This is a genomic window from Streptomyces sp. NPDC055815 (assembly GCF_053616475.1).
The window spans coordinates 1-57,671 of record NZ_JBSHDU010000018.1; the positions used below are offsets into that span (position 1 = coordinate 1).

A 57,671-nucleotide genomic window follows, 5' to 3' on the forward strand; every position below is an offset into this window, starting at 1 on the left:
CCGTCCCCAGTACACCCCCGGGCGGGGGGGCCGGGCCGCCAACGGGGGGGGCGTGGGGTACCCCCGGGGGGGGGGGGCCCGGGCCCGGGGTTCACCGCGGGGCGGCCCCACACCGGGCCCCCCCCGGCGTTCGCGCGCCCGGGGGAACCCGGTCGCCGGTCGGGCTCGGGGCCCGACAGCCTGTCGTCCCCGACCGGGCTGCTGGCAGACTGGCGGGCGATCTGCCGAAGGAGCTTCTCGTGTCGATGATCCACCGCCTCCGCAGCGCCGTCCGCCGGACGTACCGGCGTGCCGTGGACCTCAGTCACCCGGCGCGTTCGCCACTCGGCAGCGCGGTGGTCAACTGTGTGGTCTACCGGGACGGGGTGCGGCAGGACGGGGTCCGGTCCGTCGAGGAGGCCGTGCGGCGCGTACGGAAGTCCGGCGACGGGTTCGTGTGGATCGGTCTCCACGAACCGGAGGAGAAGGAGTTCGCGGGTCTTGCCGAGCTGTTCGAGCTGCACCCGCTCGCGGTGGAGGACGCCGTCCACGCCCACCAGCGCCCGAAACTGGAGCAGTACGACGACGTGCTGTTCGCCGTCTTCAAGACGGTGCGTTACGTGGAGCACGACGAGCTCACCGCCACCAGCGAGGTGGTGGACACCGGCGAGCTGATGGCCTTCACCGGTCCCGACTTCGTCATCACCATCCGTCACGGGGGACACGGTTCGCTCGGTCCGCTCCGCGAGGCCCTGGAGTCGGAGCCCGAGCAGCTCGCGAAGGGGCCCTCCGCCGTCCTGCACGCGATCGCGGACCACGTCGTCGACGACTACCTCGGCGTCACGGAGGCCGTACAGGACGACCTGGAGGCGATCGAGACGGCGGTCTTCTCCGAGCAGGGGCACCGGGGCGACGTCGGCCGGATCTACCAGCTGAAGCGCGAGCTCCTCGAACTCAAGCGGGCCGTGACACCGCTGGGCCGTCCGCTCCAGCGCCTGGCGGCCGAACCGATGCCGATGGTCGCGGCCGAGATACGGGCGTACTTCCGTGACGTCGCCGACCACCTGGCGCGGGTCACGGAACTGGTCGCCTCGTACGACACGCTCCTGGACTCGATCCTCCAGGCCCACCTCGCGCAGGTGACCGTCGCGCAGAACGAGGACATGCGCAAGATCACCGCCTGGGCCGCGATCATCGCGGTCCCGACGATGGTGTGCGGGGTCTACGGCATGAACTTCGACAACATGCCCGAGCTGCGCTGGACCTACGGCTATCCGCTGGTCCTCGGCGTCATGGTCGTCGCCTGCTTCGTCATCCACCGCGGCTTCCGCCGCAACGGCTGGCTCTGACCCGCCGACGCGAGGCACGTCCGCCTCGCCCCGTCACGCGACAGCTCGTGGACCTCCCCGGCCGGCCCGCCGTTCAGGCGGTCGGGCCGCGCCTGCGGAGCCCGTGCGGGCCGAGTTCCTCGATGGCAGCGGCTTCGAGGGCACAGGACAGGAGGGGTTCGGCGGCGAGAGCGGTTGCCCCATGCGCAGGGCGGCCACTGAATCGTGGTCGGCCCGGATCTCGACGTCCCCGCCGACCGCGATTCCGCCACCGGTCGCCGACACCGCGGCGGCAGGGGAGGGCACATGCGCGTCGAGCAGGGCGCGCAGGGCCTCGGCGGCCGGTCTCCGCTCGTGTTCGGGGAGCCCGGCGAGGGCCGCCTGGAACCGCGCCTGCCACGCGGCCCGTACGGCACGCCGCACGGCCTCCGCCTCGGCGTCGTCGGCGCTGGTCAACGCATGGGCGCTCCGGTCCAGCTCGGTGCCCGCGCTCTCCTCGTCCTCGCGACCGAACCACCCGACCTCCGCCTGGCGCAGCCCCGGCCAGGCACGGGTTCCCGCAGCCCGCACCACCGCCGTACCGCCGGCCGCGTCCCGTGCGGTCGCCCCCTCCGCCACCATCTGCCGTCCCCTCGCTCGTCCTTCGTCGGACGCCTGACGACCGTAGCGCCCGGTCGGCCCCGCGCAGGCCCTTCCTCGATCAGGCGATCGTTCGCCCGCCGAGCGGCTTGCGGTAACGGACGTACTCGTTCTGCCGCCGGAACCCCACGCTCTCGTACAGGCCGTAGGACCGGTACGGATTCGCCGTGCCCGTGAACAGCCGGGCGGTCGTCGCACCCTGCGCGCGAAGGCTCCGCAGCCCCTCGAGCAGCAGGACCCGGCCGATGCCGAGGCGTCGGTGGTCCGTCCGGACACTCAGCTCCTCCACCTCGCCCACGGTGTGGTCGTGACGGCGGAGGGAGCAGAGGGCGACGCCGACCATGTCCCGCCCGTTCCAGGCAGCCCTCCAGCAAGCCGGGTCTGCGCTGTCGACGAAGTCCGGGAAGGGCCACCGCTGAGTGAAACCGGTGTCCGCGTACGAGTCGACGACCGTCCTCCAAGCTGCACGGTAATCGCCGGCCCGGATCGGCCCTGTCCGTATCCCGGCAGGCAGCTCACGGCCCGGTTCGGGCAACTGCCGCAGATCGCCCAGCTCCAGCTCGACCAGGGTGAAGACACGCCGGTAGCCGGCTGCGAGCAGCAGCGCGGTGGCGTCCTGCTCGCAGGCCCCGGCGTTCGCCCCGATGACCGCTGTCCGCGCCGTTCCATGCTGTTCGACGAGCTCGCGGATCCGCTCCTCGGCCCAGCTCAGCATGGCTGAGCCGATGCCCTGACCGCGATGCTCGGGCAGGAGGTGGCCGCGGTGCAGGTACAGCCACGTGCCGTCCCGCTCCTGCCACCACCGGATCGTCGAGTAGCCGGCGACTCTCCCGTCGAGCACCACCAGGATCTGGTTCTCGGACGGCTCCTCCACCTCGGCGGAGGCTTCGGCGATCTCGGCCGCTGTCGGGAGCCCTTGCACGACGGAGTGGACATCGACCTGGTCCCGTTCGACGCACCCCTGCCGCACCGCGGCCATGGCGTCGTGGTCTTCGTCTCCGCGATACGGCCGGAACCCTAAGCCGAGCGGAAGTTCCCGTCCTGCCGTGCCATTCGACATGACCGGATGATCTCGAACTGCGAGGCAGGCACGCCACCCCCCATGTCCTCTTGCGATCCTAGGGTGCCTAGGTTAAAACTAGGACCCCTAGGAACGAGGAGAGTGCATGGCGCGCGCAGGGCTGACGGCGGAGCGGGTGACGATCGCGGGTGCCGAGCTGGCCGACGAGGTCGGGCTCGACCAGGTGACCATGTCGCAGCTGGCGCGGCGACTCGGCGTGAAGGACGCGAGCCTCTACACGCACGTCCGCGGCCTGGAGGACCTGCGCGGACGGATCGCGCTGCTGGCGGCGGACGAGAAGACGATGCGGATCGCGGAGGCGACCTCCGGGCGGGCGGGCAAGGACGCGCTGGTCGCGTTCGCCGACGCCTGGCGGGAGTACGCCCACGAGCATCCCGGTCGCTACGCGGCGACGCAGGCCCCGATCCGGATCGACCCCGATCTGGCGGCGAAGGCGGCCGGCCCGCGGCGCGCGGTCGAGCTGACCTACGGCATGCTGCGCGGCTACGGACTGGCGGAGCCCGATCTGACCGACGCGGTCCGCCTGCTGCGCAGCACGTTCCACGGGTTCGTCGCCCTGGAGGCCGCGGGCGGGTTCGCGCACGAGCGTACGCCGCAGCAGTCCTGGGTCCGCGCTCTCGACGCACTCCACACGCTCCTGGAGCACTGGCCCCCCTCCCGAGAAGGAGATTCCGCATGACCGACCCGACCATCGGCACCCTGCGCGTGGACGGCGCGAACCTGCACTACGAAGTACGCGGCCAGGGCCCGCTCCTGCTGCTGATCCCCGGAGGGACCGGCGGCGCGGCCTCCTTCGACGGCATCGCCGACGATCTGGCCGCCGAGTACACCGTCGCGACCTACGACCCGCGCGGCCTGTCGGGAAGCACGCTGGACGACCCCGAAGCCGAGCAGCGCGTGGCCGAACACGCCGACGACGCCTTGCGGATACTGGACCTGCTGTCGCCCGATGCGCCCGCCCGGGTGTTCGGATCCAGCTCGGGCGCGATCGCCGCCCTGCACCTGCTCACCGCGCATCCCCGACGCGTCGAACGCCTCGTGGCGCACGAGCCCCCGGTCGTGGAGGTCCTGCCGGACGCCGCTGACCACCGGGTGCTCATCGCACGCGTACAGGCGACGTTCCGCGAGGAGGGGCTCATGCCGGCGATGGCCGTGTTCGCCGCCGGTCTCAAGGGGGACGGCGACACCTCCGAGCCGAAGGCCGAGGCCGAGCTGCCGCCGGAGGCGGCGGCCCGGGTCGAGCGGATGATGGCCGGCCTGCCCTACTTCCTCGGGCGCATCGTGCCGGCCTTCATGTCCTACGCCCCGGACGTCCACCGGCTGGAGGCCCAGTCGGACCGGCTCGTGCTCGCCTGCGGCCAGGACTCTCGCGGCGAGCTGCCCTACCGGCCGGCCGCCTTCCTGGCCGAGCGTCTCGGAACGGAACTCCGGCACTTCCCCGGCGGGCACATCGGCCTGACCACGCACCCCGCCGAGTTCGGCGAACACCTCCGGAAGGCATTGCGAGCCTGACCCCACATGTGACCCGTGATGTGACGCGGGTCACATGCGCATGCTGTCACGTTCCGCCGCGGTCAGCTGTCCCATGGGCGTCACCGGTACCGAATCCGGTGCCTGACCTGGGAGTTCGCTATGACCAACGGCCACCACGTCGTCGTTCTCGGTGCCGGTTACACGGGCATGTTCACCGCGATCCGGCTGGCCCACCGCACCCGCCGCACCGGTGTGAGGATCACCCTCGTCAACCCCTCGGGTCGGTTCGTCGAGCGGCTGCGAATGCACCAGATCGCCGCCGGCCAGGAGCTGGCCGTCCGCCGGATCCCCGAGCTGCTCGCCGGCACCGGCGTCACGTTCCTCCAGGGCGCCGCCACCGCCATCGACCCCGGGGCGCGTCGCGTCACCGTCGACGACTCGACGCACCTCGGGTACGACACGCTCGTCTACGCGCTGGGCAGCTCGACCGGCACCGGTGACGTCCCCGGGGTCGCGGCCCACGCGTTCACCCTCAACAGCCCGGAGGCCGCGGGCCGGTTCGCCGCACGGATCGCCGAGGTCGCCGCGGCCGGCGGCACGGTCACCGTCTGCGGCGGCGGCCTGACCGGAATCGAGGCGGCGACGGAGCTCGCGGAGGCCCATCCGGGGCTGAACGTCACCCTGATCAGCACGGAGGAGCCCGGTTCCATGATGGGCGGCAAGGCCCGCGCGTACCTCCACCGGGCGCTGGGCCGCCTCGGCGTCGCCCTGGAGACCGGCGTACGGGTCGCGAAGGTGCTGCCCGATGCCGTCGAACTCGCCGACGGGCGGACCCTCCGCTCCGACGCCTGCCTGTGGACCGCCGGCGTCAGGGTGTCGCCGCTCGCCACCGACTCCGGGATCGCCACCGACGACCGCGGACTGATCCTGACCGACGCCACCCTGCGGTCCGTGTCCCACCCGCAGATCCACGCCGTCGGCGACGCCGCCGCCGTCCGCATGGACTTCGGACAGCTCCACGGCTCCTGCCAGAGCGGGCTGCCCACCGCCCAGTACACCGCCGACGCCATCGCGCGGCTCGTCCGCGGCAAGACCGTGAAGCCGTTCCGCTTCGGCTACTTCCACCAGCCGGTGAGCCTCGGCCGCAAGGACGCCGTCATCCAGTTCACCAGGGCCGACTTCACCCCGACCGGCCTGCGCCTCACCGGTCGCGCCGCGGTCCGGTACAAGGAGCTGGTCAGCGGCAGCCCGCTGATGACGTACCGCTACAGCAAGCGCATGAACGTCACCACCCTCGTCTCCAAGGGCGGCCGCGCCACCCCGAAGCCCGCGGCATGACCGGCACGCCCGCGCCCGGCGCCGTGATCCCTTCCTTGCCGTCCGCCGCGCGGCGCTGCCAGCATGAGCCGGTGATCGACACCGGCGCCGGGCAGGACCCCTACCTCGAACACCGCAGACTGCTGTTCGCCACCGCCTACCGCATGCTGGGCAGCGTCACCGACGCGGAGGACGTCCTGCAGGACGCCTGGCTGAAGTGGAGCACCGCGGACCGTGACGCGATCAGCCACCCCAAGGCCTATCTGGTGCGCACCGTCACCAACCTCTCCCTGAACCGCCTCACCTCCGCGCGCGCCACCCGCGAGAGCTACGTCGGCCCGTGGCTCCCCGAACCCCTGCTCACCTCGCCGGACATCGCCTCGGAGGCCGAAGTGGCCGACTCCGTCTCCACCGCCATGCTGGTCGTCCTGGAAACGCTCAGCCCCGTCGAGCGCGCCGTCTTCCTGCTCCGCGAGGTCTTCGGCTACTCCCACGGCGAGATCGCCGAGGCCCTCGACCGTCCCGAGGCGACGATCCGCCAGATCGCCCACCGCGCCCGCACACACGTCCAGGCGCGCCGCCCCCGCTTCGATACCGACCCCGACCGGCGCCGGCGGATCACCGCCCAGTTCCTCGACGCCTGCGCGGGCGGCGACCTGAACGCCGTGATGGAACTGCTCGCCCCCGACGTGACCGCGTGGTCCGACGGCGGCGGCAAGGTCACCGCCGCCCGCCGCCCGCTCCACGGCATCGACCACGTCGCCCGCTGGCTCCTGGGCTTCCTGGCCAAACCCGAACTGGCCGCCCTGACCATGGAACCGGCCGTCATCAACGGCGAACTCGGCATCCTCGCCACGCTCGACGGCCACACCGTCGGCGCCCTCTCCTTCGACATCGGTGACGGGCGCATCCACCACCTGCGCTTCCAGGTCAACCCCGACAAGCTCGGCGGCCTGACCCCCGACAACAGCCTGGCGCCCTGACCCGCGCCCCAGCCCTGCGAGGTCCTTGGGTGCCCGCGCCGGCCGTGACGCGCGAGTTCTTGTGAGGAGTCTTGACAGCCCCGTGCGGTGCTCCGAGACTCTCTCCGACCCACTCGTGTTTACGTGAACATGAGGGTGGCGTTCGCGATGAAGCGCCCCGCCCTCTCATCGGCACCCCCGTCAACGGCCCGGGTGGGCCCACGACAGGCCCCCCTCCTCCCGCCGAAAGAGCCCCCCATGCCTCCTCATGACTCCTTCAACCGCCGAGGCTTCCTCACGGCAGCCGCTCTGACCGCGGGCGCCGTCGTCCTCCCCGGTGGTGTCCTGTCCACGCGAGCCTCGGCAGCCGTCCCGCCCCAGGTCACCCTCCCGGAGCGGGGCATCTACGACACCGCGCCCGCGGCGGCGTGGACCGACGGATTCGTGACCGGGAACGGCGAGTACGGGGCGGTGCTGCACGGCACGCCGAAGCTGGAGAAGATCGTCCTCAACCACCACCGCTTCGTCCTCCCGAACGGCACACGTGACGTGGCGCCGCCCGCGCTCGCCGGCCGCCTGGACGCGGTACGGGACCAGGCCCTGGCCGGCGACTACTGGGGTGCCGCGGCCACCTTCTCCTCCGGGTGGTCCCTGCGCTGGACACAGTCCTTCCACCCCGGGTACGAGCTGCACCTGAGCACCCCGGGCATGACCACGTCCGACAACTACGCCCGGATCACGGACTTCCGCACCGGCGAGGTCACGCACACCTGGACCGACAGTGCCGGTACCTGGAAGCGCCGCGCGTTCGTGTCGCGCGCCGACAAGGTCGTCGTCCACGAGCTGCTCCCCGCCGGCGGCCGTACGGTCGACACCACGATCAAGGTGAACACCGCGCTCGAAGGGGCCCCGGCGAACGTCGCCTTCACCACGATCGCCACGGCCGTCGGCCAGAACGGGTACCTCAACCTGCGCGGCACGTATCCGGCGGGAGAAGGCGCGTACGGCTACGAGGGCGTCACCCGGGTCATCGTCAGCGGCAGCAGGGCATCGGTGTCGGTCAGCGGTGACACGCTCGTCGTCGCCCGGGCGGCCAAGGTGGTGCTCCTCACCCGTCTTGCCCGGTACGAGAACGCCGGCGAGTGGGACGCCAAGCCGCTGCACGCCGCCCTGGCCACGCTGTCCGCCGACTACGCGACCCTGCTCGGCCGGCACGCCCCCGTGCACCAGGCCATGTTCGACGGATCCAGCCTGGACCTCGGTGTCTCCTCCGCCGACCGACGCCTGTCCACGACAGAACTGACCTCGCGGCAGAACGCCGACCGGTCCACCGTCGACCTGGCGCTGCTGGAGCGGATGTACGACTCCGGAAGGTACCTGTTCGTCAGCTCCAGCGGGGTGTTGCCCCCGCGGCTGACCGGCATCTGGTCCGGCAGCTGGAACGGCGCCTGGGCGGACGACTTCACCACCGACGCCAACGTCAACCTGCAGGTCGCCGGCGGCAACATCCTGAGCCACGGCGACGCCATGCGGGGGTACTTCGACCTGGTCCTGGGGCAGCTCGACGACTGGCGCAGGAACGCCGCCCGGCTCTACGGCACACGGGGGTTCCTCGCGCCGTCCCGCACCGACGGCGAACACGGCCACATGCTCCACTTCAACGACACCGACTTCCCCGGCCAGTGCTGGACCGGCGGCGCCGACTGGCTGCTGTACCCGCTCCTGGAGTACTACCAGGTGACCGGCGACACCGCGTTCCTGCGGGACAGGCTGGGTCCGGCCCTGATGGAACTCGCCCTGTTCTACGAGGACTTCCTCGCCAGGACCGACGCGCACGGCAAGGCGGTCTTCGTCCCGTCCCTCTCGATGGAGAACTCCCCGTCCAACACGGGCCAGATGCTCTCCGTCAACGCCACCGGCGACATCATGGCCGGCCGCCACGCGCTCCAGGCCGCCATCGACGCGGCCGACGCACTCGGTGTGGAGCAGGGCGCCGGGCAGGGTGTCGCGCGCTGGACCGCTCTCCTCGACAAGCTGCCCGCGTACACGGTCAACGGCGACGGCGCCCTGGCCGAGTGGTCCTGGCCCGGACTGAACGACCGCTACAACCACCGGCACACCCAGCACCTGTACGGCGCCTGGCCCCTGCACGAGATCAACCCCGAGGAGACTCCCGACCTGGTGAGCTCGGCGCGCAAGGCGCTCCGAGTGCGCGGCGACGAGAACTACTCGGCCCACGGCAGCCTCCATCGCGCCCTCGCCTGGAGCCGGTTGAAGGACGGGGCGGGCGTCTACGACAACATCAGGAAGATCCTCGGCAGCAACATGGTCTGGCGCTCCCTGGCGACCTCGCACAATCCCGACCTGCACATCTACAACACCGACGCGGCCAACGCGCTGCCGGCGGTCATCGCCGAGTCCCTGGTCCACACCCGGCCGGGCTTCCTGGAGGTCCTGCCGGCGCTGCCCGAAGAGTTCGCCCGGGGCACGATCCGCGGCGTACGGGGCCGCAACCGCGTCCTCGTCGAGAGCCTCACCTGGGACACCGCGGTCCGCAGCGCCACCGTCACCCTCGTGTCGGACGTCACCCAGCAGATCACCTTCGTCTGCCGCCGCGGCATCACCTCGCTGTCCACGACCGCGCCCGTGGCCCCCTCCCCGCTCGGCGACCACGCCAGAAAGCTGTCCCTGACCGCGGGCACCCGCACCGTGGTCACCCTCGGCCTGCTCACCGGGACCTTCCGTGTCGTGAACCGGGCCAGCGGCAAGGTGCTCGACGTGTCCGGCCAGTCGACCGCCGACGGCGCCGCGGTCATCCAGTGGCCCTGGTCGGGCGGCACCAACCAGCAGTGGCGGCTGCTGCCGGACCCCGACGGTTCCTTCCGCCTGTCCAACGTCAACAGCGGCAAGGTCCTCGACAACCCCGGTGCGTCCACGACCCACGGCCAGGCCCTGGACCAGTGGACCGACACCGACAGCCCCAACCAGTGGTGGAAGCTCACGCCCACCGGGACCAGCGGCATCTACCACCTGGTCAACGGTTCCAGCGGACTGCGCGCGGACGTGGAGAACGCCTCCACCGCCGACGGCGCCAGGATCGTCCAGATGCCTTCCGACGGCTCGGTCCACCAGGAGTGGGCGATCGTCGGCATCTGACCGCCCGCGCCCCACCCCACACTTCGCCCAGTCCTTCGAGGAGAACCATGCAACGCCGGTACAGGACGCCGATCGCGAGGGCGGTCATCGGTGTCGTCGCACTCGCCACCGCCGCGGTCGGCCTGGCCGCGGCGCCCGTCGCGGCCGCCGCGTCGACGTACTACGTCTCGCCGACCGGCCGCGACTCCAACCCGGGGTCGTCGTCGAGCCCGTTCAAGACCATCCAGAGGTGCGCCGACGTCGCCGTCGGCGGTGACACCTGCCTGATCCGCGGCGGCACCTACCGGGAGACGGTCACCCCGCCGAGGTCGGGTACGTCCACGGCGCCCATCACCTTCGCGTCGGCGCCGGGAGCGACGGTCACCGTCGACGGCACCGACACCGTGACCGGGTGGACCCTCGCGAGCGGCAAGATCTACAAGGCGCGGGTGACCCTGGCGGGCACCGCCACGGCCCCCTACAGCTCCACGCAGTACCCCGCCAACAGCGACCTGTGGGCCAACCAGGTGTTCACCTCCGGCACCCTCGTGCCGGAGGCCGCCTATCCGCCGGCCTCCAGCGACCCGTGGAACCAGTCCTTCATCACCGGCGGCTGGTCCTCCACCCGCTCGGGTTCGGACGCCACCTGCGCCACCCCACCGTGCACCTCGGTCCTCACCGGCACCCTGACCTACGACGGCTTCCCCGCACTCGGCGACATGACCGGTGCCACCGTCTACATGGCGGGCTCCTGGGTCGCCAACTCCGCCACCGTCACGAGCGGCAACCTCAACGGCACCACCAAGGTCCTCGACCTCGGCTTCCCGGGCAGCGACGGCCACGTCACCCCGGGCGGACACTCCACGAAGTTCCGCCTGGTCGGCAAGAAGTCCCTGCTGACCGGCCCGAACGCCTGGTACTACGACGCCGGCGCCCGCGAGTTGTACCTGTGGGCACCCGACGGGGGAGTGCCCACCGGAATCACCGCCAAGAAGCGGAACTACGGCTTCAACCTCAACGGCCGCAGCTACGTCACCGTGCGCGGGATCGGCCTGTTCGCGACCTCGCTCACCACCGACGACAACAGTACCCACAACGTCCTGGACGGCATCAGGGCCCAGCACCTGTCGACCTGGCAGACCTCGCAGTACGACACGAACCTGCCGTACGCCGGGGTCTACGACGCCAACCACCACTTCGACAGCGGAATCCTGCTCCACGGGGCCGACAACACCCTGCGCCACAGCACCGTGCGCCACTCGATGGGCAACGGCGTCTCCGTCAAGGGAACCGGCCACGTCATCGACGACAACCTCATCGCCGACGTGGCCTACGGCGGCACCTACACCGCGGCGGTGGCACTGGAGGTGGGAGCGAAGGACGTGCAGATCATCCACAACACCATGCGCTCCACCGGCCGGGACGTCGTCAACATGAACACCAACGCGTACCCCAACGCCGGATACAAGAACCTGCGCATCGCCTACAACGACATGTACGACTACGCCAAGATCAACTTCGACCTGGGTGCCGTCTACACCTGCTGCAACACCGCCTACACAGGCACGCGCATGGACCACAACTGGATCCACGACGCGGCCCAGATCGCCAACGGCTTCCACTTCGACAACGGCAGCTACGACGTGAACGTCGACCACAACGTCATCTGGAACATGCTGGGCGGCACCGGCATCTCCCACGGCGGATTCACCCAGTCCGGCGAGCAACTGCCCTACCTGGCCGGGAGCATCGTCAACAACACCATCGTGACCGGCTCCGGCTCCACCATCTTCACCTACTACGCCGACCCGCAGCACGTGTCCAACACCGTCGTGCGCAACAACATCCTCGACGGCGCCCACCCGGACGGGCAGACGTACGACCACACCCCGGGCGGCACCCCCGACGAGAGCAACAACCTCGTCACCACCCGCAGCCTCAACGACGCCGCGCCCGACCCGCGGTACACCGCCGCCGGCAGCGGCGACTACGGCATCGAACCGGCATCGCCGGCCGTCGACGCCGGCACCCCCGTCCCGGGTCTGACGGACGGATACTCCGGCACCGCCCCCGACCTCGGCGCGTACGAGACCGGCCAGACGCGCTGGGTCGCCGGCTGCTCCTTCAGCGGCTGCGCGGACACCACCCCCCGCTCCTTCGTCACGCTGAGCTCCCGGAGCAGCGGCACGTGCCTCGACGTCCCGGGCGGCTCGATCACCGACGGAGCCGCGGTCGTCCAGTGGACCTGCGGCAGCCAGCTCAACCAGCAGTTCACCGCGTCCGACCAGGGCAACGGCTACGTCCGACTGGTCAACCGCAACAGCGGCAAATGCCTGGACGTCGCCAACGGCTCGACCGCCGACGGAGCCGCCGTCGTCCAGTGGACCTGCGGCAGCCAGCCCAACCAGCAGTGGACCCTGACCGACACCGGGGACGGCTACCTGCGGGTGGTCTCGCGCAGCAGCGGCAAGTGCCTGGACGTCGCGGACGGCTCGACCGCCGACGGAGCCGCGATCATCCAGTGGACCTGCGGCAGCCAGCCCAACCAGCAGTGGAGCCGGCGCACCGCGGTCTGACCCCACCGGCCCCGGGCCATCGGACACCGGGCCGCGACGACACGGTGTGACCTCATTGCCCTGCTCAACGAGCCCTGAGCAGGGCAACGGTCTCCCTGAGCCGCTCGCACACCCAGTCGTACTGCTCGGTGCCGGTGTGCGCCCGGTAGGTCGTCTCGATGACCTGGACCAGGGCGAGGTGAAGGTAATACAGCCGCCGGCGGGTCCGCTCGTCGGCGGTGAACGGCCGGTGGCCGTAGCCGCGGACGAAAGCCGTGGAGTCCCCGTAGGCGCTCGACTCGCTCCCGGCGAAGCCGAACTCCATCAGCGGATCGCCGTAGAACGCCCGCTCTTGGTCGATGATCGCCACGATCCGGCCGTCGCGCACCATGCAGTTGCCGGGCCACAGGTCCCACTCGACGAAGCGGGGCTCGGTCACCTCGTCCAGCACATCCGCGTGGGCGGCCACGAGCTCGCGGATCACGCCGTACCCGACGCGCAGGTCGACGCCGCGCCGCTCGCCGTCACCCAGGAGCTCCTCGACCATCCGGAAGTAGTCGACGTCACACACCTCATGGCTGCGGTCGGCGAAGTCGACCGCCGGCACGGGCACCTGAACCAGCCCTCGCCCAGTTCCCCGGCCCAGCCCTCGCCCGCCTCGCACACCTCCTCCGGGCCGTACGCGCGCGCGACCATCAGGCGAAGCGCCTCCAGCGACTTCCGGTTCTTGGTGATGCCCTCCATCGACCCTCCACCCGAAGCACGACCGAACGACTACCGCCGCACCACGCGGGGCCGGAGGGCAGGCGCCCGCCTCAGTGGTGAGGCCACCTTGCCCCCGGCCTCGTCGTGGTCTCTAGCCGATCACCGGCCGACCCAGGAACTTGACCGGAGCCAGCTCAAGGAATCTCGACATGGTGGCGTCCAGCTGGCTCGCCTCAGGGCTGCCGGGCTCGGCCGCCAGGCTACGGAACGTCAGTTCCAGCACCCGGTTGCCGTCGCGAATCAGGAGAGTGGTGATCTGGGCCTGCTGCCCGGCCGGACCGGCGAGCATCGTGCGCATCAATGCCTCGTCGCCGAACCTCTGCTCCACCTGGAGCGGCTTGCTCGGATCATCGGCCGGTTCCACCACCTGAACAGGAATCTCCTGATCGCCGATGCTGATCGTCCAGGCGGCGCACTGGGCGTACACCTGTCGCATGTCGGCCATCCAGGTGGCGGCGGCTCCCGCTGCCCGCTCCGAGACCCCCTCGTCGACGACGATCGAGGAGTCCGTGTTCGCGAACGAGGTCCTGACCTCTCTTGCGGGCTTGTCGTTGAACGCCCGGTTCAGCAGAGCCGTGCCTTCCGGGGTCGGGCCGGTCATGGGCGGCGGGTCTTCGTCGGACGAAGGCGAGGCCAACTCGCTGAAGTCGTCCAGGCCCGCCCTGGACAGATCTGCGGCCCCGACCAGCCGCTGCTCAAGGTCCCCGGACCCGATGGTCGAGGACGACAGCGAATCCTCAGCTGCGCTCACAACTCTCCCCCTTGCTCTTCAAGCTATGGATACTTCAACCCGCGATAATAGGCGGCGGGTTCCTCGCTGCGGCGTACACCCGACACATGGCGGTCGAGCCGCAGCTCGGTCCCGGACCAACAGCGCCTCCAGGGCAACAGCGTCGTGGGACGCGGCCCTGTTGGCGGAGAAGAGCAGCGCCACCCGGTGGGTGGCCATCGGCCACCCACCCGCCTCATGACCCAACGGCTGTACGGCTGTACGGCTGGCCGATAGGCTGACCCGCCTCGCGTCAGGAAGTGGCGGGAGAGTCGACGGATCCTTGGTCCTTGGGGACGGAGAGGGTCCCTGGACATGCAGGGTCGATGACCACGACTTCGAAGGGTCCGTTGCGGGGTGGGACTTTCAGGTCGAGCCGCAGGGCTTTGAGCGGACGGCCGACACAGGTCCCGGGAAGCTGCGCGGCAATGTCCGTCCCCCGGTTGACGGTTACCTCTGCCGCGGTGGCCGGTTGACGTTCGGTGCCCTGGGTGGAGCTCTCTTCGGATGCGTCGGCGGGCAGGACGTAGGCGTACAGGGTGCCGCCGGCGAGGGTCAGGAGGGCGCCGATGACCATCAGGAGGCGTGCGAGGCGGAAGGTTCCGCGCATCTGCATCATCGCCGACTGGACGAGGACCATCGCCCTGTGCGCGAGGTAGGTGTCGAGTCGCGTCTGCGTGGAGGCCAGGTTGTTGTTCTCAGGCGCGGAGTCCGTGTCGCCGACTCCGGCATGCGGAGCGCTGCTCGCGGTGGCGGGGACCTCAGCCGACGGCGCAAGCTGGACGGCCTGCCGAGCACGCTTGTCCGCCGCGGCGGCGTACGCGGCTGATTCCCGCTGGATCCGCTGGGCGAGCTCGTCGACCAGCCGCTGTTTGTTGGGGTTGGCGTCGTCGAGTTCACCGACGTCGGCGGCCTGCTGACGGAGTTCGGCCAAGGTGGCCAGATGCGCAGACACCGCACCGTCCAGTGTCGTGAGTACCTCGTCCCGTCGAGCCGCCGCCGTTGCCTGGCTCAGCCGGGCTTTCTCCCGGTCCCCCAGCTCTGTGACGAGGTCGGAGATGCTGTGCAGGCCGGGGCCGAGATGGGCTTCGTGTTCCCCACCGCTGAGCATGGTGGCCAGCTGGATCTCGGCGCGACGGCGCGGGCCGGTGTACCAGTGAACGGTCCGGTCCTTCATGGCCGGTTCCAGCCGCTGCTCCAATGCACCGAGACTCGCGTCCAGCGGCTCGGCAACGAGCGAAGCCGCCCAGATCGCCAGGGCGATCCCTGCTGCTGCGCAGCCGAGCCCGATACCCATGAGCCAGACGTCGAACCCGCTGATCCTGCCGAAGGTCGAGAAGGGCAGCGAGCCGAAGAGAACGAGGCCGACGATCGCGAAGGCCGCGAGAATCCAACGGCTTGTGGCCTGGTAGCTGCGCTTGGCCTGACGTGCCTGGCTCAGCAGCCCGCCAGGGTCGAGCACGTGGTCCGCGGAAGCGGCAGGCTGCTCGCCGGCGTCGGCCGCCGGCGGCTGCCCGAGCAGGGCGCGCGCTGCCGTGAGCAGCTCCGAGGTGGTCTTCAGAGCGGCTGCGCCGCCCGCAGGTGTGGTCATCAGGTTTCATCCGTCCAGCGAGATTCGGAGCCATGCCAAACAGGGATGCCGGCCCATCGCGCCGCACGCACATCGTGGACGGTCCCGTCGTCGGGTCTGCCGTCGTGGCCACGGCGGTGGGCGCCTGCCCGGTGAGCCAGGCGCCCTTGCCGGACAGGTCCGACGTGGCGAACCCGTCGATGTGGTCCTGCGATCCGGCGGCGGTGTAGAGCGTCAGCCCGTCCGTGCTCACGGCGAGGTCGGTGAGGTTGCTGCCGCCGCGGTCGTCCCGTACGCCCGCGACGAGCGCCCCCTCCTTCACCGTGTACACACGGACGTTCACGGGGCTGATGTGAGGCTGGCTCGCGACAAGCGTCGCAGTCGCCGTGCCGCCGATCTCGAGGAGCGGTGGCCGTTCGAATCGCTGGGGGTCCTTTGTGATCTCGTCGGGCGGCACCTGCTGGTCGAGCGACACCTTCGCGGGTTCTTGGGAGGTGTCGAGCCGTCCGATGGCTCCGGTCCAGGCGTCACATCCGTAGCCGAACCAGATGTCTGTTCCCCTGCGGGTGAGGTGGGTGGGGCAGGTGTGGGCGCCGGTGGCGTAGCGCGTCCGCTCGGTGAAGCTCGCGGTGTCGATGGCGGAGATGGCGTCGCCGGCGGCGAGGGCTGCGTAGAGGGTCTTGCCGTCCTCGCTCAGGACGAGGCCGGAAGCGCCTTGCTGCTGGTCGAGGGTCCACCAGGTCCCGGTGTCGAGGTCGTATGCGGCGAGTGTGTCGACGGAGGGGCCCGAGGAGACGAAGACGCGCCGGGACGTCGTGTCGAGCGTCGCCTCGGAGAAAGGCCTTGTGGTCGTCGGTCCGCGTCCCCTTGCCGCGGTCGCGTGGCGGTCGGCGGCGTCGGCGCCCGCCGCACCCAGCGACGAGGCCAGAAGCCAGGCGACCACGCCGGTGGTCACCGCTCGTCTCGTACACGTGCGTCTCGTGGACATCATTCCTCCTTGTTCCGGCTGTTGCTGATCCATGGCGTAAGGAGTCGGTCGAATTCCGCGTCGGAGTACCGTCCGGGGCTGGAGAAGCCTGTCCATGCCTCGGCGTCTCGCAGCACTCCGACGGGAATGCCGAACGCGTCCTTGAAGTAGCGCGTCAAATCGAAGAGGGATAGACCCGGGCTTCGGTCGCCCCCGCCGCGTCCGTGACGGCGATCACACGGTGGCCGAGGTCGTACACCGTGCGCGAGGTCGGCCCGCGCGGACGATGTCCGGCGTTGGTGCGGGGGTCGGACACCTCGATCACGTTGCCGACCACGTCGTACCGGAGGGTGGTGCGGCCGCCCCGCGCGTCGCGCTGCTCGACCAGCTGGTTCACGGCGTCGTAGAGGCGAAACGTGGTGAAGTCATCCGGGTCGGCCGTCAGCGTGCCCCTCGGCGAGGTGCTCCGCACCAGGCCTCGATCATCAGCGCGGCACCCGCCCCCACCGGCACTTGCGCGTACTGACGGAACTTCTCCAGACCGAGACGGTCCGAGGCGGAACTTGATTCCCTCGACGGCTCCCCACGCGCCGCGGAGGCCCCCACGGGAGGGCGGTACGCCGGCTCCCTGTGCGGCACCAGGACATCGGAGAGCGTGGTCCGGCCTCGATGCCGCCCCGGCTCAGGCACCCATGGCGCGGACCACGACGCGGGCCGCCGCTCCTCGACCGGCGAAGTGCTCAGCGCTTGCGCCGCATCCGCTGTGGGCGCGAGCAGGCTGAGAACGATCGTGATGGTGACGACGAATCGAAGCCGGTGCATGGCCGCTCCCTCGACGACGGGCGCGCTCCCTGAGTAAAACGAGACCGATCATCACGCTATGTGATGATCTCCAGGCTTTCCGTAATCGGACGCGATAAGGGACCCCAATGCACACCAACAGCCGCAACTCGGGCCTTCCGTGTCGGCACGGGCCAGACCGTCCGCCCGAGGCGCAGGCTTTGGCCGTATGCCTTCGTCGAGGCTAGGGTGTGCCGCCGTACTCGGCGGATCGCTCCCCTCGGAGAAGGTGGGAATGGGGCTCATAGATGCAGACCACGCGGGGCTGGTCGTCGCGGCGCAGGCCGGTGACGATCGGGCGCGCGAGGAGCTGATCGCCGCATACCTGCCGTTGGTCTACAACATCGTCGGGCGAGCGCTGAGCGGACATGCCGACGTCGACGACGTCGTCCAGGAGACCCTGCTGCGTGTGGTGCGCGACCTGCCCGCCCTGCGTGCCCCGGAGAGCTTCCGGTCCTGGCTGGTGTCGATCACGCTCCGCCAGATCAACACTCACTGGCACCGGCAACACGCCCTCGCCGACCGGACCACGGTCATCGACGAGGCGCGCCAGATACCGGACGCGGGCGCCGAGCCCGTGGACGTGACGATCCTTCGGCTGCACGTGTCGGACGAGCGGCGCCGGGTCGTCGAAGCCGGCCGGTGGCTCGACCCGGACCACCGGGTGCTGCTGTCGCTGTGGTGGCAGGAGTGCGCCGGTCTGCTCAGCCGGGAGGACATGGCCGCCGCTACGGGGCTCACGGTCGCTCACGTCGGAGTGCGCCTGCAACGCATGCGCGAGCAGCTGGAACTGTGCCGGACGATCGTCGCCGCCCTTGAGGCCGATCCGCGCTGTCCGCAGCTGGACGGGACAGTCATCGGCTGGGACGGTCACCATGCGTCGGTGTGGCGCAAGCGGATCGCGCGGCACACACGTGACTGCACCGTCTGCGGGGCGACGTCGGCAGAACGGGTTCCGGCCGACCTGCTGCCCCTCAGCCTCACGACGCTGGCCGTCCCGGCCGCACTGATCGCCGCGCTGGCCGCCAAGGGCTTGCTGTCGGGTACGGCAGCCAGCGCCGCCGGGCTGGCCGCGGCCCCCGTCGCCGTCGGCACGGCGACGGGGGGAGGCGGTCTGCACGGCGCTCTCATCGGCAAACTCCAGACGGTGACCGCTCATCCGCTGGTGAGCCTCGCGACCGGCGCGGTGCTCATCGCCGGGACCGCCACCTACGCGACCTGGCCCGAACCGGCGCCTCGAGTGCCCGGCGCCACCGCCGCTCCCACGGTCGGCACTCCCACACCCCTTCCCTCGCGCACCACCACCTCGGCCGGACCGTCGCCGGCGAGTCCGTCCCCGGCGGGCCCGGCCTCGGTCAGCCCGTCCGCCGTCGCAGGCACCGTTCCGCTGGGCGCACAGTCGCTGGAGTCCGCGGACAGTCCCGGCCTGTTCGTCACGTACACGGGCGACTTCGCGGCGCTCGGCAGTGTCACCGCGTCCAGCGGCGCGCAGGCACGTCAGCGGGTCACCTTCACGGTCGTCGGGGGACTGGCCGACACGCGGTGCGTCACCTTCCGCGCCGCGGACGGCCGGTATCTTCGCCACTCCTACCTGCGGCTGCGGCTGAGCACCGACGACGGCAGCGCACTGTTCCGTGAAGACGCCACCTTCTGTCCCCGTCCCGGGGCGGTCGCCGGGTCCGTGACCCTGCACGCGCACAACTATCCGGGAACGGTCCTCCGTCACCGCGACGGCGGCATCTGGCTCGACGGCTCCGACGGCACGCGGGCCTTCGCCGGCCAGGCTTCCTTCCTCGTGCGCAGCCCCGGGGCCTGAGCACCGCTCCTCGGGCGGTCCCGACCGAGTCGCACGGTCGCAGCTGGTGCTCCTCCAGTCTGATCTCCCTCGGTTCCTGCGCGACGCCGTGACCTGCGTTCACCGCGGATCAGTGCGGCGCCCCTCTTCCCCGGACGCGACCAGGCCACGGCGTCCGGCATAACGCTTTCTGCCTGAGAGATGCCTCACGGGGCGATCCCGCGGGCGGCGCGACTTTTCTGTTACGAGCCTGCGCGCTCGGAAGCCTCCACTTCAGGGGTGTCCTCCTGCCGCCCGCCATGACGTACCGGCGCGGCAGGGTCCCGACTTCCCCCACTGACGCATCCCCTGAAGAGAGCCCCTCACATGACGCACCACACCCACGAACCCAGGACGACCGGTACGCGGAGCCCCCGAGGAGAATCATGAAGGGCCTGCACCGGCTCCGCCGGCGACGCCGGACATGGGCGATAGGACTGTCGGCCACGGCGCTGGTGGCCGGCGTCGTGACGCTCCTCCCCAGCTCCGCCGGAGCCGCGGGCCTGGGCACCCAGGCGGCCCCCTCGGGCAGGTACTTCGGCACGGCCGTGGCCGCCGGCAGGCTCGGCGACTCCGCGTACACCGCGATCGCCGACCGGGAGTTCAACATGATCACCCCGGAGAACGAGATGAAGTGGGACGCCATCGAACCGTCCCGCGGCAATTTCAACTTCGGCCCCGCCGACCGGATCGTCGACCATGCCCTGGCACGCGGCCAGCGCCTGCGCGGCCACACCACGGTCTGGCACTCGCAGCTCCCCTCCTGGGTCGGCTCCATCCGCGACGCCAGCACACTGCGCGGCGTGATGAACCACCACATCACCACCGAGATGACCCACTACAAGGGCAAGATCTACGCCTGGGACGTGGTCAACGAGGCGTTCGCCGACGGCGGCAGCGGCCGGCTCCGTGACTCGGTCTTCCAGCAGGTGCTGGGCGACGGCTTCATCGAGGAAGCGTTCCGCACCGCCCGCGCGGCCGACTCCTCGGCCAAGCTCTGCTACAACGACTACAACATCGAGAACTGGTCGGACGCCAAGACCCAGGGCGTCTACCGCATGGTCAAGGACTTCAAGTCCCGCGGCGTGCCCATCGACTGCGTCGGGTTCCAGAGCCACTTCGGGACGAGCGGCCCGCCGGCGAGCTTCAAGACCACCCTGGCCGGCTTCGCCGCCCTGGGCGTCGACGTCCAGATCACCGAGCTGGACATCGCCCAGGCATCACCCACCCACTATGCGAACGCGGTCAGCACCTGCCTGTCCGTGGCCCGGTGCACCGGCATCACGGTGTGGGGCGTCCGCGACAGCGACTCCTGGCGCAGCGGCGAGAGCCCGCTGCTGTTCGACAGCGGCGGCAAGCCCAAGCCCGCGTACACCGCCGTCATGAACGCTCTCCACTCCGGCTCCGGCACCACTCCGGGCCAGCCGACCGACGGTACCGGGGAGATCAAGGGCGTGGCCTCCGGCCGCTGTGTCGACATCCCCGGCTCCACCACCGCCAACGGCACCCGCGCGCAACTGTGGGACTGCAATGGACAGGCCAACCAGCGCTGGACCTACACAACCGCCAAGCAGCTGAAGGTGCACGGCGACAAGTGCCTGGACGCCCAGGGCAAGGGCACCACCAACGGCACCCCGGTGATCGTCTGGGACTGCAACGGCGGCGCCAACCAGCAGTGGAACGTCAACACCGACGGCTCGATCACCGGCGTCCAGTCCGGGCTGTGCCTCGACGCCGTCGGCGCCGCCACCGCGAACGGCACCACGATCCAGCTGTACACCTGCGCGTCCGTCAACAACCAGAAGTGGACCTGGACCGCCCCGTCCGGGACGGGCAGCGGCACGTGTGATCTCCCGACGACGTACAAGTGGCGTTCGACGGGTGCCCTCGCCCAGCCGTCGAACGGGTGGGCCGCGGTGAAGGACTTCACCCACGTGGTGCTGGGCGGCAAGCACCTCGTGTACGCGTCGAGCGCGTCGGGAACCTCGTACGGCTCGATGGCGTTCCGCCCGTTCACGAACTGGTCCGACATGGCGTCGGCCGGCCAGACGAAGATGAGCCAGAACGCGGTGGCGCCGACCCTGTTCTACTTCGCGCCCAAGAAGATCTGGGTGCTGGCGTACCAGTGGGGTGCCTCGCCCTTCAGCTACCGCACGTCGAGCGACCCCACCGACCCCAACGGCTGGTCCGCGCCGCAGCCGCTGTTCACCGGCAGCATCCCCCGCACCGAATCCGGCACCGGACCGATCGACCAGACCCTGATCGCCGACGAGAAGAACATGTACCTGTTCTTCGCCGGTGACAACGGCAAGATCTACCGGGCGAGCATGCCGATCGGGAACTTCCCGGGCAACTTCGGCTCGTCGTACACGACGGTCATGAGCGACACGGCGAAGAACCTCTTCGAGGCGCCGCAGGTCTACAAGGTCCAGGGCCAGAACCGGTACCTCATGATCGTCGAGGCTCGGGGGGCGAACGAGCGGCGCTACTTCCGCTCGTTCACGGCCAACAGCCTGAGCGGTGCGTGGACCCCGCAGGCCGGCAGCGAGAGCAACCCCTTCGCGGGCAAGGCCAACAGCGGCGCCACCTGGACCGACGACATCAGCCACGGTGACCTGATCCGCACCAACCCCGACCAGACCATGACCATCGACCCCTGCAACCTGCAGTTCCTGTACCAGGGCAAGTCCCCCACCGCGGGCGGACCCTACGACCAACTGCCCTACCGGCCGGGCGTCCTCACCCTGCAGCGCTGACCTGCCCGATCCACGGTTCCACAAGGAGAAACACCCCCCATGAACAACCCCACCAACGCCGGGCGCCGCGGACGTCACCGCCGCCGCAGGACCGCCACCGTTCTGCTGCTCGGTGTGCCCGCCACCGTCGTGCCGTACCTCCTGTTCGTGCAGGACGACTCGCAGGCCGCGACGGTCGACGACAGTGCCTACTACAAACTGGTCTCCGTGCGCAGCGGCAAGGTGCTGGACGTCAACGCCTTCTCCACCGCCGACGGCACCCGCATCCAGCAGTGGACCGACCAGAACACGGCCAACCAGCAGTGGAGGCTGCGGTCCACCGGCGACGGCTACTACGAGCTGGTGAACCGCAACAGCGGCAAAGTGCTCGGCATAGCCGGCGATTCGACCGCGCAGGCGGCTGCCGCCGAGCAGCAGACCGACAGCTCCTCCGCCTCCCAGGAGTGGCGGATCGACGAGGTGGGCGGTACCGACGCCGTCACCTTCACCTCCCGCAGGAGCGGCCAGGTCCTGGACGTCTCCGGAGGCTCCACGGCCGACGGCGCGGCGGTCATCCAGTACGGCGGCCATGGCAGCACCAACCAGCAGTGGAAGCTGGTGAAGACGGCCGAGGCCCCGGCCACCGGAACCGGACCGTACGCGTGGAAGAACGCCCAGGTGGTGGGCGGCGGTTACGTCACCGGGCTGGTGTTCAACCCCCGGGAGAGGGGGCTGCTGTACGCGCGTACCGACATGGGCGGCGCCTACCGCTGGGACGCCGCGGCCGAGCAGTGGATCCCGCTGACCGACTCGCTCGGCGAGAAGGACTGGAACCTGCTGGGCATCGACGCGGTGGCCACCGACCCCGTGGACCCGAACCGCCTCTACCTCGCGACCGGCACCTACACCAACGACTGGGCCGGCAACGGCGCGATCCTGCGCTCCACCGACCGTGGCCGCACCTTCCAGCGCACCGACCTGCCGTTCAAGCTGGGCGGCAACGAGGACGGTCGCGGGGCCGGTGAGCGGCTGGTGATCGACCCCTCGGACAACCGCACCCTGCTGCTCGGCACCCGCAAGAACGGCCTGTGGCGCAGCACGGACAGCGGTGTGACATGGCGGCAGGTCTCCTCGTTCCCCGTCAAGGACGGGGCGAGCAGCGGTGGCGGCATCTCCTTCGTGACGTACGGCCCGGCCGGCAGCAACACGGTCTACGTCGGCGTCGCCGACAAATCCACCTCCCTGTACCGCTCCACCGACGGCGGCGGCACCTGGCAGGCCGTCCCCGGCCAGCCCACGGGCCAGCTGCCGCAGCACGGCGTGCTCTCCGGAGACGGCTCGCTGTACCTGACGTACACCAACGCCCTCGGACCCAACGGCGTGACGGCGGGCTCGGTCTGGAAGTACGCACCGGCCGGCGGAACGTGGAAGAACGTCTCCCCGTCCCAGGGCGGCTACGGGTTCTCCGGCCTGGCCGTCGACCCGCTCCGGCCGTCCACGGTGATGGTCACCACCCTCGACCGCTGGTGGCCCGAGGACGAGATCTGCCGCACCACCGACGGCGGCACGACCTGGAAGGCACTGGCGGACAAGTCGGTACGGAACGCCTCCGCCGCTCCCTACGTCGGCACCCACACCGGGCACTGGATGACCGCCCTGGCCATCGACCCCTTCGACTCCGGGCACGTGCTGTACGGCACCGGCAACGGCATCTGGCGCAGCAAGGACGCCAACGCCACCGACAGCGGCGGCACCAGCCACTGGACCGCGGGCGCGCGCGGCCTCGAGGAGACCGCGCTGATGGACGCGATCGCCCCGCCCGGCGGTGCCGCTGTCGTCACCGCCATGGGCGACCAGGGCGGCTTCCGCCACGACGACCTGACCAAGGTGCCCGCCGGGCGGCTGGACAACCCGATGATGACCAACAGCACCGACATCGACTTCGCCCAGTCGGCGCCCTCGATGATGGTCCGCGTCGGCCGGGGCGGCGCGCAGGACGGCGCCTACTCCACCGACGGCGGCACCAGCTGGAGCGGCTTCAGGGCCGAGCCCGTGGCCGGCGCCCAGGACGGCCATGTCGCGCTCGCGGCGGACGGCTCCACGATCCTGTGGACCCAGGCCGGTCAGGCCCCGTACCGCTCGACCGACAAGGGGGCGAGCTGGTCGAAGGTCGGCGGACTGGGCACCGACGCCGTCGTCGTCGCCGACCGCTCCTCGGCCAGGACGTTCTACTCGCTGGCCGGTGGCACGCTCCACGCCAGCACCGACGGCGGAGCGACCTTCAGCCCGCGCGCCGGCAACCTGCCCTCCGGCCGTCTTACCGCCGTCCCCGGCGTCGCGGGGGACCTGTGGATCGCCGGCGGCGGCCAGGGGCTGCTGCACTCCACCGACGGCGGCCGCAGCTTCACCGCGCTCACCACGGTGAAGTCCGCCTCCGCCCTCGGCTTCGGCAAGGCCGCACCCGGCGCCTCCTACCAGGCCCTGTACCTGATCGGCACGGTGAAGGACGTCACCGGTGTCTTCCGGTCCACCGACAAGGGCGCCACCTGGCTCCGCGTCAACGACGACGCCCACCAGTGGGGCAGCATCGGTGGCGTCGGCGTCATCACCGGCGACCCGGACACCTATGGCCGCGTCTACATCGGCACCAACGGCCGCGGCCTCCAGTACGGCGACCCCTCCTGACCCCGATACTGGATGCACTCGCGTTCGACGTGAGCTGACGCGCGATCGCCAACAGACTGCCGCAACACGGCCCCGCACGACGGCCTCGGACTGTCCGAGCGGCGTCTGGGCGACGCCCTGCGCGGCCTACCCGCGACGAGTGCGTCATCTCCACCAAGGTCGGCCGGCTGCTGGAGCCGGCCGACCTCGGCGGCGACGACCTCGCCAACCGGACGAACCGATCAGTGCTGGGCCGCGTACTCGCCGCCACTCTCACCCTGGGGTCGGCGCGTGAGATGACGGGGTGTCCGGTTCCGCGGGCGCGCGGGTGGCCTGCTGCCGGCGGCGGTGGACCGCCGTGAGGTCGGCCAGGGCTCTGCGTCCGCCCGTGATCAGCTGGTGGACGGTGTTCGCCGGGTCCTCGGTGTACGCGGTGATCCGGTCGGCTGCGTGCCGTGCGCGGGTGAGCAGGGCACGCTCGACGAACTGGGTGCCCCCATGCTGGGTCATACTTCCGGCGTTTTCGGGACGATGATGCGCCGGGCATACCTGGTGGCGGAGGTGAACGCGATGGAAGCGCGGGTCGGCCGGGTCACCAAGGCACTGGTCATGTTCGGACTGTTGTTCGCGGCCGCAGCGGCCGTGGGCTGCGGACCGGGGTCGGAGCCGGCGACGGGGACCGTACGCGGCACGGTTGTGCGGCCGCCGGGGCGGGACCCGCGGTCCGGCGGAGGCGGTTCGGACGGAGCGGACCCGGCCTGGGTGCCGGTGAACGGCGATCCGGTCCGGGCGCGGGACGGGCGCGGCCGGGTGGTGGCGAGCACGGTCAGCGCGCCGCCCGACGGCGGCTTCCGGTTCGATCTGCCGCCCGGTGTGTACCGGATCGCCGAGGACATCTTCGGCGTGGGTGCGCAGGTACGCGTCCGGGCGGGCGAGACCGTCTCGGTGACGCTGACCATCCCGTCCGTCTGAGTGACGGCTGCCCGCTCAGGCTCGGCTGATGGGGTGCAGTTCATCGGCGAAGGGGTGTCCGCGACAGGCTGCCACTGGCGCTCCTCACGCACGGTGATCACGCTGCTGATCGTCTCGTAACCTCCCGATGAGGAGATCCGCGCGTGAAAGCTGTTCCGGCTCGCCCCGGCATCAGACAGTCACGATCAGTGCTGGGCCGCGTACTCGCCGCCACTCTCACCCTGGGGCTGACGGCCCCCCTGCAGGCGTGGGCCAACACGCCGCCTCCGGCGCCCGCGCCGATCGACCGGGAACTGCTCAGCAGCCCGACGGACCTCACCGAACTGCCCCGTTCGAAGAGTGCCGGCCCGCTCAAGAAGGTCGTGCAGGCCACGCCCGGAGTGGCCATCATCGACGCGTCGGCGTCGGCCTCCAGCGGCGGCGGCAACGAAACGTCCATCGCCGTCAACCCGGCCAACACCAACGAGATCGTGATCACGCGGTTCAACGGGTCCTGGTCGGGAGTCGGTGGCGGCAACGCGGATCTGCTCCACTCCGACGACGGCGGCATCACCTGGACGAACCGGGCCACCATCCCCTTCCACGGCCTGACCGACACGACGAACGGTCCGAACGACCAGACGGTCGACTTCGACCGCAACGGCAACCTCCACGGCGCGTTCCTCACCTGCAGCTCCGCCACCGCTACAGCCGCGTTCTGCGCCACGTCCCACGTGGTGACGGGCTCGACGGACGACCCGACCGACGCGACGCACTGGAGGTGGTTCGGCAACCCGCCCACCCAGGCCACGAGCGGGACGCGCACGGGGACCGACCAGCCGTGGTTGCTGGTCAACCGCGACACCGCGAACGCCAACCAGGACAACGCCTACATCGGCATGCAGGACTTCGGCGGCGCCCCGGACGCGCGGGTGGCCGTCTACGACGGCGCGGCGGCGTCCCAGCCCGCCGGCGTCAGCCGGGACAACATCGCGGGCGCCATGACCCCCCTGGTCACCAACGGCGCTTTGCGTCTGGCCAAGGACCAGCGCAACGGCACGATGTACGCGCTGTACCAGACCTCGACCGGCACCAACCAGACCAACAGCGTGCTCCGCAACCAGCCCGTCAGCGTCACCTGGCGGCTCAACCGGTCGACGAACAACGGGCAGAACTGGAACCTCAACGGCGACAACAACGGCATCGTCGTCGCCACCGAGAACAGCAACCAGGGCCTGGGCTACAAGTTCGGCGGCGTCAACGCACTGCTCGGCGGCAACAACCACGCGGCCGTCGACCCCAGGAACGGCGACGTGTACGTCGCGTACGGCGCCGACACCGCCACCGGCAACAACCAGCTGCGGATGCGCCGGCTCACCGACAACGGCTCGGGCGGACTGAACGTCGGCGCGGCCGTGAACATCTCGGCGTCGACCGACGCGGCGCTGCCGTCCGTCGCGGTCCTCGACAACGGCACCATCGGCGTGCTGTACGACACCTTCGACGGCACCAACACCGCCGGATTCCCGGTCTTCTCCGCGCACCTGGCCCGCAGCACCGACCAGGGAGCCACCTTCACCGACACCCTGCTGCAGACCTTCTCGTCCCCGCAGACGGACCAGACCGGCTGTGACACCCGCCCGCAGCCGCCGAACCCGAACCCGCCGAACCTGAACTGCGCCCGGCAGCGTGTCCTCGGCGACTACCAGCAGCTGAAGGCCGTCGGGAACACCTTCTACGGCGCCTTCCCCGGCCACACCGGCGGCCGCGACCCCGTCGGATCGCCGCCGATCCACGCCCTGTTCTTCAGCATCCCGCAGCGCACCGAGACCTCCCTGTCGTCCTCGGCCAACCCCTCGGTGTACGGCCAGCCCGTGACGTTCACCGCAGCCGTGCGGCCCGTACCGGACGGCGGCACCGCGAGCTTCACCGTCGACGGCAACGCCCTCGGCGGAGCGGTCCCGGTCGACACGACGACCGGCCGGGCCACCTCGGACTCGATCTCCACGCTGAGCGTGGGCGACCACACCGTGAACGCCACCTACAGCGGCACCACGGACTTCCGGGGCAGCACAGCCGACGCCCTCACCCAGACGGTGAGCAAGGCACCGACCGTCACCACGCTCACCTCCAGCTCCAACCCGTCCTCGTACGGCCGACCGGTGACCTTCACGGCCGTCGTCTGCCCGAGCGGTGCCAGCACCATCCCCACGTCGGCACCGACGGGCACGGTCACCTTCCGCGACGGCACCACCGTGCTGGGCACTGCAACACTGACCCCTGGCGGCGGTACCAACTGCGCACGGGCGACGCTCACCCACGCGAACCTCCTGCCCGGCAGCCACACCATCACGGCCCAGTACAGCGGGGACGGGAACTACCTGGCCGGTGACGCCGCGAGCCTGACCCAGACGGTGGCCTGCACCCGGACCATCACCGGCGACTACCCCCGTGACGTGTTCGCCAGCCGCGAGAGCACCTGCATCATCGACGCGAACGTGGGCGGCACGGTCCACGGCATCTCGCAGGGTGCACTGTTCATCGGCAACTCCACCATCGACGGCAGCGTCCTGTCGTCGCGCGGCACCCTGTTCGCCATCTGCGACAGCCTGATCGACGGAACCGTCGCCGTCGACCGCGCCACCGGCTTCGTCCTCCTGGGCGACCCCGGCGACGACGGCTGCGCGCCCAACCTGATCACCGGAGGTGTGCAACTGTCCGACAACAGAGCCGGTGCCGAACTCGTCTCCAACGACATCCGGGGCTCCGTCCAGGTGAACGGCACCACAGGCAGCGGACCGTTCCCGATCGACAACCGGGCCGCGATCGTGGGCAACACGATCGGCGGATCGCTCAGCTGCGCCCGCAACGTGCCCCCGCCCACCAACCGCGGTGTCCCGAACACCGTGACCGGTAGCCGCCGCGGGCAGTGCGCAGCCCTTTAGGCGTACGGCGACAGCCATGGTGAAGGCCGCCACCCATGCTGGGGGGCGGCCTTCATCGCGTTTCGCGGCTCCTGCAGTCCCCGGATCAATGCATACGCGGAAACTCTAGTTTACGCGGGGCTTTTCGTGAACTATGGTTGTCGCATGACGGCCTCTGAGATCACCCCAGAAGAGCAGGCAGAGCTGGACAGGGCCCTGTACGACGCCTTGAACCCCCTGGCCTCGGCCATCCGCGCCCGGGAGACCGGGTTGTCCGCCGACCGTATGTGGGACGCGAGTCCGGTCGAAGTGGCGCTGTCCGTCCTGGCCGCGTGGAAGGTGCTGGATGGCCAGGTCAAGCGGCTCACGGAGCGGGCGGCGGTGACCGCCGGCTCCTACGGCGCGAGCTATGAGCAGTTGGGTGCTGTCTGGGGCATCACCCGGCAGGGCGCCCGTAAGAAATGGCCCGATGCCGTCAGCCGCCCAGCACCCGCGACAGCGGGCAAAAGCACGCTTGCGCTGTTCGGAGGGACTGCTGAGCTGGTGCAGTCGCCTTCCGGCGGTTGGGGCTGGACCGGCCGAGGCGCTGATGGAGCATCCGGCGCGGCTGCCGATGGGGCGCCGTACGCGAGCGCAGAGGAAGCGGCGGCCCACGCGGGCGCGTTCCTCAAAGAACACGCCCTCGGCATCGGCGATCAGTCCTAGAGTTTCTCGCGTCGGTCTCGCGTCGGTCACCCTGCGGGCGGCAGCCATGGCTGTGCCTGCGCACCCTGTGCCCGGCGCGGCGGCGGCCGGGCGCGGCAGAACCGTCGGCGCGCAGGCTCGCTGCTCCGGCCCTCGCGATCGGGGTGGTCGGCGGGGTCTACGGGATCGGCGGCGGTTCCCTGCTCGGGCCCCTCCTCGCCGCGCGCGGCCTGCCCATGGCACGCATCGCACCGGCCACCCTCGCAGCCACCTTCACCACCTCGATCGCCGGGGCCGCCGCCTACGCCGTGCCGGCCCTGGCGAGCCCCGGGCCCGTTGCGCCCGACTGGTGGTTGGGCCTGGCCTGACCCCCGGGCGACCGACTCGGTGGCCGCGCGGAGCGTACATGATCACCGTCATCCCGGCGAGGCATACCGGCGCGCCGAAGACATCGAAGCGGCGCCCCGCCCCCTTCAAGGGGAGCCGTCATGCCGGACCCTGCTGCTGACCCCCATCCTCGGCGTGCTCGAGAGGCGTGGATCAGCTGGCGGCCGGTCTGGGTGACGGTGATCACGGATGCCCGCGGGGGAGTCCTGCGTACCCTTGGGGGGTCGTCGCGGTGAGATCTGGTGGGGCGAGCGACGTCCTGCCGTCGATGCCTGATGATGCGTCAGGAAAGTCAGCGGGTGGTCGGCATGAGTCCTGCGGAACCTGGGGACAGCTGTCTGGACCCGCGACTCGTTGTAGGGTGTGGAAACAGCCCTTGACCTGCAGAAACGCAGGCAGGGAGCCTTAGTCCAGGAGTACCTCAGTGATACGCACCATGTTCAAGTCGAAGATCCACCGCGCCACCGTGACCCAGGCCGACCTGCACTACGTCGGGTCCGTCACCGTCGACGCGGAGCTGATGGAGGCCGCCGACCTGCTGCCCGGCGAGCTGGTCCACATCGTCGACATCGACAACGGAGCCCGCCTCGAGACCTATGTCATCGAGGGCGAGCGCGGCTCCGGCGTCATCGGGATCAACGGCGCGGCCGCCCACCTCGTACACCCCGGCGACCTGGTGATCCTCATCAGCTACGCGCAGCTCCAGGACGCGGAGGCGCGGAGCTTCGTGCCGCGCGTCGTGCACGTCGACGGCGACAACCGCATCGTGGAGCTCGGCAGCGACGCGTCCGCGCCCGTTCCCGGCAGCGACACGGCCCGCAGTCCGCACGCCGTGCCCGCCCAGGTCTGAGCCCGCCCGGTCCGCCCGGCTCCTCCCCGAGGGGCCGGGATCCGGCGGGCGCGGCCGGGGCGGTGGGGCGACCCTGGAGAGGGAGCCCCCGTAAGGCCCCGTGCGGCGGAGTCTCCGCGCCAGGGGTCCCGTCGACCGGGAGGTCCGTCATGACCCACCCTTCCCCCGAGCCGCTGCCGCCGTCGCCGATCCCGCCGCCGGTTCCCTCGCCGCCGCCCGTGCCCCCGCCGAACCCGGTGCCGGTCCCGCCGGATCCGTCACCCACCCCGGTGCCGCAGCCGGGCGGGCCCGTACCGGAACCCGAGCCTCAGCCCGAACCCGGCCCCGCCGGCGGCTGACCGGATCCAACGCGGAGGTGACACAAGGAGCTTGAGGTTTCGCGCAAGCCCTTGTCACGGAGCGTGCACCACCCCTAACTTGGACGGCTGCTGCTGTGTTCAAGGGGGGCCCATGGCCGTACGCGGACGTCACCGCCGCCACCAGCCGAGCCGGATCAACCGTGCCTCGCTCACCGTCACGGCGGGAGGCGCCGGAATGGCGCTGCCGCTGATCGGCGCGGGCGCCGCACAGGCCGCCTCGCTCGACGTCTGGGAGAAGGTCGCGTCCTGCGAGTCCTCCTCCAGCTGGCACATCAACACGGGCAACGGCTACTTCGGCGGCCTCCAGTTCACCCAGTCCACCTGGGAGCGGTACGGCGGCACGCACTACGCCCCGCGCGCCGACCTCGCCTCCAAGGACCAGCAGATCGCGATCGCCGAGCGCGTCCTCAAGGGCCAGGGGCCCGGCGCCTGGCCGTCCTGCGGCCCCCGCGCGGGGCTCGCCCGGGGCGGCGAGACGCCCGGCGCCGCCCCCGGGCGCGCCGGCGGGAACGACGTCCGCACGGCCTCCGTGCCGGGCCAGCGCCTCCTGCCCGAACAGCCGGCGCGGAGCGCGAGCCCGACGACCGTGCCCACCGTGCGCGAGATGTACACGGTGACGCCCGGCGACTCCCTGTCGAAGATCGCCCGGGACGAGCACGTCAAGGGCGGCTGGCAGCGCCTGTACGAGGCCAACCGGCCGGTCGTCGGCGACGACCCCGACCTCATCCTCCCCGGCCAGCGCCTGACCCTCCGCATCACGGCGCCGAAGAAGGCCGAGGAGAAGGCAGCGGAGAAGGCCGCAGGGAAGACCGCGGAGAAGGCGGCGCCCAAGACCGCGCCCAAGACCGCGCAGAAGGCCGTCCCGCGAGCGGCCAAGGCCGCACCCCCCAAGGCCGCACCCCCCAGGACCGCACCCCCCAGGACCGCGCCTCCCAAGACCGCGCCCCCCAAGTCCGCGGCGACCCCGAGGCCGGCCCACAAGCCCGCCCCGAAGCCGGCCACCCAGCAGGTCCACAAGCCCGCCACCAAGCCGGCCGCCGCCTCCTATTCCGCGCCCGTCTCCGCGGACATCGGCACCCGGTACGGCACCCGCGGTTCCTCCTGGTCCAGCGGCTACCACACCGGAGTCGACTTCCCCGTGCCCACCGGCAGCTCGGTCAAGGCCGTCGCCGGCGGCCGGGTCGTCTCCGCCGGGTGGGGCGGCGCGTACGGCTACCAGATCGTCATCCGCCACGACGACGGCCGCTACAGCCAGTACGGGCACCTCTCCGCCCTCACCGTCCGCGAGGGCCAGCGGGTGCAGGCCGGTCAGCGCATCGCCCGCTCAGGATCGACCGGCAACAGCTCGGGACCGCACCTCCACTTCGAGGTTCGGACGGGTCCCGGGTACGGCTCCGACATCGACCCCCTGGCCTACCTCAGGGCGCGGGGAGTCTCCCTCTGACGCGACCGAGCGGTCCGATGACACCGAGAGCGACTCCGGCGGGACCGTCATGCGGTCGAGCGTGAGCTGGACGAGGCCGCCCGCGGCGACCGCGCCGCAGATCAGCGCGGCGACGGTGCCCGCCGCGCCGTAGCGGAAGCTCTCGCCGAACAGCGTCACGCCGACCGCCGCCGCGACCACCGGGTTCACCACCGTGACGGTGGCCAGCGGGGCGGCGAGGCCCGCGCCCCGGTACGAGGCCTGGGAGAGCAGCAGGCCGGTCACCGCGAACGCGGAGAGCACGAGCAGCCCCGTCCACTCGGCGAGCGGGGCCGAGGCCGTCCACTCCTCGGCCACCGACTTGGTGAGGACCGAGGCCATGCCGAAGGAGACGCCCGCGGCCGCGGCGAGCACGACGCTGCGCAGGACGGACCGGCCCACCAGGTGCGCGGCCGTGAAGAGGACGGCCACCGCGGCGAAGGTGGTGCCCGCGAGCAGCCAGCGTTCCCCGTCGGAGAGGGACCGGGCCTCGGCACCGCCGGTGAGGCTGAGGAGTCCCGCGAGGCCCACGGTGGCCATCAGCGCACCGCGCCAGGCCCGCCCCCCGGCCCTGCGGCCGACGAACAGGGCCGCCATGGGCAGCGCGAAGACGATGGTGAGCGCACCCAGCGGCTGGACCAGGCTGAGCGGCCCGTACGCCAGGGCGGCGACGTGCAGGCTCGCGCCGACGCCGTTCAGCAGGACGGACACCCACCAGGCAGGGCTGCGCAGCGGCGCGTAGCGCGGGCCGGCGGCGGAGGCCGCGACGCGCTCCTGCACGATCGCCGCGGCCGCGTAGGCGACCGCGGAGGCCAGGGCCAGGGCGACGGACAGCATGAGTGGGCTCATACCTTCCACGATCTCTCTTCCCGGCCGTTCACGTCGTCGTACCAGGGGACGTCTTCGCGGATACCGCCGACGCAGTACACGGCCCGCGCATACGACCTCGGATGTACACCCGCGCAGGTCGGAACGGGTGCAAAGCGGCCTTTCCGGCCGGCCGGGGGCGGCTCTCCGGGACCCCGCGGAGAAGTTACGGTGAGGCCGGGCGACAGGAATCCCGGGCGGGGGGCGTACGGACATGGATCTCGGCACGAGCGGTGACGGTGGATCGCCGGGCGGCTTCTTCGTCCTGCGGACCACCGCCCCGGCGGCCGGCGGCGCGCACCGCCCGCTGGCCCGCCTGTACGCGGGGGAGGACGGCCCCCTCACCGCGCGCGTGGACCACGTCACCGCCCGGATCGGGGCCCCCGAACGGCGCGTCGGGGCCTCCGTCGCCCACCTCGGGCTCGCCGCCCGGCTCTGGTCCACCGCCCTCGGCCCCGCCGCGCTGCACGGCCGCTTCCCGCGCCTCGACCCCGCCGAGCTGTACTGGGACGGGGCGTCGACCGCGCCCGACGACCTGTGGTGGGCCGGCACCGAGACCCGCCCCGGGACCGTGGACGAACTGCGCGCCGCCGTCCAGGAGGCCCATCTCGTCCCGCTGCACGCGGCCCTGCGCCGCGACGGGAACGTCTCCCCGCGGCTCCTCTGGGGCAACGCCGGCTCCGCCCTCGCGGGCGCCCTGCGCGAGCTGATCCGCTGGTCGCGCGCCCACGGGCGTCCGGAGGCGGCCGAGCGGGCCGCCGTCCTGGTCTCCGGCCTCCTGGACCACCCGGACCTCGCCGGGACCCTCCGCGGCCCCCGGCTGCGCCGCACCAGTTGCTGCCTCTACTACCGGGCCCCGGGCGGCGGGCTGTGCGGCGACTGTGTCTTCGACCACGCTCCCCGAACGGGTTTGGAGGCGCGGCCCCCCGCTCCGTAAAGTTGGGTCTTTGAAAGCCCGCGAGCGGCGACGTACGAGCGAACGAGGAACCCGAAGGCCATGACGGTGACCGAAGAATTCCAGGACTACGGCCCGGGCATCGACCCCGAGCGCCTGGCCGTCTGCCTGAGCGTCCTCGACGAGCTCGACAAGATCGAGGTCGACCACCCGGACGCGATCGCCGTCCGGCGCGCCACCGCCGGGATCTACCGGACCGTGAAGCAGCGCCGCCGTCAGGAGCGCCGGGCCGCGAAGACCGCGAACGACAAGGCGGTCACCGAGGCCACGGCCACCGGCTCCGCGCAGCGCATCGACGACGAGACCGAGGGCCTGCTGCCCAGCTCCGTCACCGAGGAGGGGCGGATCGCGGGGATACTCCAGCGCCCGCGCTCCTGCTACGTCTGCAAGACGCGGTACGTCGAGGTCGACTACTTCTACCACCAGCTCTGCCAGAAGTGCGCGGCGGAGAACCGGGCCAAGCGGGAGGCCCGCGCCGACCTCACCGGCAAGCGCGCCCTGCTCACCGGCGGCCGCGCCAAGATCGGCATGTACATCGCGCTGCGGCTGCTGCGCGACGGCGCCCACACCACCATCACCACGCGCTTCCCCAAGGACGCCATCCGCCGTTTCAAGGCGATGGAGGACTCCGCGGACTGGATGCACCGCCTGGAGGTCGTCGGCATCGACCTGCGCGACCCCGCCCAGGCCGTGGCGCTCGCCGACCAGATGACCGAGGCCGGCCCGCTCGACATCCTCATCAACAACGCGACGCAGACCGTGCGCCGGCTGCCCTCCGCGTACGCCGCGCTCGTCGAGGGCGAGGACGCCCCCCTGCCCGCGGGCGAGCTCCCCGCCCACCACGTCATCGGCGCGTTCAACTCGGGCGCGGTCGGCGAGCTCGTCGGCTCGTCCGAGCTGCCCGCCGGCGTGCGTGACCTGGAGGCCCAGCAGGTCGCCGACCTCGCGCTGGTCGCGGGCAACGCCACCATCGCCAAGCACCTCGACGGCACCGCCATCGACGCCGGCGGCCTCGTGCCCGACGTCGTCGACTCCAACACTTGGGTGCAGAGCATCGAGCAGATCTCCCCGGTGGAGCTCCTCGAGACCCAGCTGTGCAACTACACGGCGCCGTTCATCCTGATCAGCAAGCTGCGGCCGAGCATGGCCGAGGCGGCGAAGAAGGCGGCCAGCGGCCGTGCCTACGTCGTGAACGTGTCGGCGATGGAGGGCGTCTTCAGCCGCGGCTACAAGGGCGCCGGCCACCCGAACACCAACGCCGCGAAGGCCGCGATGAACATGGTGACGCGGACCAGTGGCCAGGAGATGTTCGAGACCGACGGCATCCTCATGACCTCGGTCGACACCGGCTGGATCACCGACGAGCGTCCCCACTTCGACAAGCTGCGCCTCGCCGAGGCCGGTTTCCACGCCCCGCTCGACCTCGTCGACGGCGCCGCCCGGGTGTACGACCCGGTCGTGCGCGGCGAGGCGGGCGAGGACCTGTACGGCTGCTTCCTGAAGGACTACGCGCCCGCCAACTGGTAGGAGACCCCGCAGTACCGCGGGTCCCGCGGTCCTGACAAGAGCGCCCCACCGGCCCGGTGGGGCGCTTTTTCGGCTCCATTCACTCGATCGCATCACACTTTGGAGCCCGGTAGAGCGCATGCGTGCTCATTTGGTTAATCTGAGGCACACGGTCGGCCACCGAGGAGACACACATTCCTCACGGCCTTCCCGGGACAGGCCTGCCACCAAGGCCGCGGTCCCGCCACAAACGGCGCCACCGCGACCGCCCGGCACCTCTCCCACATTGACGCGACACAAAGGAGTGCGCGGTGACACCCGAACTGACGAAGCAGGAACCGCGACCGGCCGAACGTACCGAGCGGCCGCGCCGCAACGGCGAGCTGGGCAGCCTCGAGGTGTGGGCCCACGCGGCCCCGATCCGGCTCGCGGGTTACGAGGAGGACCTCGCCGAGCCCCACATCCTGCCCGGTATCGACTGATCTCTTCGCTTCACCCCCGGGTGCCCCCGGCCGTCCGCGGCCCGGGGGCACCGGCGCGTTCAGCGGCTGGTGTCGGTGGGTTCCCGCAGGCGGATCGGCGGCAGGTACTCCCGTACCAGCGTCCGGTGCCACCAGGCCCCGGTCTCCCGGAGCTCGCGCCAGGTCGTGTACCGGTAGCGGTAGAGCCGGGCGCGGACGAGGGCCGGTGGCGCGTCCGGGAACGGGTTGTGGGCGAGCAGCCGCAGGGTGTCCCGGTCGTTCTCGAGGAGCCGCTCGACGAAGGGCCCGAACCACTCGCGCGCGTACCCGGGGGAGAGCGCGGCGAACCACATCAGCCAGTCGAGCCGCAGGTGGTAGGGGGCGAACTGCCGGGGCAGCCGGCGCGGATCGCCCGGCTTGCCCTTGAAGCCGTACTCCCGCCACACCGTGCCGGGGTGCGGCACGTGGTCCTCGGTGCCCTCGACGACGATCTCGTCCCGGATCCGGCCGACGGTGCCGAAGGCCCCGTAGCTGTTGACCAGGTGGTACGGGTCGTACGAGCGGTTCATCGCCTGGTGCTTGGAGAGCAGGTTCCGCGCCGGGCGGTAGCTCCGTACCAGGACGAAGGCGGTCACCGCCACGACCGTGACCACGTACCAGAGCGGGGGATCCGGCTGGGGGTGCTCGCCGACGACCGGGGAGGCGTCCACGACGGAGAGCGCGAGCACGATCGTGAGCCAGTTCAGCCAGGCGAAGTTGCCGGAGAGCACCAGCCACAGCTGGGTCGCCACCATCAGGCCGGCCGCGATCGTGGCCACCGGCTGCGGGGCGAAGATCAGGAACGGGACGAACAGCTGGACGACGTGGTTGGCGGCCACCTCCACCCGGTGCAGGGGGCGGGGCAGGTGGTGGAAGAACCAGCTCAGCGGGCCGGGCATCGGCTGGGTCTCGTGGTGGTGGTAGAGGCAGGTCAGGTTCCGCCAGCAGGGATCGCCGCGGATCTTGATGAGCCCGGCGCCGAACTCGACCCGGAAGAGCAGCCAGCGCAGCAGGAACAGGACGAGGACGGGCGGCCCGGTGTCGTCGTTGCCGAGGAAGACGGCGAGGATCCCGGTCTCCAGGAGCAGCGACTCCCAGCCGAAGGAGTACCAGGTCTGGCCCACGTTCACGATGGACAGGTACAGCCCCCACAGCACCAGCCAGAGCAGCATCGAGACCGGCAGCGGCACGGCGTCCCCGGCGCCCGCGACGAGCGCGAGCGCGAGGCCGAAGCCCGACCAGGAGACGGTCGCGAAGAGACGGTCGGAGTAACGCCAGTGGAAGAGCGAGGGCGTGTGGCGCGGGCCGGTCCTGCGCACGTACTCCGGTACGGGGAGCATGCCGCGCTCGCCGATCAGCGCCCGGAACTGGAGGGCTGCCGACAGGAACGCCACGCAGTACAGCCCGGCCAGGCCCCGCTGGAAGACGATCCGGCCCAGCCACAGGTCGGGTGCGGTGAACCACTCCATCACCACCAGTATCGGCCCGGGGTCACGTCCTGACGAGACGCGCGAGGGTCCGGCCGAGGCGGCGGGCGTAGGCGTGCTGAAGGCGCGGGATCACGGGCCCGGCGAGGCGGGTGTACCAGGTGGCGGGGCGGCTGAAGGCGGTGACCGTGAAGCGGACCGTGCCGTCCGGGTCGAGGGTCACGACGAAGGACTCCTCGCCGCACTCCGCGTGCCCGGTGAGGGTGCCGTAGGCGAAGCCGATGCGGTGCTCCTCGTACGCCGTCCATATCACCTCGCAGGGGACGCCGAACCGGAGCGGGCCGGCGCCGAGCGACACCTTCAGGCGGGCGCCGGGCTCGGCGCGGTCGGTGTCGGCGTGGACGCCCGCTCCGGAGGCGCGGTGCATCCGCCAGGTGGTGACGGCCGCCCCGGCGGTCTCGAAGGCGGCCCGGCCGTGGCCGACGACCGCGCTGTGCCGCAGGTGGTGGTAGCCGTCGGGGAGGGCCTCCGGGGTGCGGGTGGTGCCGACCTCGCGGTAGGTGAGGCTCGGGCGGTGGGCGGGCCGGGCGAGGCTGTCCATCAGGCGGGTCATGCCGGGAGCTCCGTTCGGGGGCGGGCGGGGAGGGTCGGGATCGTGCGGTCGGTCTGCGGGCGGGTGGGGAGGGGCGGGGTCGTGCGGTCGGTCCGGATCGTGCGGTCGGTCTCCGGGCCGGCCGAGAGCGACCGGACCGTGCCGTCCGTCCGCAGGCGGCGCCTGGCGAGGAGCGCGCAGACGGCGAAGCCGAGGGCGTTGCCCAGGCCGTGCGTGGCGGCCGTCCAGGTCAGCGAGAGGTGGGGGAGACCGGTGGCCTCGCCGAGCGCCCAGCTGAGCGCGAGCAGCATGGTGACGGCGAGGACCAGGGCGGAGACGGCGAGCAGCCCGCGGGTGAGGCGGTCGGCGGCGAGTTCGCGGCGCTCGCGCAGGGTCAGCACGGAGACCGCGGCCATGCCGGCCGTCAGGACGACGGCCCCCGCGAGCTCGGCCCAGTCGTCGACGAAGTAGCCGAGCAGGACGAGCAGGGTGCCGGCGGGGACGCTGAGCGCGGCCAGGCGGGCGGCGGGACCGTCGGAGGCCCGGCTGACGAGCCCGGCGACCAGGGCGGCGGCGAAGCCCGCGAAGTGGAAGTGCGGGACGGTCAGCGCGAGGATGTCGAGGTCGAAGCCGAACAGCGGGTACGAGGCCCGCTCCGCGACGAGCGCGAGACCGGCGACGGACGGCGCGGTCAGGGCGGAGAGGACGGCGATCTCGCTCGGCCGGAGCGAGCGGGTCAGCATCAGCCGGGCCGGGGCCTGGAGCGCCAGCGCCAGGGTCGCGAGGGCGTAGACGCCGGCGAGCGCGGCGGCGAGGCCGGACCGGGGGAGCCAGAGGGACACGGCTCCCGGGACGGCGAGCAGGGGCCAGGCGCGGCGGAGCGGGTCCCAGCCGGGCGGCCGGGGGCCGTCGAGGAGCGCGAGCCCCGTCGGTACGACCCAGAACATGCCGATCATCACGACCGAACCCACCAGGACCGACAGCGCGGTCATACGTCAGCACCCCCACTTGAACACGTTCAACTGACAGGCCGAGCGTAGGGCCTCTCTTGAACGTGTTCAAGTCCCCGGCGCGACGGACCCGGTCGGCTGCGCTCCGCTTGCGGGCCCCTACGCACTGCGACAGACATGAAGGACTGGCCGCACACCGGGCGCCGGGCCCGGGGAGAGAAAGTCGGGAGAACCAGGTGCGCTCATCCCTCCGCCGGACGCGGCGAACCGGCCTCGCGGCCGCGGCGCTCGTCCCGGCCCTGCTGCTCACGGGCTGCGACTCCGTGTGGGAAGGCGCCGCCGGCGAACCCGCCGCGGCCCCCGTCCAGGAGGACGTCTTCCTCCAGGCGCTCGGCGCCCACGGCCCCGACCCCTTCACCGCCTCCACCGTCCGCAACACCGCACCGCCCGCCGCCTCGAACCGGCCGCCGGCCGAGGGCGCCGAGCAGGTCCGCGAGGTCACCGGCTCCACCCCCGGCCTCTACGGCGGCACCCGCGCCGTCGGCAGCTGCGACGTCGAACAGCAGGTCGCCCTCCTGGCCGCGGACCAGGCCAAGACACGTGCGTTCGCCGACGCGGCCGGCATCCCCGAGTCCCACGTCGCCGACTGGCTCCGCGGGCTCACCCCGGTCGCCCTGCGCGCCGACGTCCGCGTCACCGACCACGGCTACCGCGAGGGCAAGCCGCGCCCCTTCCAGGCCGTCCTGCAGACCGGTACGTCGGTCCTCGTCGACCAGTACGGCGCCCCGCGCGTCCGCTGCGCCTGCGGCAACCCCCTCCGCAGCCCCGCCGCCGACCGGAGCGGCATCCACCAGGGAGAGGCCTGGGAGGGCTTCGACCCCGACCGCGTGATCACCGTCAAGCCCACCAGCTCCGTCCTCGGCAGCCTGGTCATCGTGAACACCACCGACCGCACCTGGATCGAGCGGCAGACCGGCAGCGACGGCGCCGAGGACCGGAAGCCCGACGTGGAGCCCGCCTGCGACCCCGACGCCTGCGCCCTCGCCGGGGCCGGCACGCCCGACCCGACCGGCCCCGACCGGCCCACCTCCCCGGACCCCGCCTCCCCGGCCCCCGTGCCGCCGCCGCCCGGCTCCACGGACCCCCTCCGGCCGGCGCCCACGAGCCCGCACCACGACATCCCCGACACGAGCACCGAGCCGACGGCGCCGACCGCCCCCGATCCGTCCACGGAGCCGTACCCCGACCCGTACACCGAGCCCGTCCCCGACCCGTTCGCGGAACCCCCCGCCGTCCCCGACGGCGAACTGCCGCCCGACGAGCTCTTCCCGGCCGGTCCCGTGCCCGACCAGCCGGAGACCTTCCAAGGGTGAAACGGATCTTCCTGGTGCGGCCGGGCGGGGCTGCGCCTAGCGTGGCCCCATGAGTGCGGGCAGCGGGGGCGGGGAGGCGATCGTGCGGCTCGGCCGTGCGCCGGAGGCACCGGAGAGCGGCACACGGATCCTGGCCGACTACGGCTCCGCCTTCCGGATGGGCGGATTCGACTGGGACCTGCTCACCGGCACCATGGCCATGGACCCGGCCGCCCTCGACGTCTTCGACATGGACCCCGAGGAGTACGACGGCCGGCCCGAGAGCCTGGGCCCGCGCGTGCTGCCCGACGAGGGCAGCCGCCTCGACGCCCTCGTCGCCCAGGCGCTCAAGGACGGCAGCGAGCAGTACGGCGCGTACTTCCGCATCCGCCGCCGCGACGGCAGCCACCAGTGGACCCACACCCAGGGCCTCGTCCACCGCGACGAGGCCGGCCGGCCCGTCCGCATCATCGGCATCCTGCGCGACGCCACCCACGAACTCACCGAGTCCGCCGCCCGGCTCGGCCTCGACGAAGGGCGCAGACAGCGCGCCGGGGTCGTCGAGGGCACCACGGCGGCCCTCGCCTACGCCCGGACCGTGCAGGACGTCATCGACCTGCTCAACGACTCGCACGCGCTGGAACACTTCGGCGCCGCCAGCCTCGTCATGGGCCTCCTCGAAGCCGGGCGCATCCACCTCGTCGCCGAGGGGCCCGACGGGGCCTTCGTGCCGGGCACCCGGTTCACCCGGGTGGACGAGCCGTACCCGATGAGCGAGGTCATCAGGACCCTGCGCCCCCGGTTCATCGACTCGGCCCGCGACTTCGCCGAGTCCTTCCCCGTGCTCTGGCCGCACATCAGCGGGCTCGGCATCACCGCGGCCGCCTATCTGCCGCTCATCGCCCAGGCCCGCCCCATCGGCGCGCTCGGCCTGCTCTACAGCGACAAGACCGGCTTCAGCGAGGACGAGCGGACCCTGCTCGTCGCCCTCGGCAGCAGCATCGCCCAGAGCCTCCAGCGGGCCATGCTCTACGAGCAGGAGCACGACCTCGCCGAAGGGCTCCAGCAGGCGATGCTGCCCCGCCGGATCCCCGAGGTGCCCGGCGCCCAGACGGCCGTCCGCTACCGCTCCGCGCGGCTAGGCCGGGACATCGGCGGCGACTGGTACGACGTCATCGCGCTGCCCGGCGGCCGGGTCGGCTGCGTCATCGGCGACGTGCAGGGCCACGACACCCACGCGGCGGCCGTCATGGGCCAGCTGCGCATCGTGCTGCGCGCCTACGCCGCCGAGGGCCACCCGCCCGCCACGGTCATGGCCCGCGCCTCCGTCTTCCTCCATGAACTCGACACCGAACGCTTCGCCACCTGCACGTACGCGGAGGTCGACCTCGGCACCGGAGTCGTCCAGGTGGTGCGGGCCGGCCATGTCGACCCGCTGATCCGGGAGATCGACGGCGGCTGCCGCAGACTCCCCGTGGAGGGCGGCCTTCCGCTCGGGCTGTCCGCGGAGTTCGGCCGCCTCGACTATCCGGTGACCACCCTGGAGCTGGACCCCGGCCAGACGCTGATGCTCTACACCGACGGGCTCGTGGAGAAGCCCGGCGCCGACCTCGACGAGGGCCTCCAGTGGCTCTCCTCGCTCGTCCGGCGCGGCCCCGCCGACCTCCAGCACCTCGCCGACCACCTGTGCGACGTCGTGGCCGACCGGGGCGGCGAGGACGACGTCGCGATCCTGCTGCTGCGCCGCCACGGCACGTACCACCCGCGGGGCACCGGCCGCTTCCAGCAGCACGTGGCCCAGAACGACCCGGAGGCGCTGAGCTCCGCCCGGCACATGATCCGGGCCGCCGTCCGGGCCTGGGGCGCGGGGGAGCGCGCCGACGAGATCGAGCTGGTCGCCGACGAGCTGATGACCAACGCCCTGATGCACACCGACGGGGGAGCGATCGTGACCCTGCGGATCCTCACCGGTCCCCCGCGCCGGCTGCGGGTCGAGGTGGAGGACCGGTCCAGCGCGCTGCCCCGGCGCCGCGAGGCCGGGGACGCGGGCGTGTCGGGTCGCGGACTGCTCCTGGTCGACCGGCTCTCCGACGCGTGGGGCGTGGAACCACGGGGTGGCGGCAAGTGCGTGTGGTGCGAGTTCACCGTGGAGCGCTGAACTTGTTAACTGAGCGTGAACTGATCGTACTTGACCGTAACTGACGGTACGCGATTGACTTCCTTCGCCACCTCCCCGCGTAGGACACGTCGTAGTACACCGCAGAACACCGCAGGACACCGCCGGACAAGAGGACACTGTGAGCAGCGAGCTACTGGCACCCCTGGACCTGGCCTTCTGGCACCTCGAATCCACCGAACACCCCCTGCACCTCGGGGCCCTCGCCCACTTCGGCCCCCCACCCGCCACCGCCGGGAACGAACCGGCCGACATCCTCGGACTCCTCGCCCGGCGCGCCGCCGCCGTCCCCCGCCTCCGGATGCGCGTCCGCGACGTCCTGTTCCCCGTCGGCGGCGCCGCCTGGAGCGCCGACCCCGACTTCGACGTACGCCGGCACGTCCACGAGATCACCCTCCCCGGCACCGACTTCCCCGCCGAGACCGCCCGGCTCGCCGCCGAACTCATGGAACGTCCCGTCGCCCGCGGCCTCCCGCCCTGGGAGATGTACCTGCTCAGCGGCGCCCCCGACGGCTCCTTCGCCGTCCTCGTCAAACTCCACCACGCCCTCGCCGACGGCATGCGGGCCGTCGCCATCGGCGCCGGGATCTTCGACGAGATCGCCGCGGGACGACGTCCCTCCGGCCGCGTCCGCCCCGTCCCCCCGCGCTCCTGGCTCCCCGGCCCCGGCCGCCTCATCGGCATCGCCCGGGACCGCCTCGGCGACCTCGGCCGGGCCGTCGAGGTCGGCGCCTCGGTCGTCGGCTCCTCCGTCGCCCGCGCGGGCCACCTCGACCCGCGCCCCACCGGCCCGCTCGCCGCCGAATCCAGCGGCACGCGCCGGATCGCCACCGCCACCCTGCCCCTCGACCGCGTCCACCGGATCCGCCGCACCACCGGCGGCACCGCCAACGACGTCCTCCTCGCCCTCGTCGCCGGCGCCCTGCGCCGCTGGTTCGACGGACGCGGCCTGCCCCTGCCCGGCGCCGACCCCCGGGCCCTCGTCCCCGTCTCCCGCCGCCGCCCCGGCGGCCCGGCCGGACCCGGGAACTGCCTCTCCGGCTACCTCCTCGACCTGCCGGTCACCGAAGCCGACCCCGCCTCCCGGCTCGCCGCCGTCCGGGCCGCCATGGACCGCAACAAGGCCGCGGGACCCTTCCGGGGAGCGGGCGCCGTCGCCCTCCTCGCCGACCAGCTGCACCCGCTCGCCCACCGTTTCGGCGCCCCCCTCGCCGCCGGAGCCGCCCGGCTCCTCTTCGACCTCCTGGTCACCCAGGTGCCGCTGCCGCGCTCCGCGCTCTCCCTCGGCGGCGCCCCGCTCCGCGCGCTCTTCCCCATGGCCCCGCTCGCCCGCGGCCAGTCCCTCGCCCTCGCCATGTCCCCGTACGGCGGTCAGGTCCACATCGGCCTCGTCGCCGACGGCGAGGCCGTCCCCGACCTCGCCGCCCTCGCCGCCGCGCTCACCGCCGAGCTCGACCTGCTCGACCCGCTCGTCCCCGCGGAGGCTACGGCGCGCACATAGTGCCGGGGCGGACCTTCGTGAGTGAGACCAGGTACGCCTCGACCTTCGCGTCGACGCAGGCGTCGCGGCCGTAACCGGTGTGCCCGGGGGCCCGGAGGGACAGCAGCATGCCGCCGGGGAACTGGCGCGCCAGGCTCACCGCCTCCTCGTACGGCGTCGCCGGATCGCCCTCCGTACCGACGACGAGGACCGGCGGAACGCCCGGCGCCCGCACCCGGTGCGGCCGCTGGGTGCCGGCGGGCCAGTCCTTGCAGACCAGCTCGCTCGTCACCCCGGACGTGCCGTACACCCCCGCGGCCTTGTCGGCGGGGGCCAGCGCGTCCCAGTAGGCCTGGGCGTCGCGCGGGTGGGGGACGTCGAGGCAGTTGACCGCGATGAGGGCGGCCTCGCTGTTGTCCTCGGGAACGTCGCCCGCCGTCCCCTCCTGGTCATCGGGGGTGGCGTCGGCGTCGGCATCGGCGTCCTCGTCGGGGGCCTCCTCCTCGCCCGCCGCCAGGGCCGCCAGCTGCGTACCGTCGCCGCCCTCCGCCGCGCGCAGCGCCGCCGACAGGCCCTCCCACTGCGCCTCCGGCGTGTACATCGACAGGCTGAGCGCGCTGACCAGGCCCGTCGCACCGAGACCTTCCTCGGAGCCCTCGACCGTCAGCGGTGCGCGCCGCGTCCGTTCGAGCAGCCGGTCGATCAGGGCGCGTATCTCCTCGGGCGACCCGCCGGGGCAGCCTTCGCCGACCACGTCGGCGCAGGACTCGGCGTACGCGTCGACCGCGTCCCGGAACCCGGTCGACTGGCCCAGGACGCGCTGCCGCCAGTCCAGGGACGGATCGACCGCCCCGTCCAGGACCATCGCCCGTACGCGGCGCGGGAACTGCTCGGCGTACGAGGTGCCCAGGCTCGTGCCGTACGACCAGCCGACGTACGTCAGCGCGCGCTCGCCGAGGGCCGCCCTCAGCACGTCCAGGTCCCGGGCCGCGTCCTCCGTCCCGACGTGCGGGAGCAGCGGGCCGCTGGCCTTCCGGCAGGCGGCGGCCTGCGCCCGCGCATCCGCCAGCGCCTCGGCGCGCTCGGCGTCCGTACGGGGGTGGAGCGGCGTCTCGTCGGCGGCCTCGGTCCCGTGGTCGGTCGGCGTCCCGTCGGCGGACTCGGGCTCGTCCGCGGTGCGGCAGGTCAGGGCCGGCTTGCTCCCGCCGACACCGCGCGGGTCGAAGGACACGACGTCGAACCGGTCGCGCACGCCCCGGCCGATCTCGTCGGCCACACCGTCCTGGACGAGCTTGGCGCCGGGCTCGCCCGGGCCGCCGGGGTTGAGGACGAGCGAGCCGAGGCGCTTCCCCGGGAGCGCGGTCGCCGCCTTCGCCACCGGCAGCACGAAGGTCTTGCCGTCGCCGGGACGGGAGTAGTCCCTGGGCACGGTGAGCGTCGCGCACCGGACGTCGCCGCAGGGCCGCCACACGAGCTTCTGGCCGTAGAAGCGCCGCAGGTCCGGGCGGGCGGCCGGGTCGGCGGGGGAGGCCGAGGGGCGGGGCCGGTTCCCGTCCTGGCCCGGCCCGGCCGTGCAGGCGGCCAGGGAGGTGGTGCCGAGGACGGCGAGGGCGAGGACGAGGGCCCGGCGGCGGGCGGTGGAGCGGAACACGGAAACTCCCCTGGATGGTCGGTCCGGGGAAGGATCACGCAAGGATGCTGAGGATTTGCTGAGGACGGTTCCGTCGCGGACGGGGCCCCGGTCAGTCCGGGGTCGGCAGCCGCAGCACGAACCGCGCCCCGCCCGCCGCCGACCGCCCCGCCGTGAGGGCGCCGCCGTGCGCGTGCGCCACCCAGGAGGCGATCGACAGACCGAGGCCGGTGGACCCGGATCCGCTGCGGAACCGCTCGAACAGCGCGCCCGCCACCTCCTCCGGAAGGCCCGGGCCCGCGTCCTCGACCGTCAGCGTGCCGTCCCGGCCCACCGTGAGCAGCACCTCCGCCGGAACGCCCGGCGCGTGGCCGTGCGCGAGCGCGTTGTCCAGCAGATTGCCGACGGCACGGCGTACGAGATCGGGGTCGGCGACCACCACCGTCGCCTCGGCCTCGACCCGGACGCGATGGCCCTCCCCGGCGGATTCCTCCACCACGGCCTCGACCAGCTGGTCCAGACGCAGCGGCTGCCGCGCCACCGCCGCCGTACCGGACATCAGACGGGCCCGGGTGAGGAGCCCGTCGACGAGCCGGCCCATGCCCTCCGCGAGCCGCAGCGTGCGCCGGTGCACGTCCGCGCTGTCCGTCTCGCCGCGCAGCGCCGTCTCGGCGAGCGTCCGGAGCGAGGCGGCCGGGGTCCGCAGATCGTGCGCGGCGTCCGCGAGGAAGGCCTCCTGCCGGTCCAGGGCGGCGAGCGCGGGCCGGACCGCACGGCCCGACAGGAGGTGACCGACCGCCGCCGACAGCAGGACGAGCACCGCGCAGCCGCCCGCCACCAGCCGGACGAGCCGCCGGTGCTCGTCCCGTGGGGCGGTCGCGTCGGCCACCGTCACGAGCACGCCCTGCGGCGCCGCGTCGTCGGCCGCCTCCGGCGCGTAGAAGGGCTGCGCGAAGACCCGTACCGGATCGCCGCCCGTCGTCCGCCCGTCGAAGGCCCGGACGCCGTCGGCCCGCACCGCCGCACGGCCCGCGTCCAGGACGACGTCCCGGCTCACGGCCAGGCACGGCTTCGGCGGCGCGTGCTCGACCGTCAGCCGGTCCGGGGCGGCCGGGTCCACGAGGAGCACGGTCAGCGGCGGGCACGCGGTGTCCACCGAGTCCGCCAGGACGTCCAGGACCAGCCGCCCGCCCTCGTCGGTCTCCAGGAGCCCCAGGGCCCAGCTCGTGTCCGCGTCCATCGTGTGATCGAGCTGCTCCCGCCAGCGGCCGCTGTCGCTGCGCACGGCGAGCACCGCCATCGCGATCAGGCCCACGGCGCTGGTCAGCGCGAACAGCAGACTGATCCGCCGGCGCAGCCGCAGGACGCGGGCCGTCGGCGTGAGCGGCCGCGACGCGCGTCTCATCGGGGGTCTTCGTGCGAGAGCCGGTAGCCGACCCCGCGCACGGTGTGGATCAGCGGCGGCTCCCCGAGCTTGCGGCGGAGCTGGGAGACGAGCACCTCCAGGACGTTCGACTGCGGCTCGGCCATCTCGTCCCAGCAGCTCTCGATCAGCTCGGCGCGGGAGACCGCCTGGTCGGAGCGGGCCGCGAGGACCTCGAGGACCGCGAACTCCCGGCTCGTCAGCGTGAGCAGCACCCCGGCGCGGCGGACGTGCCGGCGGGCGGTGTCGATCTCCAGGTCACCGATCCGGTGCACCGGCGGCCGTACGACCGCGGACCGGCGGCACAGGCTGCGCACCCGGGCGACCAGCTCGGGCACGGCGAACGGCTTCACGAGGTAGTCGTCCCCGCCGCTCGCGAAGCCCTCCACCCGGTCCGCCACGCTGTCGCGCGCGGTCAGGAACAGGACCGGCACGTGACGCCCGGAGCGCCGCAGCCCGTCGACATAGGCGGCGGCGTCCCCGGACGGCAGCATCCGGTCGAAGACCGCGCAGTCGTACGCCGTGACGAACAGCGCCTCGTCGGCGCGGGGCAGATCGGCGGCCTCGTCGACGGCGAGCCCGGCGGCCCGCAGAGCGGCGGCCACCCCGAACCGGAGGTCTTCGTCGTCCTCGACGAGCAGTACACGCACGCCCGAAACCATAAAGGGTGTCCGGCGAGCGCCCCGATCCCCGGTGCGGCAGGGTGGAGCCATGCCCGAACTCCCCGAGGTGGAAGCGCTCCGCGCGTTCCTCGACACGCACCTGGTGGGCAAGGAGATCGCCCGCGTCCTGCCCGTCGCGATCAGCGTCCTGAAGACGTACGACCCGCCGCTGAGCGCCGTCGAGGGCGCCGAGTTCACCGCCGTCGGCCGGCACGGGAAGTTCCTCGACCTCACCACCACCGGTGCCGCGGGCGAACTCCACCTCCTGATCCACCTGGCCCGCGCGGGCTGGCTCCGCTGGCAGGACCCGCTGCCCTCGGGACCCCCGAAGCCAGGCAAGGGCCCGCTGGCGCTGCGTACCGCCCTCACCGGAGGCGACGGCTTCGACCTCACCGAGGCCGGCACCACCAAACGCCTCGCCGTCCACCTCGTCCACGACCCCCAGGACGTGCCGGGCGTCGCCCGCCTCGGCCCCGACCCGCTCGCGGAGGACTTCGGCGCGGAGGAGTTCGCCGCGCTGCTCGCCGGCGAACGACGCCAGATCAAGGGCGCGCTGCGCGACCAGAGCCTCATCGCCGGCATCGGCAACGCCTACAGCGACGAGATCCTGCACGTCGCGAAGATGTCCCCGTTCAAACCCACCCAGAACCTCACCCCGGAGGAGACCGCGGGCCTGTACACGGCGATGCGCACCACCCTCCACGACGCCGTCGAACGCTCCCACGGCCTCGCCGCCGGCAAGCTCAAGGCGGAGAAGAAGAGCGGCCTGCGCGTCCACGGCCGCACCGGCGAACCCTGCCCGGTCTGCGGCGACACCATCCGCGAGGTCTCCTTCAGCGACTCCTCCCTCCAGTACTGCCCCACCTGTCAGACCGGAGGGAAGGTCCTCGCCGACCGCCGCCTGTCGAAGCTCCTCAAATAGACTCCCGCGCATGCTGCGCGTACTGGCCGTCGACGACGAGGAGCCCGCCCTCGGGGAGCTCCTCTACCTGCTGCGCGCCGACCCCCGCGTCCGCACCGCCGAAGGCGCCGGCGACGCCACCGCGGCCCTGCGCAGGATCGGGCGCGCCCTGGAGACCGGTCCCGACGGCGACGAGGGCATCGACGTCGTCTTCCTCGACATCCACATGCCCGGCCTCACCGGCCTGGACGTAGCCCGGCTGCTCGCGGGCTTCGCCCGGCCCCCGCACATCGTCTTCGTCACCGCCCACGAGGGCTTCGCGCTGCAGGCCTTCGACCTGAAGGCGGTCGACTACGTCCTCAAGCCGGTCCGCCGCGAGCGCCTCGCCGAAGCCGTACGCCGCATCCACGAGCTTGTCCACGCCACCGCCGCGCCCGCCGCCCCGGCGGCCCCCGAGCAGATCCCCGTCGAACTCGGCGGCGTGACCCGCTTCGTCACCGTCGACGAGATCGCCTACGTCGAGGCCCACGGCGACTACGCCCGCCTCCACACCGACCAGGGCAGCCACCTCGTCCGCATCCCGATCTCCACCCTGGAGGAGCGGTGGGCCGCCCGGGGCTTCGTCCGCATCCACCGCAGCCACCTCGTGGCCCTCGGCCGCATCGACGAACTCCGGCTCGACGCCGGCGCCACCTCGGTGCGGATCGGCGACACCGACCTGGCCGTCAGCCGCCGCCACGCACGCCACCTGCGGGACCTCCTGATGCGCCGGGCCGGCGGCTGAGCCCCGTACCCCTACCGGCGCCGCACCCCGGCTGCATACACTCCACGGACCCAGGAGCCAGTCAGAGAGCGGACGCCGATGCCGGAGCAGCACCCCCCGCGCAGGCCCCGGCGCGAGACCGTCACCTACGCCTCCGCCCACGGCGACGGAGCCGTACCCGTGCCCGCCGGGCGGCGCCCCGCCCATCCGCCGGCCCGCTCCGAGATCGACGAGCAGACCACCCTCGGCCACACCTACGTCCGCTCCCTGATGCGCAGTCAGCTCCGTGCCGCACTCACCGCGCTCGGGGCCCTGGCCCTGCTCGTCGGCTCGCTGCCGCTGCTGCTCGCGCTGCCCGCGCCCGAGGCGCTCGTCTGGGCCGCCCTCGGCTTCGGCGTGTACCCGGCCGTCTGGGCCATCGCCCACTGGTACGTCCGCCGGGCGGAGCGCAACGAGCGCGACTTCACCGGCCTCGTCGAACGGTGACGTGCCCCGCGTGAACCAGACCTACGCCGTCGCCGCCGTCACCGCCGTCGTCCTCGCCACCGTCCTCATCGGCGCCCTCGGCCTGCGCGTCTCCCGCACCACCTCCGACTTCTACGTCGCCTCCCGGACCGTCCGGCCGGGCCTCAACGCCGCCGCCATCAGCGGCGAGTACCTCTCCGCCGCCTCCTTCCTCGGCATCGCCGGACTCGTCCTCGTCCAGGGCCCCGCCATGCTCTGGTACCCGGTCGGCTACACCGCCGGATACCTCGTCCTGCTCGTCCTCGTCGCCGCCCCGCTGCGCCGCTCCGGGGCGTACACCCTCTCCGACTTCGCCGAGGCCCGCCTCGAATCCCCGCAGGCCCGGCGGCTCGCCAGCCTCTTCGTCGTCGGCATCGGCTGGCTGTACCTGCTGCCGCAGCTCCAGGGCGCCGGCCTCACCCTGGAGATCCTCACCGGCGCCCCCGACTGGGTCGGCGGGCTGCTCGTCGCCCTCGTCGTCACCGGCACGGTCGCCGCGGGCGGGATGCGCAGCATCACCTTCGTGCAGGCCTTCCAGTACTGGCTGAAGCTCACCGCGCTGCTCGTCCCCGCCCTCTTCCTGCTCGCCGCCTGGTACGGGGACGGGGCGCCCCGGGCCCGGTTCGACGCGCCCGCCGTGCTGCGCGGCCACACCGTCGTCAAGGTCGCCGACACGGTACGGATCGGGCTCGACGCCCCGCTCACGGTCACCGTCTCCGGCAGCGTCGACTCCGTCGCGTACACCGGACGGACCGTCACCCTCGCCCCCGGCACCCACCACGTCCAGGGCGGCACCTCGCTCGCCTTCGCCCCGGGCGCGCCCCTGCCCGACCGGGCCGCCGGCGGCTCCGACCCCCTCGGCTGGTCCCAGCCGCTCGCCGGGGGCCGCGACGGGCACCAGCTGTACGCCACGTACGGACTGATCCTCGCGACCTTCCTCGGCACCATGGGCCTGCCGCACGTCGCCGTCCGCTTCTACACCAGCCCGCACGGCCGCGCCGCCCGCCGCACCACCCTCATCGTCCTCGGACTCGTCGGCGCGTTCTATCTGCTGCCGCCCCTGTACGGAGCCCTCGGCCGGATCTACGCCCCCGAACTCGCCCTCACCGGCTCCGCCGACGCCGCCGTCCTCGTCCTGCCCGACCGGATGCTCGGCGGTCTCCTCGGCGACCTCCTCGGGGCGCTCCTCGCGGCCGGCGCGTTCGCCGCGTTCCTCTCCACGGCCTCCGGGCTCACCATGTCGGTCGCCGGGGTCCTCACCCAGGACGTCCTGCCCTCCCGGGCGTCCTCCCGCGGCGTACGGCACTTCCGCCGCGCGACCCTGCTCGCCACGGCCGTCCCGCTCGCCGTCGGGGTGGTCGCCTCGAAGGTCCCGGTCGCCGACGCCGTCGGCCTCGCCTTCGCCGTCTCCGCCTCCTCCTTCTGCCCGCTCCTCGTCCTAGGGATCTGGTGGCGCCGGCTCACCCCGCCGGGCGCCATGGCCGGGCTCCTGCTCGGCGGCGGCTCCGCCCTCGCGGCCGTGATGGCGACCCGGGCCGGACTCGCCCCCGAGGGCTGGCCGCACACCCTGATGGCCTGGCCGGCGGTCTGGTCGGTCCCCCTGGGCTTCCTGACGATGGTGCTCGTCTCGCTCGCCACCCCCCGACGGATCCCGCCCGGCACCCCCGCCATCCTCGCCCGGCTCCACCTCCCGGAGGAGATCACCGGCACCGTCCCCGTCCCCGTCCAGGAGGCCCGCCGATGAGCGGCATCGCCCTCGCCGCCGCGGCCGCCACCGGAGCCGTACTCCTCGCCGCGGGCTTCGTCCTCGGCCGCCTCACCGCCCGGCGCGGCGGCCGCACCGCCGACCCCGACCTCGGGACCCCCGTCGAGCGGGCCACCTTCCACACCCTGCACACCGCCTCGCTCGCCGCGCCCCCGCTGCGCGCCGGACTCACCGAGGAGACCGCGCGGAAGGCGGCCCGCACGCTCCGCTCGCTGCTCGGCACCGAGGCGCTCTGCCTCACCGACCGGGGCGCGGTCCTCGCCTGGGACGGACCGGGCGAGGACCACCACCGGGCGCACGTCCCCGAGCAGGCCGCCGAGACCCTGGCGACCGGTCGCAGCCGCTCCGCGCACAGCGGCTGCGACGACCCGGCGTGCCCGCTGCGCTGGGCGGTGACCGCCCCGCTCACCGGGGAGGACGGGGTCCTCGGCGCGCTCGTGGCCTACGGCTCGCGGGAGTCGGCCGTCCTCGTACGGGCCGCGACCGAGGTGGCCCGCTGGGTCTCGGTCCAGCTGGAGCTGGCCGAACTGGACCGTTCGCGCACCCGGATCGTGGAGGCGGAGATCCGTGCCCTGCGCGCCCAGATCTCCCCGCACTTCATCTTCAACTCCCTCGCCGCGATCGCCTCGTTCGTCCGCACCGACCCGGAGCGGGCCAGGGAACTCCTCCTGGAGTTCGCCGACTTCACCCGCTACTCCTTCCGCAAGCACGGCGAGTTCGCCCAGCTCGCCGACGAACTCCGTTCCATCGAGCAGTACTTGGCGCTGGCCGGGGCCCGCTTCGGCGACCGCCTGAAGGTGACCCTGCAGATCGCCCCCGAGGTGCTGCCGGTGACCCTGCCGTTCCTCTGCCTCCAGCCGCTCGTGGAGAACGCCGTCAAGCACGGCCTCCAGGACCGGGAACGGGGCTGCCGGGTCACCATCGCCGCCCGGGACGCGGGCGCCGAGGCGGTGGTCACCGTCGAGGACGACGGCATCGGCATGGACCCGGAGCGGCTGCGCGCCGTCCTGCGCGGGGAGCACCCGGCGGGCTCCGGCATCGGCCTGTCCAATGTGGACGAGCGGTTGCGCCAGGTGTACGGGGCGGAGCACGGCCTCGTCATCGAGACGGGCGTCGGTGCGGGGATGAAGGTGACGGTACGCGTCCCCAAGTACCGCCCGGGGGTGCATCCTTCGGCGCCGTAGCCGCCCTTTCACCCGCCCTTCAGCGAAGGTGCAGGGAGAGGTGCGCGAGCGGCAGGCCCAGCTTCCAGGCGGGGAGCCAGATCTGCTCGGCCTCGTCGACCGGGCTCTCGGGGTCGGTCCGGCCGTCGAGGTCGGCGGCCCGGATCCAGGTGTCCCGCAGCTGCTGCCAGGCGGTCCGCGCGAGCGCCAGGTCGGGGCCTTCGCCGCCGTCCGCCCGCCGGGCGGCGAGACGCTCCTCGACCCAGGGCGGCCAGGGCCGGTCGTACGCGGTGTGCCGCAGCCACTCGTCGATCCGGCAGGCGGCCCGGGCGCCGACCGGTCCGTCCGGCTCCTCGGCGAGGTGCACGGTGAGGGCCAGGGCCTGGAGGCCGGCCCGGTACTCCAGTGAGCCGGGGGCCACGAGCGCGGCGGCCCGCAGCACCTCGTCGGCCAGGTACTCGGCGCACAGCCAGGCCATCGGGACGGCGAGGCCGCCGCCGCTGGTGCCGCCGGCGCCGTTCGTGCTCTCGGGCAGCAACGCTCCCACCTTCTCCCGGATGTGGAGGGCCCCGGACGTCAGGGGCCCGGGGGAGAGCCTCCTCCGTGAAGGGCCCCCGCGGGTGCCGCTTTGCTCAACTCGCCCGTGTGGTTTCGGATACGTTTCCCGGCCGGATCGGTACGGGTGAGGTTCCTGGTGTCGGGCGGGTCGAGCGTGACGGGAGGGGTGGGGGAGCGGCTGGTCGGCCTATCCCAGGAGCGCGTAGACCGCGGTCGCGTGGGCCGCGGTCTCCTCCGAGCCCTCGGCCGTCATCGTGATGTCGGCGAAGGCCATCCGCTTCCCCGCCTTGGTGAGCCGGGCCCGTACGAGGACGTCGGCGCCGATCACCGCGCGCTGGAAGCTGATGGACTGCTGGACGGTGGTCATCGGCACGAAGCCGCCCCGGGCCGCGGCGACCGCGATGACCGTCGCGGTGTCGGCGGCGGCCATCAGGGCCTGGCCGGAGAGGCCGCCGCCCTCGCGGGCGAGCCGGTCGGACCAGGGGAGCCGGAGTACGGCCTCGTGTCCGTCGACGGTGTCGACGGACTCGACGGTGAGGCCCAGATCGAGCACCCAGGGGGCGAAGTTGTCGGCGAGGACCTGTTCGGCGGCGGTGAGTGTCAGCGTCACGGCGTCATTGTGGGGCCCCGGCGCGGACCCGGGCAACGGCCGGGCGGCGCGGCCGGTAGCCGGGCAGGGAGCGGCCCAGCTGCCGCAGCGCGTAGTGCGAGCGGGACTTGACGGTCCCGGCGGGGATCCCGAGCTCGACGGCGGCCTCCTTGACGGTGAGGCCGTGGAAGTAGAGCCGGACGAGCACCGCCCGGTGTTCGGGGCTCAGTTCCCGTACGGCGGCCCGTACGTCGAGCGCGGCCTCGGCCGAGGCGGTGGCGTCGGCCGGGTCGGGCGTCACCGCGAGGACGCCGTCACCGATCTCGGCGGGCCGGGCCAGGCGTGAGCGGCGGGCGTCGATGGCGAGGCGACGGGCCACGGTGAAGAGCCAGGGGCGCATCGAGGTGTAGGGGCCGTCGAAGGCCTCGGGGTGGAGCCAGGCCCGTACGAGGGTCTCCTGGACCAGGTCCTCGGCCCGCTGCCGGTCCCCGTGGGTCAGGGAGAGCAGGAAGGAGAGCAGCGCGGGACCGTGGTCCCGCTGCAGTTCCTCCAGGGTCCGCTCGTCGGTCGTCGCCGTCGTCGCCGTCGTCATGCTGCCCGCCTCTCCCGCGGCTCGTCGTCCGGGGCGTATACGAACGCATCCGGACGGCGAGGGACAGGGAACGGACAGCGGTGTGCGACGAACGGTCGCACCGAGCGGCGAATGGCGCGGCGAACGGTCAGGCGGAGTCGGTGCGTCCGTTTCAGCGGGGTTCGTCATCCTGTGCGGCCTTGACCCTTGACTGCGGCTTTCCCAGGAGATCAATTCGTCAGAACAGATGTTCATCACATGATTCGGGCGGAGTGCCGTACATGACCTCACGCACCAGACCCGCGGGGGTGGCGGCACTCGCCGCGCTCCTGCTCACGGCGGCGACCGGCTGCACCGGTGGAACCGAACCCATCGCCGGCGCCCCCACCCCGGGCGCCACTCCCGGGGCCGGGAGCGCGACCGGGGCCGCGCGCCCCACCGCCCCGTCCGCCGCCCCCGGCGGGGCCTCCGCGCCCGCCGGCTTCACCCTCGTCGCCTCCGGCGACGTCCTCCCGCACGACTCGATCATCCGCAGGGCCGCCGAGGACGCGGACGGGGCCGGCTACGACTTCGGCCCCATGTTCTCCGGCGCCAAGCCCATCGTCTCCCGCGCGTCCCTGGCCATCTGCCACATGGAGACCGTGTACGGAGAGAAGGGCGGGCCCTACACCGGCTACCCCGCCTTCAAGTCGCCGCCCGAGATCGCCACCGCACTCAAGGCGACCGGCTACGACTCCTGCTCCACCGCCTCCAACCACACCCTCGACGACGGCGCGGCGGGCCTCGCCCGCACCCTCGACGCGCTCGACAGGGCCGGCGTCCGGCACGCCGGCTCCGCCCGTACGGCCGAGGAGGCGTCACGGCCCACCCTGCTCAAGGCCGGCGGCGCCACGGTCGCCCAGCTCGCCTACACCTACGACACCAACGGCTACCCGCTGCCCGAGGGCAAGCCCTGGGCCGTCAACCTGCTCGACGAGCACAAGGTCGTCGCCGACGCGCGCGCCGCCCGCGCCGCCGGGGCGGACGTCGTCGTGGTCAGCGTCCACTGGGGCAGCGAGTGGCAGACCGAGCCGGACGGGCGGCAGCTCTCCCTCGGCCGAGCGCTGACCGCCTCGCAGAGCGGCGGCCGCCCGGACATCGACCTGGTGATCGGTACGCATGCCCACGTGCCGCAGGCCTACGAGAAGGTCAACGGGACCTGGATCATCTACGGGATGGGCGACCAGATCGCCGGCGACATGATCAACCACGAGGGCGCCTACGACGCGCGCGGCAACATGAGCAGCATCGGCCGTTTCACCTTCGCCCCGCCCAGGACCCCCGGCGGGCGCTGGGAGGTCACCAAGGCGGAGTTCCTCCCCCAGTGGTTCGACAGCGCGCACGGCCGGGTGGTGAACCTGGGCGCGGCGGAGGGCGGGGACGCGCGCGAGACGGAGATCCGCGACACGATCCGGCAGGTCGTCCTCGGCCGGGGCGCCGACAAGGACGGCCTGGTGATGGGGAAGTAGAACGCCCTACGGGCAGGCGGGCCGGTCAACGCACGACGGTGGCGGGCCGCTCGTCGGTCACGGCACCACTCCGACGGGCCGCTCGTCCGTCACGGCACGACGGTGACCGGCCAGCGGCCCGCCTTCACCAGACGGACGGCGACCGAGCCGACGAAGCGGTGGCCGGCCGACTCCGAGGCGCCCACCACCACGGCGTCCGCCGTCAGCTCCTCCGCCGCCTGGACCAGGCCCGCGTAGGCGTCGCCCCGGAAGGTGTGGAACTCCCACCGCATCCGCCACAGGTCCTTGACCCTCTCCGCGGACGCCCGGATCTCGGCGACGAGGTCCTCGGCGATCTCCTCGGTCGTCCCCGTCACGGGCGCGCCCAGCGCCGCGCCCGCCGGGATCACCGGCTGCACGTACACGAGCGCGAGCAGGGCGTTCTGGCGCCGGGCGAGCCCGGCCGCGTACGCCGCGGCGCGCAGGGAGGAGGCGGAGCCGTCCACCCCCGCCATGATCACTTTCGGGCCGTCGGTGCCGCGTTCGAACCGGCCGGGCTGCTGTTCGCTCACTCTTCGAGGCTATCGGCTCATCGGGTGTTTTCGGACAGAGGGCCAGTGTCGCTGAGCCACGCGGGCCCTCGCCCGTAGGGACCATTAGTCATGAAAAAGGATCAGATGCCCAGCACGCGCCGGGCCGTTCTGCGCCTCGCCGCCGCGCTCGGGGCCACCGCCACGGTCGGACTGTTCGCGGCGGACCGGTTCGCCGAGCCAGAGGCGGCCACCGGCCCCGCCGCCACCCCCGGGGCCACCGCCTCCGGCGCGGGGCGCGCGGGCCCGGCCGCAGGCGCGCAGGCGCACGCCGCGCGGCTGAGCCCGTCCGCGTACCGGCTCCAGCCGATGACCTCGTACGCGCCCCCGGCCTTTCGCCGTGCGGTGCCGCCGGTGCGGCAGCGGCCCTTCCTGAGCATGTCCGGCGTCGGCCGCTCGATGGTGCTGACCTTCGACGACGGCCCCGACCCCCGGTACACCCCGGGCATCCTGGAGACCCTGCGCCGGTACGACTGCCGGGCCATGTTCTTCGTCTGCGGCGAGATGGCCGTCGAGAACCAGGACCTCCTGCGGGAGATGGACGCGGACGGCCACACCGTCGGCAACCACACCTGGTCCCACCCCCTCGTCCCCCGGCTGAAGCCCTCCCGGATCCGCGACGAGCTCGGCTCCACCAGCGAGATCGTCGAACAGGTCCTCGGTACGCCCCCGCTCTGGTACCGCGCGCCCTACGGCGCCTGGAACCGGCTCTCCTTCGAGATCGGCGCCGAACTCGGCATGGAGCCGCTCGCCTGGACCGTCGACACGCTGGACTGGAAGGAACCCGGCACCGGCTCCATCGTCCGCCGCGTCCTCGACGGGGCCGCGCCCGGCGTCGTCGTCCTCTCCCACGACGCCGGCGGCAACCGCTCCCAGAGCGTGGCCGCGCTCCGCCGCTATCTGCCCGAACTCCTCGACTCCGGCTACCACATCACCGTCCCCCGGCGCTGAATCGTTCCCGGACGCCGAATCGTTCGCAGGCGCTGAATCGGCCCAGGCGCCGAATCGGCCCCGGGTGCCGCACCGCCTC

The 57,671-nt window shown here is 72.5% G+C and carries 48 protein-coding genes and 1 pseudogene; 31 read left to right on the plus strand and 18 right to left on the minus strand.

Annotation, left to right across the window (positions count from 1 at the left end; all coding sequences use genetic code 11):
- Positions 1–245: 245 nt before the first annotated feature.
- Positions 246–1,328 carry a magnesium/cobalt transporter CorA gene (gene corA, locus ACWGN5_RS14285; RefSeq protein ID WP_453514837.1) on the plus strand — a complete coding sequence of 361 codons (1,083 nt, stop codon included), beginning with the start codon at positions 246–248 and terminating at the stop codon, positions 1,326–1,328.
- Between the two features lie 33 nt (positions 1,329–1,361).
- Here corA and ACWGN5_RS14290 read toward each other — a convergent pair whose 3' ends face one another.
- Together ACWGN5_RS14290 and ACWGN5_RS14295 are read right to left on the minus strand one after the other, a co-directional pair.
- Positions 1,362–1,928 carry a hypothetical protein gene (locus ACWGN5_RS14290; protein WP_453514649.1) on the minus strand — a complete coding sequence of 189 codons (567 nt, stop codon included), beginning with the start codon at positions 1,926–1,928 and terminating at the stop codon, positions 1,362–1,364.
- A 79-nt stretch (positions 1,929–2,007) separates the two neighbouring features.
- A complete protein-coding gene (locus ACWGN5_RS14295; RefSeq protein ID WP_453514651.1) occupies positions 2,008–3,006 on the minus strand; it encodes a GNAT family N-acetyltransferase in 999 nt (332 codons plus the stop codon).
- Between the two features lie 106 nt (positions 3,007–3,112).
- On the opposite strand from ACWGN5_RS14295, the gene ACWGN5_RS14300 reads away from it, so the two are divergent.
- The 6 genes from ACWGN5_RS14300 to ACWGN5_RS14325 all read left to right on the plus strand — a co-directional run bounded on the left by ACWGN5_RS14300 (position 3,113) and on the right by ACWGN5_RS14325 (position 12,490).
- Positions 3,113–3,706 carry a TetR/AcrR family transcriptional regulator gene (locus ACWGN5_RS14300; protein ID WP_453514652.1) on the plus strand — a complete coding sequence of 198 codons (594 nt, stop codon included), beginning with the start codon at positions 3,113–3,115 and terminating at the stop codon, positions 3,704–3,706.
- Entirely contained in the window at positions 3,703–4,539 is an 837-nt protein-coding gene (locus ACWGN5_RS14305; RefSeq protein ID WP_453514655.1) for an alpha/beta fold hydrolase, read from the plus strand. Before ACWGN5_RS14300 ends, ACWGN5_RS14305 begins: the two co-directional genes overlap by 4 nt.
- Before the next feature lie 120 nt (positions 4,540–4,659).
- Positions 4,660–5,838 (plus strand): NAD(P)/FAD-dependent oxidoreductase, encoded by a 1,179-nt coding sequence (locus ACWGN5_RS14310; RefSeq protein ID WP_453514657.1) that lies wholly within the window; start codon positions 4,660–4,662, stop codon positions 5,836–5,838.
- A gap of 143 nt (positions 5,839–5,981) precedes the next feature.
- On the plus strand, positions 5,982–6,800 hold the full coding sequence (gene sigJ / locus ACWGN5_RS14315) for an RNA polymerase sigma factor SigJ (RefSeq protein WP_453514839.1): 819 nt from the start codon (positions 5,982–5,984) through the stop codon (positions 6,798–6,800).
- A gap of 237 nt (positions 6,801–7,037) precedes the next feature.
- The gene (locus ACWGN5_RS14320) at positions 7,038–9,935 is read left to right on the plus strand and encodes a glycosyl hydrolase family 95 catalytic domain-containing protein (RefSeq protein ID WP_453514658.1); all 2,898 of its coding nucleotides are present in this window, start codon (positions 7,038–7,040) and stop codon (positions 9,933–9,935) included.
- A 47-nt stretch (positions 9,936–9,982) separates the two neighbouring features.
- Positions 9,983–12,490 (plus strand): RICIN domain-containing protein, encoded by a 2,508-nt coding sequence (locus ACWGN5_RS14325; protein WP_453514661.1) that lies wholly within the window; start codon positions 9,983–9,985, stop codon positions 12,488–12,490.
- Positions 12,491–12,554: 64 nt separating this feature from the next.
- Here the strand turns inward: ACWGN5_RS14325 and ACWGN5_RS14330 are convergent, their stop codons facing one another.
- The 4 genes from ACWGN5_RS14330 to ACWGN5_RS14345 form a co-directional block, all read right to left on the minus strand.
- Entirely contained in the window at positions 12,555–13,082 is a 528-nt protein-coding gene (locus ACWGN5_RS14330; RefSeq protein ID WP_453514663.1) for a phosphotransferase family protein, read from the minus strand.
- A gap of 243 nt (positions 13,083–13,325) precedes the next feature.
- The gene (locus ACWGN5_RS14335; protein WP_453514665.1) at positions 13,326–13,985 is read right to left on the minus strand and encodes a hypothetical protein; all 660 of its coding nucleotides are present in this window, start codon (positions 13,983–13,985) and stop codon (positions 13,326–13,328) included.
- A 271-nt stretch (positions 13,986–14,256) separates the two neighbouring features.
- Positions 14,257–15,594 (minus strand): hypothetical protein, encoded by a 1,338-nt coding sequence (locus ACWGN5_RS14340; protein WP_453514668.1) that lies wholly within the window; start codon positions 15,592–15,594, stop codon positions 14,257–14,259.
- 1,121 nt (positions 15,595–16,715) lie between these two features.
- Complete coding sequence (locus tag ACWGN5_RS14345) at positions 16,716–17,012, minus strand: RHS repeat domain-containing protein (protein ID WP_453514670.1); 297 nt, start codon at positions 17,010–17,012, stop codon at positions 16,716–16,718.
- A 603-nt stretch (positions 17,013–17,615) separates the two neighbouring features.
- On the opposite strand from ACWGN5_RS14345, the gene ACWGN5_RS14350 reads away from it, so the two are divergent.
- The 4 genes and pseudogenes from ACWGN5_RS14350 to ACWGN5_RS14365 all read left to right on the plus strand — a co-directional run.
- Positions 17,616–19,196, plus strand: coding sequence for a sigma-70 family RNA polymerase sigma factor (locus ACWGN5_RS14350; protein ID WP_453514671.1), 1,581 nt, complete (start codon positions 17,616–17,618; stop codon positions 19,194–19,196).
- A 404-nt stretch (positions 19,197–19,600) separates the two neighbouring features.
- The gene (locus ACWGN5_RS14355; protein ID WP_453514673.1) at positions 19,601–21,970 is read left to right on the plus strand and encodes a non-reducing end alpha-L-arabinofuranosidase family hydrolase; all 2,370 of its coding nucleotides are present in this window, start codon (positions 19,601–19,603) and stop codon (positions 21,968–21,970) included.
- A gap of 39 nt (positions 21,971–22,009) precedes the next feature.
- Entirely contained in the window at positions 22,010–24,634 is a 2,625-nt protein-coding gene (locus tag ACWGN5_RS14360; RefSeq protein WP_453514675.1) for an RICIN domain-containing protein, read from the plus strand.
- A 63-nt stretch (positions 24,635–24,697) separates the two neighbouring features.
- Positions 24,698–24,843, plus strand: a pseudogene (locus ACWGN5_RS14365) (aldo/keto reductase); the annotation flags it as partial.
- A 43-nt stretch (positions 24,844–24,886) separates the two neighbouring features.
- Here the strand turns inward: ACWGN5_RS14365 and ACWGN5_RS14370 are convergent.
- Complete coding sequence (locus tag ACWGN5_RS14370) at positions 24,887–25,123, minus strand: hypothetical protein (protein ID WP_453514678.1); 237 nt, start codon at positions 25,121–25,123, stop codon at positions 24,887–24,889.
- A 60-nt stretch (positions 25,124–25,183) separates the two neighbouring features.
- On the opposite strand from ACWGN5_RS14370, the gene ACWGN5_RS14375 reads away from it, so the two are divergent.
- The 7 genes from ACWGN5_RS14375 (at position 25,184) to ACWGN5_RS14405 (ending at position 32,212) form a co-directional block, all read left to right on the plus strand.
- Positions 25,184–25,585, plus strand: coding sequence for a hypothetical protein (locus tag ACWGN5_RS14375; protein WP_453514680.1), 402 nt, complete (start codon positions 25,184–25,186; stop codon positions 25,583–25,585).
- A gap of 188 nt (positions 25,586–25,773) precedes the next feature.
- Entirely contained in the window at positions 25,774–28,509 is a 2,736-nt protein-coding gene (locus tag ACWGN5_RS14380) for an Ig-like domain repeat protein (protein WP_453514683.1), read from the plus strand.
- A gap of 144 nt (positions 28,510–28,653) precedes the next feature.
- Positions 28,654–29,193, plus strand: coding sequence for a hypothetical protein (locus tag ACWGN5_RS14385; RefSeq protein WP_453514685.1), 540 nt, complete (start codon positions 28,654–28,656; stop codon positions 29,191–29,193).
- A gap of 65 nt (positions 29,194–29,258) precedes the next feature.
- The gene (locus tag ACWGN5_RS14390; RefSeq protein ID WP_453514841.1) at positions 29,259–29,540 is read left to right on the plus strand and encodes a TSUP family transporter; all 282 of its coding nucleotides are present in this window, start codon (positions 29,259–29,261) and stop codon (positions 29,538–29,540) included.
- A 443-nt stretch (positions 29,541–29,983) separates the two neighbouring features.
- Positions 29,984–30,409 (plus strand): aspartate 1-decarboxylase, encoded by a 426-nt coding sequence (panD, locus tag ACWGN5_RS14395; RefSeq protein WP_453514687.1) that lies wholly within the window; start codon positions 29,984–29,986, stop codon positions 30,407–30,409.
- A 149-nt stretch (positions 30,410–30,558) separates the two neighbouring features.
- Positions 30,559–30,747 (plus strand): hypothetical protein, encoded by a 189-nt coding sequence (locus ACWGN5_RS14400; RefSeq protein WP_453514689.1) that lies wholly within the window; start codon positions 30,559–30,561, stop codon positions 30,745–30,747.
- A 112-nt stretch (positions 30,748–30,859) separates the two neighbouring features.
- On the plus strand, positions 30,860–32,212 hold the full coding sequence (locus ACWGN5_RS14405; RefSeq protein ID WP_453514691.1) for a transglycosylase family protein: 1,353 nt from the start codon (positions 30,860–30,862) through the stop codon (positions 32,210–32,212).
- On the opposite strand, the gene ACWGN5_RS14410 is transcribed toward ACWGN5_RS14405, so the two are convergent.
- Positions 32,093–33,079 (minus strand): DMT family transporter, encoded by a 987-nt coding sequence (locus tag ACWGN5_RS14410; RefSeq protein WP_453514693.1) that lies wholly within the window; start codon positions 33,077–33,079, stop codon positions 32,093–32,095. The genes ACWGN5_RS14405 and ACWGN5_RS14410 overlap by 120 nt on opposite strands.
- Positions 33,080–33,311: 232 nt before the next feature.
- Here ACWGN5_RS14410 and ACWGN5_RS14415 point away from each other — a divergent pair, with 232 nt between their 5' ends.
- From ACWGN5_RS14415 to ACWGN5_RS14425, 3 genes are all read left to right on the plus strand, one after another.
- On the plus strand, positions 33,312–34,034 hold the full coding sequence (locus tag ACWGN5_RS14415) for a (2Fe-2S)-binding protein (protein WP_453514696.1): 723 nt from the start codon (positions 33,312–33,314) through the stop codon (positions 34,032–34,034).
- A 60-nt stretch (positions 34,035–34,094) separates the two neighbouring features.
- Positions 34,095–35,579, plus strand: a complete 1,485-nt coding sequence (locus ACWGN5_RS14420) for an SDR family NAD(P)-dependent oxidoreductase (protein ID WP_453514699.1) — start codon at positions 34,095–34,097, stop codon at positions 35,577–35,579.
- A 290-nt stretch (positions 35,580–35,869) separates the two neighbouring features.
- The gene (locus tag ACWGN5_RS14425; RefSeq protein WP_453514701.1) at positions 35,870–36,040 is read left to right on the plus strand and encodes a hypothetical protein; all 171 of its coding nucleotides are present in this window, start codon (positions 35,870–35,872) and stop codon (positions 36,038–36,040) included.
- Between the two features lie 59 nt (positions 36,041–36,099).
- Here the strand turns inward: ACWGN5_RS14425 and ACWGN5_RS14430 are convergent, their stop codons facing one another.
- Genes ACWGN5_RS14430 through ACWGN5_RS14440 form a run of 3 tightly spaced genes read right to left on the minus strand, consistent with a single transcriptional unit; the run spans position 36,100 to position 39,060 of the window.
- Entirely contained in the window at positions 36,100–37,527 is a 1,428-nt protein-coding gene (locus tag ACWGN5_RS14430) for a lipase maturation factor family protein (RefSeq protein WP_453514704.1), read from the minus strand.
- A gap of 22 nt (positions 37,528–37,549) precedes the next feature.
- Complete coding sequence (locus ACWGN5_RS14435) at positions 37,550–38,098, minus strand: DUF1990 family protein (RefSeq protein ID WP_453514706.1); 549 nt, start codon at positions 38,096–38,098, stop codon at positions 37,550–37,552.
- The gene (locus ACWGN5_RS14440; RefSeq protein ID WP_453514843.1) at positions 38,095–39,060 is read right to left on the minus strand and encodes a YndJ family protein; all 966 of its coding nucleotides are present in this window, start codon (positions 39,058–39,060) and stop codon (positions 38,095–38,097) included. The genes ACWGN5_RS14435 and ACWGN5_RS14440 overlap by 4 nt, the downstream gene beginning before the upstream one ends.
- A 203-nt stretch (positions 39,061–39,263) precedes the next feature.
- Between ACWGN5_RS14440 and ACWGN5_RS14445 the strand changes: the two genes are divergently transcribed.
- The 3 genes from ACWGN5_RS14445 (at position 39,264) to ACWGN5_RS14455 (ending at position 44,056) form a co-directional block, all read left to right on the plus strand.
- Positions 39,264–40,400, plus strand: coding sequence for a DUF6777 domain-containing protein (locus tag ACWGN5_RS14445; protein WP_453514708.1), 1,137 nt, complete (start codon positions 39,264–39,266; stop codon positions 40,398–40,400).
- A 49-nt stretch (positions 40,401–40,449) separates the two neighbouring features.
- Positions 40,450–42,537: a SpoIIE family protein phosphatase gene (locus ACWGN5_RS14450; protein ID WP_453514710.1), complete on the plus strand. Its 2,088-nt coding sequence runs from the start codon at positions 40,450–40,452 to the stop codon at positions 42,535–42,537.
- A gap of 139 nt (positions 42,538–42,676) precedes the next feature.
- Entirely contained in the window at positions 42,677–44,056 is a 1,380-nt protein-coding gene (locus ACWGN5_RS14455; RefSeq protein ID WP_453514713.1) for a wax ester/triacylglycerol synthase family O-acyltransferase, read from the plus strand.
- On the opposite strand, the gene ACWGN5_RS14460 is transcribed toward ACWGN5_RS14455, so the two are convergent.
- The 3 genes from ACWGN5_RS14460 to ACWGN5_RS14470 all read right to left on the minus strand — a co-directional run bounded on the left by ACWGN5_RS14460 (position 44,040) and on the right by ACWGN5_RS14470 (position 47,738).
- Complete coding sequence (locus ACWGN5_RS14460) at positions 44,040–45,686, minus strand: alpha/beta hydrolase (RefSeq protein ID WP_453514716.1); 1,647 nt, start codon at positions 45,684–45,686, stop codon at positions 44,040–44,042. The two genes, ACWGN5_RS14455 and ACWGN5_RS14460, sit on opposite strands and share 17 nt — an antisense overlap.
- Before the next feature lie 91 nt (positions 45,687–45,777).
- A complete protein-coding gene (locus ACWGN5_RS14465; protein WP_453514719.1) occupies positions 45,778–47,070 on the minus strand; it encodes a sensor histidine kinase in 1,293 nt (430 codons plus the stop codon).
- A complete protein-coding gene (locus ACWGN5_RS14470; protein ID WP_453514721.1) occupies positions 47,067–47,738 on the minus strand; it encodes a response regulator transcription factor in 672 nt (223 codons plus the stop codon). The genes ACWGN5_RS14465 and ACWGN5_RS14470 overlap by 4 nt, the downstream gene beginning before the upstream one ends.
- 61 nt (positions 47,739–47,799) lie before the next feature.
- Here ACWGN5_RS14470 and ACWGN5_RS14475 point away from each other — a divergent pair, with 61 nt between their 5' ends.
- The 5 genes from ACWGN5_RS14475 (at position 47,800) to ACWGN5_RS14495 (ending at position 52,867) form a co-directional block, all read left to right on the plus strand.
- Positions 47,800–48,672, plus strand: a complete 873-nt coding sequence (locus ACWGN5_RS14475) for an Fpg/Nei family DNA glycosylase (protein ID WP_453514723.1) — start codon at positions 47,800–47,802, stop codon at positions 48,670–48,672.
- 10 nt (positions 48,673–48,682) lie between these two features.
- Positions 48,683–49,435, plus strand: coding sequence for a LytR/AlgR family response regulator transcription factor (locus ACWGN5_RS14480; RefSeq protein ID WP_453514725.1), 753 nt, complete (start codon positions 48,683–48,685; stop codon positions 49,433–49,435).
- 78 nt (positions 49,436–49,513) lie between these two features.
- The gene (locus ACWGN5_RS14485) at positions 49,514–49,900 is read left to right on the plus strand and encodes a hypothetical protein (protein ID WP_453514728.1); all 387 of its coding nucleotides are present in this window, start codon (positions 49,514–49,516) and stop codon (positions 49,898–49,900) included.
- Positions 49,901–49,910: 10 nt separating this feature from the next.
- Positions 49,911–51,662 (plus strand): sodium/solute symporter, encoded by a 1,752-nt coding sequence (locus ACWGN5_RS14490; protein WP_453514730.1) that lies wholly within the window; start codon positions 49,911–49,913, stop codon positions 51,660–51,662.
- Complete coding sequence (locus ACWGN5_RS14495; RefSeq protein ID WP_453514731.1) at positions 51,659–52,867, plus strand: histidine kinase; 1,209 nt, start codon at positions 51,659–51,661, stop codon at positions 52,865–52,867. Before ACWGN5_RS14490 ends, ACWGN5_RS14495 begins: the two co-directional genes overlap by 4 nt.
- A gap of 19 nt (positions 52,868–52,886) precedes the next feature.
- Here ACWGN5_RS14495 and ACWGN5_RS14500 read toward each other — a convergent pair whose 3' ends face one another.
- The 3 genes from ACWGN5_RS14500 to ACWGN5_RS14510 all read right to left on the minus strand — a co-directional run bounded on the left by ACWGN5_RS14500 (position 52,887) and on the right by ACWGN5_RS14510 (position 54,585).
- Positions 52,887–53,384 (minus strand): hypothetical protein, encoded by a 498-nt coding sequence (locus tag ACWGN5_RS14500; protein WP_453514734.1) that lies wholly within the window; start codon positions 53,382–53,384, stop codon positions 52,887–52,889.
- A gap of 207 nt (positions 53,385–53,591) precedes the next feature.
- Positions 53,592–54,014, minus strand: a complete 423-nt coding sequence (locus ACWGN5_RS14505) for a PaaI family thioesterase (protein ID WP_453514736.1) — start codon at positions 54,012–54,014, stop codon at positions 53,592–53,594.
- A gap of 4 nt (positions 54,015–54,018) precedes the next feature.
- Positions 54,019–54,585, minus strand: coding sequence for a sigma-70 family RNA polymerase sigma factor (locus ACWGN5_RS14510; protein WP_453514739.1), 567 nt, complete (start codon positions 54,583–54,585; stop codon positions 54,019–54,021).
- Positions 54,586–54,845: 260 nt separating this feature from the next.
- On the opposite strand from ACWGN5_RS14510, the gene ACWGN5_RS14515 reads away from it, so the two are divergent.
- Entirely contained in the window at positions 54,846–56,072 is a 1,227-nt protein-coding gene (locus ACWGN5_RS14515; RefSeq protein WP_453514742.1) for a CapA family protein, read from the plus strand.
- An 89-nt stretch (positions 56,073–56,161) separates the two neighbouring features.
- Here the strand turns inward: ACWGN5_RS14515 and ACWGN5_RS14520 are convergent, their stop codons facing one another.
- Entirely contained in the window at positions 56,162–56,623 is a 462-nt protein-coding gene (locus ACWGN5_RS14520) for a universal stress protein (RefSeq protein WP_453514744.1), read from the minus strand.
- A 90-nt stretch (positions 56,624–56,713) separates the two neighbouring features.
- Here ACWGN5_RS14520 and ACWGN5_RS14525 point away from each other — a divergent pair, with 90 nt between their 5' ends.
- On the plus strand, positions 56,714–57,592 hold the full coding sequence (locus ACWGN5_RS14525) for a polysaccharide deacetylase family protein (protein WP_453514746.1): 879 nt from the start codon (positions 56,714–56,716) through the stop codon (positions 57,590–57,592).
- Positions 57,593–57,671 lie beyond the last annotated feature (79 nt).

Bases quoted from the DNA above. Each gene is read 5' to 3' on its own strand.
- ACWGN5_RS14305 (WP_453514655.1), top strand. From the start codon at position 3,703: ATGACCGACCCGACCATCGGCACCCTGCGCGTGGACGGCGCGAACCTG.
- ACWGN5_RS14510 (WP_453514739.1), bottom strand. From the start codon at position 54,585: ATGACGACGGCGACGACGGCGACGACCGACGAGCGGACCCTGGAGGAA.
- ACWGN5_RS14375 (WP_453514680.1), top strand. From the start codon at position 25,184: ATGGAAGCGCGGGTCGGCCGGGTCACCAAGGCACTGGTCATGTTCGGA.
- ACWGN5_RS14295 (WP_453514651.1), bottom strand. From the start codon at position 3,006: ATGTCGAATGGCACGGCAGGACGGGAACTTCCGCTCGGCTTAGGGTTC.
- ACWGN5_RS14360 (WP_453514675.1), top strand. From the start codon at position 22,010: ATGAACAACCCCACCAACGCCGGGCGCCGCGGACGTCACCGCCGCCGC.
- ACWGN5_RS14405 (WP_453514691.1), top strand. From the start codon at position 30,860: ATGGCCGTACGCGGACGTCACCGCCGCCACCAGCCGAGCCGGATCAAC.
- ACWGN5_RS14485 (WP_453514728.1), top strand. From the start codon at position 49,514: ATGCCGGAGCAGCACCCCCCGCGCAGGCCCCGGCGCGAGACCGTCACC.
- ACWGN5_RS14385 (WP_453514685.1), top strand. From the start codon at position 28,654: ATGACGGCCTCTGAGATCACCCCAGAAGAGCAGGCAGAGCTGGACAGG.
- ACWGN5_RS14495 (WP_453514731.1), top strand. From the start codon at position 51,659: ATGAGCGGCATCGCCCTCGCCGCCGCGGCCGCCACCGGAGCCGTACTC.
- ACWGN5_RS14350 (WP_453514671.1), top strand. From the start codon at position 17,616: ATGGGGCTCATAGATGCAGACCACGCGGGGCTGGTCGTCGCGGCGCAG.
- ACWGN5_RS14525 (WP_453514746.1), top strand. From the start codon at position 56,714: ATGAAAAAGGATCAGATGCCCAGCACGCGCCGGGCCGTTCTGCGCCTC.
- sigJ (WP_453514839.1), top strand. From the start codon at position 5,982: ATGCTGGGCAGCGTCACCGACGCGGAGGACGTCCTGCAGGACGCCTGG.
- ACWGN5_RS14400 (WP_453514689.1), top strand. From the start codon at position 30,559: ATGACCCACCCTTCCCCCGAGCCGCTGCCGCCGTCGCCGATCCCGCCG.
- ACWGN5_RS14475 (WP_453514723.1), top strand. From the start codon at position 47,800: ATGCCCGAACTCCCCGAGGTGGAAGCGCTCCGCGCGTTCCTCGACACG.
- ACWGN5_RS14320 (WP_453514658.1), top strand. From the start codon at position 7,038: ATGCCTCCTCATGACTCCTTCAACCGCCGAGGCTTCCTCACGGCAGCC.
- ACWGN5_RS14415 (WP_453514696.1), top strand. From the start codon at position 33,312: ATGGATCTCGGCACGAGCGGTGACGGTGGATCGCCGGGCGGCTTCTTC.
- ACWGN5_RS14450 (WP_453514710.1), top strand. From the start codon at position 40,450: ATGAGTGCGGGCAGCGGGGGCGGGGAGGCGATCGTGCGGCTCGGCCGT.
- ACWGN5_RS14420 (WP_453514699.1), top strand. From the start codon at position 34,095: ATGACGGTGACCGAAGAATTCCAGGACTACGGCCCGGGCATCGACCCC.
- ACWGN5_RS14340 (WP_453514668.1), bottom strand. From the start codon at position 15,594: ATGACCACACCTGCGGGCGGCGCAGCCGCTCTGAAGACCACCTCGGAG.
- ACWGN5_RS14370 (WP_453514678.1), bottom strand. From the start codon at position 25,123: ATGACCCAGCATGGGGGCACCCAGTTCGTCGAGCGTGCCCTGCTCACC.
- ACWGN5_RS14290 (WP_453514649.1), bottom strand. From the start codon at position 1,928: ATGGTGGCGGAGGGGGCGACCGCACGGGACGCGGCCGGCGGTACGGCG.
- ACWGN5_RS14310 (WP_453514657.1), top strand. From the start codon at position 4,660: ATGACCAACGGCCACCACGTCGTCGTTCTCGGTGCCGGTTACACGGGC.
- ACWGN5_RS14300 (WP_453514652.1), top strand. From the start codon at position 3,113: ATGGCGCGCGCAGGGCTGACGGCGGAGCGGGTGACGATCGCGGGTGCC.
- corA (WP_453514837.1), top strand. From the start codon at position 246: ATGATCCACCGCCTCCGCAGCGCCGTCCGCCGGACGTACCGGCGTGCC.
- ACWGN5_RS14355 (WP_453514673.1), top strand. From the start codon at position 19,601: ATGAAGGGCCTGCACCGGCTCCGCCGGCGACGCCGGACATGGGCGATA.
- ACWGN5_RS14410 (WP_453514693.1), bottom strand. From the start codon at position 33,079: ATGAGCCCACTCATGCTGTCCGTCGCCCTGGCCCTGGCCTCCGCGGTC.
- ACWGN5_RS14480 (WP_453514725.1), top strand. From the start codon at position 48,683: ATGCTGCGCGTACTGGCCGTCGACGACGAGGAGCCCGCCCTCGGGGAG.
- ACWGN5_RS14325 (WP_453514661.1), top strand. From the start codon at position 9,983: ATGCAACGCCGGTACAGGACGCCGATCGCGAGGGCGGTCATCGGTGTC.
- ACWGN5_RS14515 (WP_453514742.1), top strand. From the start codon at position 54,846: ATGACCTCACGCACCAGACCCGCGGGGGTGGCGGCACTCGCCGCGCTC.
- ACWGN5_RS14435 (WP_453514706.1), bottom strand. From the start codon at position 38,098: ATGACCCGCCTGATGGACAGCCTCGCCCGGCCCGCCCACCGCCCGAGC.
- ACWGN5_RS14430 (WP_453514704.1), bottom strand. From the start codon at position 37,527: ATGGAGTGGTTCACCGCACCCGACCTGTGGCTGGGCCGGATCGTCTTC.
- ACWGN5_RS14465 (WP_453514719.1), bottom strand. From the start codon at position 47,070: ATGAGACGCGCGTCGCGGCCGCTCACGCCGACGGCCCGCGTCCTGCGG.